The sequence below is a fragment of the Hydrogenispora ethanolica genome, from assembly GCF_004340685.1.
In the GTDB taxonomy this organism is placed as follows: domain Bacteria; phylum Bacillota; class UBA4882; order UBA8346; family UBA8346; genus Hydrogenispora; species Hydrogenispora ethanolica.
The window spans coordinates 1-41,852 of the sequence record NZ_SLUN01000046.1 but is presented as its reverse complement, the minus strand read 5'-3'; the positions used below and the strand labels follow the sequence as shown (position 1 = coordinate 41,852).

Here is a 41,852-nt window from a genome sequence, read left to right as displayed (position 1 = left end):
TCTTTTTGTGAATGAAAGAGCTCTTTTTCGGAAGAATGAGCTCTTTCAGTCGCTGAGCGAGCTCTTTTTGTGAATAAAAGAGTTCTTTTTGTGAAGTGTTCTATTCCTATCCTGAAAATAGAAACGAGCCCCCAAAAAATTCACCTTATTTTCTTATTTTTGATGGTGCCTTTTTAAGGCATGAGCGTCTGTGGATAAACGGGATCGTTGAATGGGGTTAATGAATTTTGGCTGTGGATAAGTTTGGAAAGTGCGGCTAAAACCGCGTAAAATCAGGGGGTAAAGATTGGATGGCTTTCACTCCGATGTCCGCGGGGCGATTCCTGCCCCGAATTTCGAGACCAAGGGGTGGGGTCGCGATGCCCCTGTGAATCTTTTCAAGAATTTAACTACTTCTTAAAAAAATTTTATTTTTGGGAAGGAATAATCTCCCTCGCCTCGAACTTACTTAACAACTTATCATAAGACTTATTATATTAATGATAATAAGTTTGCGAAAGGGGGTAACAAACCGAACCAAAGTTGGAGTATTTTTCTAAAATATGTAGGGAGGGAAAGTAATGAAGCAAAAACTGTTATTCATCATTGCCTTGGGTGTGTTCGTCCTCTTATCGGGTATTTCTTTGGCGGATTCCAACGTGACGACCTTGAACTTTTGGATGCCCGGGCAAGAACCCACGATTAAAGCGACCATGGAAAGCGTTCTTGCTAAATTTGAAAAAGAAAATCCGAATATTAAAGTCAATTACGCCCAGATCCCCTGGAATGAGTATCCTGTAAAATTAAATACCGCTTATAGCGGCGGAGTGGCCCCTGATGTGATGGGCGTGGGCTGGGGCCAATTTGGCCAGTTGGTCAGCCAGAATAGATTCTTGCCTTTCGATAAAAACTCCGCGAAATTGAATACCAAGGATTTTTATGATGTAGTACTTAAAGAAGGAAGCTATCGGGGCAGATTATATGGCTTGTTGCTTCCGGAGGTTCGGGTTTTTCTTTATCGCAAAGACTATTTTAAAGAGGCGGGCCTTGACCCCAACAAACCGCCTCGAAATTGGCAAGAACTACAAAAGTATGCCATAAAATTGACGAAGCGCAATGGAAGCCGGGTTGAGCGGGCTGGGTTGGATATTGCTACCCAGAACGGACACCAGATGTTTGCGACCATGTTATGGCAGTTAAATGGAGACTTGTGGGATGAAGACGGTCAACCGTTATTTAATAGCAAAGAAGGCGTTCAAGCACTCACCTATTTAGTCAACTTAAAAAACAAGTACAACACGATTATCCCCAGCGATATCCAGTCTTTGACCGGTCCGGTGTTCATGAACGGCTATGCGGCCATGGCTTATATGCAGACGCAAGCTTTGCCCGAACTTGAGAAAAAAGCCGGCGATAAGCTTGGCTATGCCCTGCCGATCAAGCAAAAATCCGACACCGCACTGGTCATGGGGACTTTCTTTACAGTATCCGCGTCGACCAAAAATAAGGAAGCAGCCACCAAATTGGCCGAGTTCCTTTATTCCGGAGACTCGCTGTGGGATATCTATCAGGGAATTAATTTTTTGCCGACCCGAAAATCGTTGGAAGACCGATTTGTCAAAGACAGTCCGGAAAAAAACAGAATCTTTATAACCGCGCTTCAAAATTCACGGGGATTCAACAAGAGTCCGGTTTTCTCCGAAGCCCAGAAAATTCTCAGTTTGTCGCTGGAACAAGCTTATTACGGCAAGAAAACGCCGAAGCAAGCTTTGGATGAGGCTGCCGCCAAAATTCGCGCTGCGCTGAAGAAATAACAAAGGAATCGGTAAAAGAATGGGTTGAGGCGGTTGAAGCCCTTCCCATTCTTTTATCGCAAGGAGATTAATTCATGAAAAATCGGCCCAAAAGATTCTTCAGAAAAAAGTTAAACAGTGAACGCATCGGCTTATTATTTATACTTCCCAATTATCTGATTTACACCGTATTTGTCTTAATTCCGGTTATCTGGACACTTTATCTGGGATTTACCGATTATAATCTCATGAGCGCCCCGAAATGGGTCGGGATACAGAACTATGTGCAAGCTTTCCAGGATGAAAATTTCACCACGGCGCTTATGAATACTTTTTTGTTTTCCATTTTTACCATTTTTCCGAGCATGGTGTTAGGATTGATTGCGGCAGTGTTGTTAAATAACAAGCTGCTGAAAGGGAAAGCGATTTTTCGGGCCTGTTATTATATGCCGAATATCATTTCCATGGTAGCTGCCTCCATGGTCTGGCTTTGGATCTATGATCCGGGTCATGGTTTGCTCAATAGTATCCTCATGGCAATGAAAATGGAGACGAAGGACTGGTTATTTGATCCCTTTTTAGCCATGCCTTCGGTCATTTTGGTGAATATCTGGAATGGTTTGGGCTATAACATGATTATTTACTTAGCCGGTTTACAGGGAATTCCGGAATATCTTTATGAAGCGGCGACGGTGGACGGCGCTTCAAAACTGCGGCAGTTTTTCACGATCACCATTCCGATGATCAAGCCGATTACCTTTTTCTTGTTTGTCATGGCGTGTATCAAATCCTTTCAAGTCTTCGATCAAGTGTTCATCATGACCAATGGCGGGCCGATCAATTCGACCACCACGATCGTGCATCAGATTTATCAAAATGCGTTTCAATATAACAAAATGGGTTACGCTTCTGCGATGGCGTTGGTTCTGCTGTTGATTACCACCACTATCACTTTGTTTAATTTTAAATATGGCAACCAGGAATCAGATATAATATGATTGACTTGGAGGGAAAAAATTGGGACATTCAAAAAAAAGACTGCTGTTCGGATACTTACTTTTAAGCGGCTTTGCTTTGATCATGATGCTGCCCTTTATTGGAATGGTCTTCACCGCTTTAAAAGCTTCAGATGAAATTTATTTGGCCAATTCGTTTTCTTTTTTCCCAAAGGCATGGAGAATAGCCAATTTCATCGAAGCGATGAACTTAGCGCCTTGGCACCGGTATTTTACGAATTCATTTTTTATAACCTTCGTCGTGGTGATCGGTAGTTTGTTTTTTAATTCCTTTGCCGGCTACAGCTTTGCACGGTTAAAATTCCCCGGACGAGATTTCTTATTTTTCTTTATTTTGATCGGCTTAATGGTGCCGCCCCAAGTCACGATCATCCCCCAGTTTCTCATTATGCGGGCGATGCCGTTTTTTGGCGGCAATAATTGGTTGGGTCAGGGCGGGACCGGCTGGCTGGACACTTATTATGCCTTAATTATCCCGGCGCTGTCCGGTTCCATTGGAATCTTTTTATGCCGTCAGTTTTATCTGGGATTTCCGAAGGCGCTGGATGAAGCGGCCAGAATTGACGGATGTTCGCCGTTTCGCGCTTATTTTATGATTTACATGCCAGCCAGCAAGCCCATTTATGCCAGCTTGGGAATCTTGAAAACCGTTGCAGTCTGGAATGACTTTTTTTATCCTTTGGTAATGACCAATAGTGAAAAGATGCGTACCGTCCAACTGGGACTCCAAGTTTATAGAAGTTCCGGTACGGTACAATGGGAGTACTTAATGGCGGCGACGACGATTGTAACCATCCCGGTGCTTATCGTTTTTCTCTGTTTCCAACGGTATTTTGTCCAAGGAATTATGACGAGCGGGATAAAATGATCCCATTACTGCGGCAATAAGTTGAATTAAATTCCTTAATTAACCATCATGGCCGGCTTTAGCGACATGATGCATATTCGAAATTTAATTCAACTTATATATTTTAAAAATAAACTTGAGGTAAAAAATGCAAGTTCCTATTTTTAGCGCCACTACCAATAAGAAAATATCCGAGAAATATATGTTTCAATTAATCCGCCGTTACGGGCCCATTTCCAAAGTGGATTTGAGTCAAATGACACAGGTCACTTTTGCGACGATATCGAGGATGGTAGAGGATTTTTTGAAATCAGGATTGATCGTTGCCAAAGAGATCGGAGGTTCTACGGGCGGGAGAAAGCCACAGTTGTATGCAATCAAGGATACGGCGTTTTATGCGGTCGGCGTTAAAATATCCCGTAAACGATTTGAAATGATCTTAATGAATCTGGACGGAATCATCGTCGATACGGTCTCATTTCCGCTCACAGCGGAATTTACTCCTGACGCCGTTGCCTTAAAAATCCGTGATGTAATTGAGGATTTTAAAGCCCGTAGGGAGATCGCCGGCAAATTGCTTGGTATCGGAATTGCTGCGATTGGGCCCCTCGATCGGAAGAGCGGAATCATTTTAAAACCGCATGATTTCCCGGTGAGCGGTTGGGTCAATGTGCCTCTGGCTGAATTGGTTAAAAAAGCGACCGGATTGCCGGTGTTTTTAGATAATAAGGCTCGTGCCGGGGTTTTGGGGGAAAGTTGGTACGGAAATGCCAAAAATCTCGATAATGTCGTTTACATTTATGCTGAACACGGAATTGGCTGTGGGCATATTATCAATGGCAATCTAGTCGGCGGAGTAAATGACATTACCGGATCGCTGGGGCACATGATTATCGATATTCATGGCAACCGGTGTGTTTGCGGGCACCGGGGATGTTTGGAAACGTATTCGTCCTCATACTCCATGGTCAATCAGGCAATCAGACTGGTTGAAGAAGGTCAAAAATCGCTAATTACCGATTATATTGACGGAGACTTGTCGAAACTTCAATTTAGTCATATCTGCCAAGCGGTCGCCGCAGGAGACACATTATGTGTAGAGCTTGTAACCAAAGCGGCTTGGGCATTGGGAGTCGCTTTGGCGAACTTTATCAATTTGATATTGCCGAACATGATTGTACTTGGTGGTGAAACCATTCTTCATTGTCCTACTTTTTATGAAGTTGCTGTAAACACTGCAATTGAAACAACTTATCCCAATCCTGCCCGGGATTTGCAGTTTGAAAGGGCTTCGTTAGGGGACCGGGCCGAGGTCATCGGCGCGGCGACCCAAGTTTTTAGCCATTATTTAGACAATTAAATTTGAGAACTTAAAAAAAGAAGATGAGGATGTTCTACTAATTTCAGTTTGATCTTTAAACGTCAAATGCCGCCTTATGAGGGTAAAAGGAGGGAAAACGATGAAATACGGTATTAGAAAAAGTTTAAGTATTCTTTTGTTTTTTATAATGGCAGCCTGTTTAACATTAGTGGCTGTAAATAATACTTATGCAGAACAAACAGCTACGGGTCACTCCGGAAAAATAATTACTGTAAAGCAGCATGGTTCCGCTGATTATCGGACGATCAGTGCAGCTGTTAATGCCGCGCGGCCGGGTGACACCATCATAGTCCATGAAGGCACCTATAGGGAAACCGTAACCTTTCCGAGGGGAGGCAACGATGAAACATCGCGGATAACCCTAAAGGCAGCGGATGGTGAGAATGTTATCGTGAAAGGCTCTGATGTTGCGACCGGATGGGAACCATACAGCGGCGATACATATAAATTGGTAAAGGCAAATTCATACTTTGGGGACTTCAATCCTTTTAATACCGTGTGGCCAACCAGACCTATCTCCTGCGGCAATGTGTATATCAATGATAGAGAATTGGCGCAGCAGACGAGCATTTCGAATGTACAAAATAATGCAAAAACTTGGTATGCCATCGTCGATGGCTCCAATACAACCGTATACGCAAACTTTAGCGGGCTGGATCCAAACAGGAATAGGGCGGAGATCCATGTCAGGAAACAGGTAATAAACGCAGCCTGGAACCAAGGTTATATTACGATTGATGGTTTGACTGTCATGCATGGCTGCGCTCCAAAGGGGCAAGGTTATTGGAAACCGGAAAGTGTCGCCACGATGTCTATTCCAATGGACGGTGCCATCGCCACCACCGGCGGCCATCATTGGATTATTCAGAATTGTACAGTGAAGAATAATCGTGGCGTAGCCATTGATTTCGGACTGGGCGCGCAACGAAAGGAAGCTGCTAATGGAGGGACGCCTGCCGTATATGGGTATCATAAAATTCTCAATAATGTTGTCAGGGATAATGGCACCAACGGCATAATGGCATATAAAGGCGCGTATACGGAGATAGCCGGGAATAAGCTGATCAATAATAATGCTTTGAATACAACTCTTCTTTCCGAAGCTTTTGTAAAGGATGTCGACGGAGGAGAAGGCATTTATATTCATCATAACTATTTCTACAGTAACCAGACATGGAAAACAATGCCTATATGGCTGGATTCCGAATGTAATAACTGTAGGGTGTCGGAGAATGTATTTGCTGGCCCCGGACTTAGTTATGTAATGTATGAAGCGAATCACGGCTATAATCTGATGGATAATAATGTATTTATCGGAGTGGGAATAAACATGTACGAAAGTAGTCATACCTACATGGTACATAACTTGTTCCTGGGCATAGGTAATAATAATAATTTTGTGAATCCGAAACGAATCACGGGGACTCCCGAAACAGCTGAAGGCTGGGACGGTGTTTGTCGTACGATGTCGCTTCATGTACCGGATACATTAACAAGTTTGGGCCGTTATGAAACACGATATCGGTTTAATAAGATGTTTAATAATATATTCTATACGAATGGCCCAATTGCTGAAGCCACCGAGCCGGCCGCTTATGAGCCAACTTGGTCCGTATATCAACCCAATGTTACGACTTTCGTTGGTACCTACATATGGGGCAATGAATGTGACTACAATGTTTACTATAACGGTGCGCAAAAAATAAATAATTATGCTTCCGCTCACAATTATACTCCCGATGCCCACAGCGCAGTGGTTTCCGGTAATACTTATACCTACTCAGCAGATGAGAACTCCTGTGAAATCACCATAAATATTGATCCGAATAACATACCCGCCAACCTAGGGGCACCCAAAATGACCGGCTTCTATCTTGGCCCTCATGAGCTTTACAAAACACTCGGATATGATGTCATAGCGCCAGATGTCATTACGGACTTTTTTGGGAACGAAAGAAAAGGCGGCGTCGTAGTAGGTCCATTCTCACAGCTGCATCCCGGAAGCAACCAATTCAAGTTATGGCCCATTGGCCGCTAGTTAGTGTAAGGGATAATTCACACGTGCATCATGTAGTCAAAAGTCGAAGTTGAAAATCAAGAGAGAACGGAGGACATTCTCTGATTTGACCCCGGATGAAATAGACTAAAGTTTATATTAAAAAAGGAGTATTTTTATGAAAGCCATTATGATTATGTTCGATTCGTTAAATCGGCATATGTTGCCGCCCTACGGGTGCGAATGGATTCATGCCCCGAATTTTAAAAGATTGGCGGAACATACCGTAACGTTCGACAATTGTTATATTGGAAGCATGCCCTGCATGCCGGCGCGCCGGGAATTGCATACGGGCCGCTATAATTTTCTCCACCGGAGTTGGGGGCCGCTCGAACCATTTGACGATTCCATGCCGGAAATTTTAAAACAAAATGGCGTCTATACCCATTTGGTCAGCGATCATGGACACTATTGGGAGGACGGGGGCGGTACATACCACACGCGTTATAGTTCCTGGGAAATCTCCCGGGGACAAGAAGGGGATCCTTGGAAAGGCGAAGTCAAAGACCCCAATATTGAAAACGCTATCGGGGGACAGAAACGCCTGTGGCGGCAGGACTGGATTAATCGGCAATATATGCAGCGGGAGGAGGATCAACCCCAAGCGAAAACCTTTAACCTGGCGATGGAGTTTATCCAGAAGAACCATACCGAAGACAACTGGTTTTTGCAAATTGAGACCTTCGATCCTCACGAACCATTCTTTACGCAGCAAAAATACAAAGACCTCTATCCTCACGATTATCGGGGACCGCACTTTGATTGGCCGGATTACAAGCGGGTTACCGAGACTCCGGATCAAGTGGAACATGTTCGCTTTGAATACGCTGCTCTGGTCAGCATGTGTGATCATTATTTGGGCAAGGTTCTGGATTTAATGGATCAGTACGATATGTGGAAGGACACGATGCTGATTGTCAATACCGACCACGGATATTTACTGGCGGAACACGAGTGGTGGGCCAAGTGCATTCAGCCATTTTACAACGAGGTTGCTCACCAGCCCTTATTTATCTGGGATCCGCGGAGCGCCAAGCGGGGAGTCAGAAACTCCTGCATCGTTCAGACCATTGACCTAGCTCCGACATTGGTACAATTCTTTGGGCTTGATATACCAACCGATATGCAAGGAAAGCCACTGAAAGATGTGATTGCGTTCAACCGGCCCATTCGGGAAGCGGCGCTTTTCGGGTTGCACGGAGCCCATGTCAATGTTACGGATGGCAGATATGTCTATATGCGCGGCCCAGCCCGGCCCGAAAATGGACCCGTATACGATTATACGCTCATGCCGACCCATATGCGCAAGCGGTTCAGCGTCGAAGAGATGCTTACCGCGGAATTCGCCGGCCCATTCTCATTTACCAAAGGATGCCGGGTGCTGAAGATAAAGTCCTTCCCCTGGGAAGACCGTAATTACCACCAGTTTGGGACATTGCTGTTTGATCTGGAGCAGGATCCACAGCAGGAGCAACCATTGCATGACCCGGTTGTAGAGGAACGGATGATCCGGCTGATGGTCCGGCTAATGAAAGAAAATGACGCCCCTGCGGAACAGTATGAACGGCTGGGACTCAGTTTAGAAACACCGTCGCTTCATTAGCGATAGACGCGACAGAAAAATTGGGATGCGTTACCTACGCTATTGCGAGACTTGAGGAGAGTACAACACTGCCTCAGGCGTGTTTTTGCACGCATGAATCGAAAAAAACTCGCGTTGTGGGAGAAAAGGGAGGGATGTTCCCCCCTTTTTTGGTTCTGCCAAGATGGTTTGGGGGTGCGACGTGAGGCCCCGCGCCTCCGGCGATTTTTGCCCGCGGGATCTGGGACCTTTGCCTATCCGGCGCATACAATGGTTCTGACAATACAGCATTTTGCGAAAGCGTTAAGGGGTTTGGAGCGAAAAACGCGAACGCTTCACCGCACTTTTCGCGAACAAAGCCGTTTACGCTTTATCAAAATGCTATATCGGGACGGAGGGTGAAGGTGGGATACTATATTTGCGTCGAGACCGGGGTCAATATTTATGTGGAGGACATCAACCGCGAGGGCCGGCGGACGATTCTGTTCGTGCACGGCTGGCCGGCCAATCACCGGATGTTTGAGTACCAGTTCGCGGCGCTCGGCCGGCAGGGGTACCGTTGCATCGGGTTGGACACGAGGGGCTTCGGCAATTCGGATAAGCCGGCGCACGGCTACTCCTACGACCGGATGGCCGATGATATCCGCGCCGTGGTGGAGGCGTTGCAATTACAGGATATCACCTTGGGCGGCCATTCCACCGGAGGCGGGGTGGCCATTCGGTACATGGCGCGCCATAACGGTTACGGCGTGGCGAAACTGGCGCTGTTTGCCGCCGCCGCCCCGAGCTTGATCCAGCGCCCCTATTTTCCCTACGGACTGCAGCGGCAGGCAGTCGAGCAGATCATCGCGGCCACCCACAACGATCGCCCGCAAATGCTGCGGGACTTCGGGAACATGTTCTTTTTCCAGCATGTCACGGAAGCTTTAGCGGACTGGTTCTTTCAGATGGGGCTGCAGGCCGCCAACTGGGCGACCGCGGCGGTGGCGGAGAGTTGGCTCGACGAGGAGGAACTGTTTACGGACCTCGGCAAGATCAACGTTCCGACCCTGATTTTGCACGGCATCCATGACCGGGTCTGCCGTTTCCCGTTGGCCGAGGCGCAACACCAGGGGATCGCCGGTTCCCGGCTGGTGCCGTTCGAAGAGAGCGGGCATGGGCTCTTTTACGATCAGCGCGATAAGTTCAACGAGGAATTGGCGCGCTTCGTCGCGGAATAAGCGGACTTCTCGCCGGCTTACGGAAGATACCCCGCGAGACTGCGCGGGGTCATGGCGGCAATGAAGATCGCTCTTCAGTCATTCCAGATCGATCTTCGGTCGCGCCGGATTGATTTTGGGTGATTCAAGATCGATCTTTAGGAACCGAAGATCGATCTTTTGTGATTCCAGATCGATCTTCGGTAACTCAAGATCGATCTTTTATGATTCCAGATCGATCTTTTGTGATTCCAGATCGATCTTCGGTAACTCAAGATCGATCTTTTATGATTCCAGATCGATCTTTTGTTATTGCAGATCGATCTTCAGTCGCTCAAGATCGATCTTTTGTGATTCCAGATCGATCTTCAGTCGCTCAAGATCGATCTTGAGTCATTCGGGAACAATCATCGGGAGGAAAATTTTGCCCATGGGTTGAGGCGGCATGCCGCGCGTTGGATCCGGCTCTCCCGGCGAGGGGTTTGAGCGATCCGGCGGCTAGAGGATGAAGGCGCCCAGCACGCCCGCAAAGACGGTCAGGAGGATCGGATCCATCTTCCACTTCTGGGTGGCCAGGATCGTCAGGCCGCAGATGGCCAGGGCGGGCAGGTTGAGGAAATGGAGCGGATTGCGGAAAAAAGCCAAGCTGAGCTTATTCGTAAAGATCGAGGTGTTGGCGAAGAACAATACGGCCGAGGCGATCAGCCCGACGGTCGCCGGCCGGATCCCGGCCAGAACAGCCTGGACGGCCTGGCTGGTTTTGAAACGGTTCAGGAAGGCGGAGACGATCACGATCAGAATCAGCGAGGGCAGGGCCACGCCGACGGTGGCGAAGACCGCCCCCCAGAAACCGGCGGTCTTCTCTCCGACATAGGTGGCGGCGTTGACCGCCACCGGCCCCGGCGTCATCTGCGAAAGGGCCACGATGTCCGAGAACTCCCGCGGCGGCATGAAGCCGAACTGCTCAATCTCCTGGTAGATCATGGGCAACATGGCGTAGCCGCCGCCGAAACTGAACAGCCCCACCTTAAAGAAGACATAGAAGAGTAAGAGACATTTGCCCAGCATCATTTGGCCCTCCGCTGATAGACATGGATGAAGTAGCCCGCCGCCCCGCCAAAGACGACGGCCCACATGGCGTAGACATTGAAAATGGCAATGCCGGCAAAGGAGATGAGGGCGATCCAGAGGCCGGCGCGGTTTTTGATGGCCGATTTGCCGAGCTTGAAGGCTGCCAGGAGGATCAACCCCGCCGAAGCGGCCCGGATTCCGGTGAAGATCTTGGCGACCACCGGCTCCTCCTTCACCCGGTAGAGGACGGCGATCACCAGCAGGATGGAGAGAAAGGCCGGCAGGATGACGCCGCAGGCCGCCGCGATGGCGCCCGGGATCCCGGCGCGTTTTTTGCCGATGAATATGCCGGAGTTGATGGCGATGACGCCCGGGATCGACTGGGAGATGGCGAAGACGTCCAAGATCTCGGACTCGCTGATCCAGCCGCGTTTATCCACCACTTCTTTTTGGATCAGGGGCAACATCGCCAGCCCGCCCCCGAAGGTGAAACAGCCCACTTTAAAGAAGACCCACAACAAATTCCATAACTCTAGCCAGCTTTTTCGATTGAACATGAGCCACTGTTTCCTCACGGATTTATTGTGTCCATTATAGACTCCCAATGGCAAAAGTGTCAAAAGAAAATCGCCGATTTGGAGGCGGGCATGAAGAAGACTTTGGCGGGCTAGAAAGACGAGCGTTGTTTCAAAAAAAATGTCATTGGCTCGCTTTTGAAAGGGGGGCGAAAAATTTTCATTTTGAACATAAAAAAGCTTTAAATATCACAGATTAAACCGGCAAGCGTGTTATTTTTTTGTTAAAGGGCTTTCGATCGTATATAAAATGCGCTATGATAGGAAGGGTAATATTTTGGGGATGTTATGTAAACACGACATACCATTTCCATATTTTTCAAATATTTATCCTATCGGTTCATTTATATTTAAGGAGGAAGACATATGGCTAGAAAAGTTACCATTGATGGCAACACCGCCGCATCCCATGTAGCGTACGCCTTTAGCGATGTTGCCGCCATCTATCCGATCACTCCGTCCTCTCCCATGGCGGAAGTGGCGGATGACTGGCAAGCCCACGGTCGCAAGAACTTATTCGGACAGACGGTGCGGATTGCCGAAATGCAGTCCGAGGCCGGCGCTGCCGGAGCGGTTCACGGTTCGTTGGCCGCCGGAGCGTTCACCTCCACCTTTACCGCTTCCCAAGGCTTATTATTAATGATTCCCAACATGTACAAGATCGCCGGCGAATTGTTGCCGAGCGTCTTTCATGTATCGGCCCGGGCGCTCGCCACGCATGCGCTGTCGATCTTCGGCGACCATTCCGATATCAACGCGACCCGTCAGACCGGTTTTGCGCTGTTGGCTTCGGCTTCGGTCCAGGAGGTCATGGATCTGGCGCTCGTCGCCCATCTGGCCACGCTGGAATCGCGCGTGCCCTTCCTGCATTTCTTCGACGGTTTCCGGACCTCCCACGAAGTGCAGAAGATCGAAGAGATCGCTTATGAAGATATGGCCAAACTGGTCGACTGGAAGGCAGTCGCCGACTTCCGCAAACGGGCCCTCAATCCGGAGCATCCGCACCAACGCGGCACCGCGCAGAACCCGGACATCTACTTCCAGGGCAGAGAGGCTTCGAATAAGTTCTATGAGGCAGTTCCCGGAATCGTCGCCCGGATCATGGAGCAAGTCAGCAGCCTGACCGGACGTTCCTATAAACCCTTCGATTATGTCGGCGCCTCCGATGCCGAACGCGTCATCATCGCGATGGGCTCCGGTTGCGACACCATCGAGGAGACCGTGAATTACTTGAACGGCAAAGGCGAAAAGGTCGGCTTGATCAAAGTCCGTCTCTACCGTCCGTTCTCCGCCGAGCATTTCCTGGCCGTGTTGCCGAAGACCGTCAAGCAGATCGCCGTGCTCGACCGGACCAAAGAACCCGGCTCCATCGGCGAACCGCTGTACCAGGATGTTTGCACCGTCTTCATGCAGAAAAAAGCGACTCCGGTCATCGTCGGCGGCCGTTACGGGTTGGGTTCCAAAGAGTTCACCCCGTCGATGGTCAAGGCGATTTACGATAACCTGTCCCTGGCGGAACCGAAGAACCACTTCACCGTGGGCATCGTCGACGATGTCACCTTCAGCTCGCTGGATGTGAAAGAATTCATCGATGCCGCGCCGCACGGCGTGCACCGCTGTAAGTTCTTCGGACTCGGTTCCGACGGCACCGTCGGCGCCAACAAGAACTCGATCAAGATCATCGGCGACAACACCGATATGTACGCCCAGGGCTACTTCGTATACGACTCCAAGAAATCGGGCGGCGTCACCATTTCCCACTTGCGGTTCGGCAAGACCCCGATCCAATCGCCGTACCTGATCGACCAGGCGGACTTCATCGCTTGCCACAATCCGTCCTATGTCACCCGTTATGATATTTTGGACGGCATCAAAGAGGGCGGCTACTTCCTGCTGAACTCCCCGTGGAGCGCGGCGGAGATGGACGAGAAGCTGCCGGCGGCTTTGAAACAACAGATCGCCAAAAAGAAAGTGAAATTCTACAACCTCGACGCCGTCAAAATCGCGGCCGAGGTCGGCATGGGCGGCCGGATCAACACCATCATGCAGGTCGGCTTCTTCAAGCTCGCCAACGTGATTCCGGTGGACCAAGCCATCGAATATATCAAATACGCCATTAAGAAGAGCTACGGCAAGAAAGGCGACAAGATCGTCAACATGAACATCGCCGCCGTGGATCGCGCGCTGGAAGCGCTGGAAGAGATCAAGTATCCGGCCGATTGGGCCACCGCCACCACCGGCGCAGTGCTCGAAGAGGTCGAGGTTCCGGAGCATTTCAAAAACGTCATCCATCCCATTCTGCACCTCGACGGCGACAAGCTGCCGGTCAGCGCCTTCACGCCCGACGGCACCGTTCCGGTGGGCACCACTCAATATGAGAAGCGCGGCATCGCCATCAAAGTGCCGGTGTGGACTCCGGATACCTGTATCCAATGTAACCAATGCTCGTTCGTCTGCCCGCACGCCGCGATCCGGCCGTATCTGATCAAGTCCGAGGCTTTGAAGGACGCTCCGGAAGGCTTCAAGACCAAGGTGGCCACCGGCAAGGAATTCGCCGGCTATGAGTTCCGGATGCAAGTATCGCCTCTGGACTGCACCGGCTGCGGCAACTGCGTCGATATCTGCCCGGCCAAGGAGAAACCGCTGGTCATGACCACGTTGGAAGATGTGGCTCAGGCCGAAGGCGAGTTTTACGGATTTTCGTCGGCGCAACCCGTCCCGGATATCAGCATCAATGCCGATACCGTCAAGGGCAGCCAGTTCAAACAGCCGCTGTTCGAATTCTCCGGCGCTTGCGCAGGTTGCGGCGAGACCCCGTATGTGAAGCTGATCACCCAATTGTACGGCGACCGGATGGTGATTGCCAACGCGACCGGTTGTTCCTCGATCTATGGCGGCAGCGCCCCGACCAACCCGTACACCACCAATGAGAAGGGCTACGGGCCGGCCTGGGCCAACTCCCTGTTCGAAGACAACGCGGAGTTTGGTTACGGCATGACCTTGGCCTACAACCAACGCCGCAACAAACTGGCGGACCTGGTCAAACAAGCCATCGAGCTCGGCGTCTCCGGCGACCTGAAAGCGACCTTCGACGAATGGTTGGCCGGCAAGGACGATGCCACGGTCTCCCGGGCTACCGGCGACAAACTGAAAGGCATCATCGACGGCGAGGCTGCCAAAGCCGCCGGCGAATTGAAAGAAGTTTTGAACCAGATCGCCGCCATGAAAGACCTGTATATTAAGAAATCCGTCTGGGTCATCGGCGGCGACGGCTGGGCCTATGATATCGGTTACGGCGGGTTGGACCATGTATTGGCTACCGGCGAGGACATCAACGTCCTGGTCCTGGATACCGAGGTCTACTCCAATACCGGCGGTCAGTCTTCCAAGTCGACCCCGACCGGCGCGATCGCCAAGTTCGCCGCCGCCGGCAAGACCGTCAAGAAGAAAGACCTCGGCCTGATGGCCATGTCCTACGGCTATGTTTACGTGGCCTCCGTTTCGATGGGCGCCAACAAGAACCAGCTGATGAAGGCGGTTCTCGAAGCCGAGAAATACAAAGGGCCGTCGCTGATCATCGCCTACGCGCCCTGCATCAACCATGGCATCAACATGGGCAAGAGCCAGAACGAAGGGAAACTGGCGGTCGAATCCGGTTACTGGCCGTTATACCGGTACAATCCGGAGCAAGCGCTCGAAGGCAAGAATCCGTTCGTGCTCGAGTCCAAAGACCCGACCTACAGCTTCCAAGACTTCATCCGGAGCGAGGTCCGTTACGCCACCTTGAAGAAGCAATTCCCCGATGTGGCCGAGGGTCTGTATGAACGGGCCGAGAAGGACGCCAAAGCCCGTTACGAGATGTATAAACGGTTGGCCCAATAAGACGGCCAATCAACTTGGCAATAAAGTGAACAAGGCTGAGATTCTCAGCCTTGTTTTTTTAAAGTACGGAAGCGCGGATGGGGATCCGGGATTACGTCCGATCCTTCAGCGGGAGCGCCCTGGGGATGCCGGGGCTCAATTCGTGATAGAGAACGGCCATACCGGCCGCACCGACCGGCATGGTCAGGATGATCGGGATGAAGCAGAGGGCCGCGCCGAGCCAGGAAAGGATCGAGATGGCCAGGCCAAACAGCCATAGCGGCAGGAGCTGCCGGCCCAAGCAGTCCAGGCTCAATCGCAACGCGGACAGCGGATCGGTCTTGCGGTCGACCACCAGTCCGATGGCAAGCGCGTAGATCCCGTACCCCGCCGGTCCCAGCACCAGGACCAACAGCCAGCCGATGGCCGGGATATGGCTGAGCGCCAGTCCGACGACCCAAAGCAGCAGGCTGATGATGAGAGTCGGCACGAATTGGTCGAAATGAGCGAAGATCTCTTTGAATTCCGGTTTTTCGTTGCGCAGCAATTTTAAGCCCAAAACCAATAGACCGCCACAGAGCGGTCCGGCCAAGATCCCGAAAGTAAGGCAGGACAGGAGGCCGACCACCAGGGTCGCCGCCAGCAGAATGCCGAAGTTTTGCAAGTAAAGGTCGATGCTTTGCCGGATGCCTTTTCCGAAATCCATCGCTCTCACTCCTCCGATTCATTTTTTGGTGTAAAATATGCAATCCGGGGGTTGGGCAGACTAAAGGGCAAGCTGTCGCCAAAAAAAATCAGCCGCCTTTGATTGTCGAAGGCGGCTGAGCGCAATTTGTCTCGTAAAACGGTTATTGCTGTTCGGCCCATGAACGGAAGCGGCCGATGATCGATTCGGCGACCGCTTCCGGAGTCTGGTGCGTGGTATCGATGATGAGGTGGTAATTGGCGGGATTGGTGCAATCGATGCCGTATTTCTGGAGGTAGCGCTGTTTTTCACTCTGATGGCGCTCCAGGATCTTTTGCATCGCTTCGTCGACCGAGGCATACTCTTCGGCATCGCCGCGACGGCGGTCATTGAAGATGCGGCTGGCGGCGGCTCTGGGGTCGACCGTCAGATGGACCTTGAAGGAATGGGGCACAAAATGCCAGCCGAGCCGGGAATCGAAGATGATCTGCTCCTCGGCCTTGCCCATCTTGGCCATGGCTTCGTCCATCTCTTCATCCAGCGGATGGGTCTCGGAGTACTGATTCAACTCTAAAATGGTCATCCCGCGGTCCTCGGCCAATTTGCGCCAGGCTTCGCCCATCGAAAAGATGCGAAATCCGGGCAGTTTCTCGAGGAGTAGCTTACAAACCGTGCTTTTGCCGCTTCCGAGATCTCCGGAGACGGCAATCTTGAAATTTGCGTCCGTCATCTTTGCTCCTGAAATGTTGTTGAATTTTAGCGCCCGAGAGGCTCGTGGCCATCCGGGATGCTCCCCGGTCCGGGTTTATTACAATTTTACTAAGAGATGATCCAAATGGCAAGAATTTATATTGGGATCGGCTCCGGCCTTCGAAAGCCGGATGGCGCGCCGGGCCGGCAGAGAATAGAATTCGCACTGCCCCCGCAATTTAATCATTCTCCGCCAAACGCATCGAATATTGACAGCCACCGGGAATTGAGCTATTTTTAAGGGGTACAAAATAGCGGCCAAGCGATTTCGCCGGAGGATTTGCCAATTTTGGGCCGATAATTTATAATATAGAAATTGAAATAAAGTTCAGTTATCCTTTTCCATCCTTGGCGGTGGAGCGCGGATCAGTGAAAACGGGATAGATCCCTGGAATATAAAGGAGTGGCTACGATGCTCGATATCAAACTGGTAAGGACCGATCCGGAAAGAGTCCGGGCCGGCATGGCGAAACGCGGCGCCAATGTGCCGCTGGATGAGTTCCTGCGCCTGGATGAGGAACGCCGCAAAGGCCTGGCCGAGGTGGAACAGTTAAAGAACCGCCGCAATGTCGTCTCCAAGGAGGTCGGGAAGTTAAAGGCACAGGGCCAGGACGCCTCGGCCATCATCAAGGAGATGCAAGAGGTGGGCGAGCGGATCGGGCGGTTGGATCAGGAGATCCGGGAGATCGAGGAGCGGCTGCAGCAGATCCTCCTGGTCATCCCCAATATCCCCCACGAATCGGTGCCGGTGGGCAGGGACGAGACCCAAAACCCGGTGATCCGGACCTGGGGCGAACCGCGCCAGTTTGATTTCGAACCCAAGACCCATGACGAGGTCGGGGTGAGTTTGGGCATGATGGACTTTGAGCGGGCGGCCAAGATCAGCGGCGCCCGGTTTGTGGTGATGCGCCGCTGGGGCGCCCGCCTGGAACGGGCCCTGGTCAACCTGATGCTGGATCTGCATACCCGCGAGCACGGCTACACCGAGATCTTCCCGCCGTTTCTGGTCAACCGGGCCTCGATGATCGGCACCGGCCAGCTGCCCAAGTTTGAAGAGGATATGTTCAAATGCACGCCGGGCGATTTCTATCTGATCCCCACCGCCGAGGTGCCTGTGACCAACCTGCACCGCGACGAGATCCTCGAGGCCGAGGCCCTGCCGATCAAGTACGCGGCCTATACCGCTTGTTTCCGGGCCGAAGCCGGCTCCGCCGGCCGGGACACCAAGGGGATCATCCGGCAGCACCAATTCAACAAAGTGGAACTGGTCAAATTCACCAAGCCGGAAGAGTCTTACGCCGAACATGAGAAGTTGGTCCGGGACGCGGAAGCGGTCCTGCAGACCTTGGGCCTGCCCTACCGGGTGGTGCTGCTCTGCAGCGGCGACCAGGGCTTCTCGGCCGCCAAATGTTACGATCTGGAGGTCTGGCTGCCCAGCTTCAACATGTACCGGGAGATCTCCAGCTGCAGTAATTTCGAGGACTTCCAGGCCCGCCGGGCCAACATCCGTTACCGGCCGGCCGCCGGGGCCAAGCCCGAATTCGTGCACACCCTGAACGGCTCGGGCGTGGCGGTGGGACGGACCGTCGCCGCGATCCTGGAGAATTATCAGAATGCCGACGGCAGCGTCACGGTTCCCGAGGCGCTCCGGCCCTACCTGGGAACGGAGCGGATCACCGCCGGGTAAGTTTTTTACAATTCGCAAATTGAAAAAGCCCTTTCGTCGCGACGAAAGGGCTTTTTGGCGTCAGCGTCGGGGCTGGCGGGGGATGCGGATGATTCCCAGGCCGTCGCGGGAGGCGATGGGGGTTTGAAACTCCGCCGAATACCCCCGGAGGTCCCGCAAGACCCGTTCGGCGTCGGCCCCGCGCCGCAGCCGGGTTTGGAAAGCCACCTCGTAGTTGTTGACATTGACCGGATAGAGCCTGGCCGCGACCGGGCCGGACCGGTCAAAATCGACCGCCAGAATGACGCTGTCGACCGTCCGCCGCGAATAGGTTGAAAAGAGGAAATTACCCAGGCTGTAGGCGATCAGCCCGCCGCGATAGACTTCGAATCCTTGCAATACATGGGGATGATGCCCGAGCACCAGCGACGCCCCGGCATCGATGCACAGCCGGGCGAATTCTTTTTGATACGGCGCGGGCATGGTCTCCAATTCCTTGCCCCAGTGGAACGAAACGATGACCAAATCCGCCTGGGCTTTGGCCTTCCGGATGTCGGCCGCCAGGATCGCCCGGTTGGCGTGGGCGGTCCCGGGACGGTCCCCCTGGGCCCAAAACTCCTCGGGGAAAGTTTGGGAATAGGCGAGAAAGGCGAAACGGGTCCCGTCGGGAGCGGTACAGAACGCCGGCTTGCGGGCGGCGGCCTCGTTCATGCCCGCTCCGGTGTGGGCGATGCCCGCCCGGTTCAGGGTGAAGAGGGTATCTTCCAGCGCCGGGAGGCCGAAATCCATGATATGATTATTGGCCAGCGTGACCAGGTCAAAACCGGCCGCGGTCAAGCTGGCGACGGTCCGGGGATCGGCGCGCAGCAGCCATTTTTTGGGGACGTACACCGCGCCGCGGTCCGAGAAGGGCACTTCTAGGTTGCCCACCAGGATGGTTGCCGACCGCAGCAGTTCCCGGGTATCGACCCAGGGGTAGGAAGGGTTGGAGATCAGTTTATCGGCGATGGTGGCGAAGTTGAGATCGCCCACGGCCATCAGCGTATGGACCGTTGCGGCCGGCCGAAGGGTCGCGCTTTGCCGCCCCGGCTCCGGACCCGCCGGGGCATCGGCAGCGCCGTAGCTGCCGCTCAGGCAGAGCAGCGCCAGGCAGAGCAGTCCGAACCGCAGCAGCTTCTTTCCTTTCATTTCATCACCTGTCTTCAGCATGATACCGCTCTGAACCTCATTCCTTGAACGGTTTCTTCCGCCTTTACTATGTCATATCCGGACCTGGCTGTCAAGTTCTGGAAAACTTTACCGCCGGTCCGGCTTGAGCCCCGCTGATTCTCGCCGGTTGCAATCCCCAATGTTCCGCCGGGCCGGAGCGAAGTGCCTGAGCCGTTCAAGGAGTTACTGGAGTGACCGAAGGAAGTGCGTGGTTCACTCAGGAGTTACCGGAGTGACCAAAGGAAGTGGGGGGAGTCACGTAAGGAGTTATTGGAGCGACTGAAGGAAGTGTATGAGTCATCCAACGAGTCGCCGGAGCGGTCGAAGGAAGTACTTGCTCCCTGTAAACAGTTGCCTGGCAGACCAAAAGACTCGCCAGACTGCCAGGGAACGGAGTCGTGGTGGGCGGTGTTGAATGTTGTAAGACATTAGGATAAAATTAACAATTTATAACAATTATTGTAAGATTAATAATTTTTAAACAAAGATCAAAAATATAGCAAGCAATTTACATAAAGCTAGGGAATATGTTAAAATAACCCTAAGAAAATAATGGAATCGTCAGAATTCATAGCTGGCGGAAGCCGGTTGGGTGAATGCTATAGCCGCTAAACGGCAATTTGGAATCGTTTCCCGCCGCAACCGCGATGGACGCCGTTGCGCGTTGACGGCGGAAGGATTCCGGTTATTTGAATTGGCTTGCGCTGAAACTGTGGCTGGGATCGTGGCAGTCTAGGAGGAGAGCTCATGAGGGACCGTTTTCAACGGGAATTTCGTTTGGATTATCAAGAGATTGTCGCCCATATGACCGAAGGGTTTGCGTATCAGCAACTGATTTTCCAGGGCGACCGGCCGGTGGATGCGCTCTTTCTGGAAGTGAACCGGGCGTTTGCGGAGATCATCGGCCAGACCCGGGAACGGATCGTCGGCAGGCGGGGCGCGGAGCTGCTCCCAGCCCTCGGGATCGACGCCGCCGGCTGGAGCGAGCTGTATGTGCGGGTGGCGGTCGAGGGAGAGCCGCTCCGGCTGGAGGCGTATTCGACGGCGTTCGGGCGCTGGTTTCAGATCTCCGCTTTCAGCTACGAGCGGGATTGCGTCGCCCTGATTTTCCAGGATATCAGCGCTCTCAAGGAGAACCAGCTCAAGCTGGAAGAGATCTCCCACGAGTACGAGACGATCTTTAACGGTACCCAGGACGCCATCACTCTCTACGATGTCGGTCCCGACGGGGAGCTGCGCTACCGCCGGCTCAACCGCAGCCATGAATCGGCCACCGGGCTGACCACCGCGCAAGTCTCCGGCAAAACACCCCAGGAACTCCTCGGCGAACAGATGCGGCAGCTGGAGGCCCAGGGCCGGCTCTGCATCGAACGGAAGGCGCCCGTCGTTTATCAGGAAGAACTCTCGCTGCCGACCGGCGTCCGTTCCTGGTCGACCGCATTGTCGCCGGTGATCCGGGGCGGCAGGGTGGTTCAGGTGATCGCCGCGCGGCGCGACATCACCGAATTGCAGCGGACCATCCGGGCCTTGCAGGAGAGCGAACAGCGCTACAGCAGCCTCTTTGAGAACAGCCATTCGGTGATGCTGCTCATCCGGCCCGGCGACGGCCGGATCGTCGACGCCAATCCGGCGGCCTGCCGGTACTACGGCTACTCCCGGGAGGCCTTGCAGAACATGAATATCAGCGCCATCAACGCCCTTCCCGCGGGGCAAGTCCAGGAGGAGATGGCGGCAGCGGGCCGGCTGGAACGGAGGCAGTTCCATTTCCGGCACCGGCTGGCCGGCGGAACGGTCAGGGAGGTCGAAGTATTCAGCGGCCCGGTCCGGATCGGGGGCGAGCCGTACCTCTTCTCCATCGTTCACGACGTCACCGAGCGCAAGCAGGCGGAGGCTGCCCTATACGAGGAGAAGGAACGGTTGAAGGTCACGCTGCATTCGATCGGCGACGCCGTGATCACCACCGACATACTGGGGAAGGTGACGCTCCTCAACGAGGTGGCCGAGCGGTTGACCGGGTGGCGCCTGGAGGAGGCACTTGGCCGTCCGTTGAACCAGGTCTTCCGGATCATCAATGAGAACACGCGGCTTCCCTGCGAAAACCCGGTGAAGAAGGTGCTGGAGACGGGCCTCACCGCGGAGCTGGCCAATCATACCGCCCTAATCGGGCGGGACGGCGCCGAACGGAGCATCGCCGACAGCGGCGCGCCGATCAAGAATGCCGACGGACAGGTATTCGGGGTGGTCCTGGTCTTCCGGGACATCACCGAGCAGAAGCAACGCGAGGAAGAGATCAAGTTCCTGAGCTTCCACGACAAGCTGACCGGGCTGTACAACCGGGCTTTCTTCGAGGAAGCCATCGTCAATTTCGACCACCGGGAGCTGCTGCCGCTGTCCCTAATCATCGGCGACGTCAACGGCCTGAAGCTTTCCAACGACATCTTCGGGCACAGCGCCGGGGACCGGCTGCTCGTCAGGATTGCCGCGGTGATCCGGGAAACCTGCCGTCCGGAGGATTTCATCGCCCGCTGGGGCGGGGATGAGTTTGCGGTGATCCTGCCCCGCACCTCCCGGCAGCAGGCGATGGAGATCTGCGGCCGGATCAAGGAGCGCTGTGACCGCGAGCCGAGCGAACCGATCCAGCCCAGCATCGCGCTGGGCACCTCGACCAAGGTCGATATGGCGCAGAATATCCATCTCCTTTTAAAGCAGGCGGAAGACCGGATGTACCGGAATAAACTGCTGGAAGGCAAGAGCGTGCGGAACTCGCTGATCGCTTCACTGGAAAAGACGTTGTTCGAACGGAGTTTTGAGACCGAGGAGCACGCGCAGCGGATGCTGAATATCGCCCAGAAACTCGGCCGGGCGGCGGGCCTCTCCTCCAGCGAGCAGGATGAATTGAACCTCCTGGCTATTCTGCACGACATCGGCAAGATCGGCATTCACGACAGCATCCTGAGCAAGCCGGACCGGTTGACCGCCGAGGAATGGCGGGAGATGGAGAAGCACCCCGAGATCGGCTACCGGATCGCCCAGTCCTCGCCGGAGCTGGCGCACATCGCCGAACTGATTCTGGCGCACCATGAACGCTGGGACGGCCGGGGTTATCCCCGGGGCATCAGCGGCGATCAGATCCCGCGGCTGGCGCGGATCATCTCGATCATCGACGCCTACGACGTGATGACCCACGCCCGGCCGTACAAGGCGGCCATCGGCCACGACGAAGCCATCGCCGAGATCCGGCGTTGCGCCGGCAATCAGTTCGATCCGGAAATGGTGAAGATCTTCATCGCAACCGTGGACCATCGAGAGGCGACGGTCGAGAACGGTTAATCCGGCTTCGTACACATTGAAGAGAAGGCCTGGTTTAACGGCGGCGCGGCTCCGCCGGGCCGGGCCTTTTCGGGGCTTTTGTCCGGTCCAACAGGGTAAATTCGGCGCTGGCGACCGCCCGGTCGACGCTATCCCCGGGTTGATCCGGATCCCAGACGGCTCTGCCGATGCGGATCCCGAAATCGGCGGGCAAATGATAGGCCTGGCTCCAAAGCGCCACTGTCTCCCGGATCCGGGTTTCGATGGAGACGGCTCCTTGCTCATCATAACCGGTGACCAGAATGAACTGGTGGGGATCCATCCGGAAGAGCAGATCATGATGGCGGACGGTCGCTTCCAGCAGTTGCGAGAGCTCCCGGAACATTTGCTCGCCGGCGTCCGCTCCGAACCGTTCGTTGATGGCCCCGGGACGAACGATATGGATGACCCAGACATGGTATTTTTGGAGGTTGGGATGGCCGGGGGACTGGTCGCGCCGGACAAAATCGTGACAGACTTCCCGCTTCGACAACCCGGTCAAAGGATCCCGGGCGGAGAGCGCCGGCAGGCGGGAGATCATAAGCTCATAGGGATAATCCAGGCCTTCCGCCACGGCGAACCGGACGATCGACAGATAGGCCAACGCCCGGCAGAAATGGCCGCCGAAATTGGCCAGGGGATGGAGGAGACCTCCGTCCGCGAAGCTGAAGCAGAAGAACGACAGGATATTCAGGCCCAGCACGGCACAGGCGGCGCGGAAATAGGCGGGACTGCTCCGCTCCCGCATCCGCCAGACGGCGGCGAAGACTCCGGCGCTGAGCAGAATGATTCCATAGGCGCTGACGGCCGCCCAAAGGGTGAGCCCCCGCCGCGCGCCATCACCCGCGGGAAAGATTCGCCACCAGAGAACCGCAGCCGCCAGCGCCGCCGTGATCAGGCCGTAGCCGAGCGGCTGCAAGCGGCGAAGCCGGCGCTTTTGGAGCAGCAGCGGCGCGGCGCACAGGGTCAGTGCTTCGAGGAGACGCCCGGCGATGGCCAATTGGAGTGCGATAGCGGCGGACTTTTCCCCGGAACCGGAAGACAATGCGCCCACCGCGGCCAGCAGGTGCAACAGGTCAAGGACCGCCACCCAGGGCAGGGCGTTGCCGACCACCAGCAACAGATCGTGATTGGTATAAGGGTACGAACGGGTAGCCAGAAAATAGGTGAGCAGCATCGCGACGATCATGGCGATCTCGATGGCAGCGTGAAAGAGCGGATAATGGATCAGGGAAACCCCAAATAGTAGGGCGCCAACCGATCCGAGGCGGAGCATGGAGTGATAATGAAGCGAACTTTCGGGCATAACCACCCAATCCTTTTTGTGGCGCGGCAGGAACCTCCAATTGACTCCCCCGGCGCGGCCGGGCAGGTCGATAAAAGATTCCCCGCATCAAACATCCATGTTGACCCGGGCGAAAAGGAATTTGACAGAAGTTGGAATCAATCCGGCTTAAAAACGCCTCTTTCGCGGCAGCCGGCGCCGGATCTTCAAACCATAAATGAATAATTCAACGCCGTTTCAAAATATCCTTTATGGTTAACTGATGGTCCTGAAAAGTTTTTTCGGAATCCCGGATACAGGAATCTCCGGCAGAAAGATTTGACAAAATTAATTAACAGTATTAAAATTAAATATAAGAAAATGAAAGACCGGATCAAATTTTAAGGGATATGGGTGTCCGTTCCGGCATGGGAAAGGCCTTCCCCGAATATCTTTGCAGGGATGGCGGAGGAAGACGGATGTACGGCGGACATCGTTCCGGCCCGAATAAGAAAACGACGAAAGTGGATCCTAATGAGGATAAGGCTTATTCATTGGAAAAGGAGTGGACCGTAATGACGGATTTAAAAGAGATCTTCGAAGCCAGACGATCGGTTAATTTTTTTCAAGCCCGGAAAGAGCTGGCTCCCGGAGTATTGGAGCAGATCATCGATCTGGCATCACTGGCGCCGTCGGCTTTTAATCTCCAGCCGTGGGAGCTGATCGCGGTCAAATCGGAAGAGGCCAAGAAACGTCTGTACCCGCTGGCCTTCAACCAGCCCAAGATTTTGGAGGCCCCGGTCATCTTGATTGTCATCGGCGACCGCAAGGGATACGAGCCGGGCAACCCCGAATGGAACGAGCTCGAAACGATGTTGGGCGGCGATAAGGAAGCACTCGCCGGAACCCAGCAATTTGCCCGCGCCTTGTACGGGGCCACTCCGGAACGGGAGATCAAGTTCGCGGAGAGCAATGCGGCACTGCTGGCAGCCTCCATCCTGTATGCGGCCCAGTATTACGGGGTCGATTCCCATGCCATGAGCGGGATGGATTTTGAAGGGGTCAAAAAAGAATTTGCCATCGACGGCGGCAAGGAAGTGGTGATGCTGATCGCGCTCGGCTATTTCGACGATGCCAAGACGTTATATCCGCGCCGCCACCGCAAGGGTTACCGGGAGATGGTCCGCGAGGTCTGACCGTCACTGCTTAGTCTGAGTATGGGTAGGCGGAAGGAAATTATTTCAACTGAGGATCAACCTCGCTCCGCTCACCCGCCGACCGTGGCCGCTCTACGCCGCGCTTTCCGGAGTTATCCACAGCCAAAACTATTAACCACGTTAAACGGAACCGTTTATCCACAAAAATAGATGGCTCATCCACAAAAAGAGCTTGCTGAGCGACTGAGCAAGCTCTCTTATTCACAAAACCAGCTTGCTCATCCACAAAACGAGCTTGCCGAGCGACTGAGCAAGCTCTCTTATTCACAAAACCAGCTCGCTCATCCACAAAACGAGCTTGCCGAGCGACTGAGCGAGCTCTCTTATTCACAAAACCAGCTTGCTCATCCACAAAACGAGCTTGCCGGGCGACTGAGCGAGCTCTCTTATTCACAAAACCAGCTCGCTCATTCACAAAACGAGCTTGCTGAGCGACTGAGCGAGCTCTCTCCGCCTCCAAAGCGATCCGTGATTTCAAGACGCTCTCTTTCCGCTCCTCAACTCAAGTCACGTATCCGCCTAACGACGCTATTAGACGCCTTGACTTGTCTTTCAAACTCTTCGGAGTGAGCGGAGCTAGATAGGCCATCTAACGAACGAAATTGGGTTCGTTTTGCGTAGAATATTTTAAAGTGATCTTTCAAACCCATGAGCAACAAGGTTATACAGAAATGTTTTTGGAATCAGACCTAAATTCCATCCAGCGTTTGATCATTGTCACGTTGTCTAAAAACCGACCTCTCCCCAGACCCCTCCCCGGCGGTATTTCATCCGTGAACCGCCGGACTCTATCCTTCCTGGACATGGCCCGGCGAAGTTATTTCTGATGGTAAACTCGACGGGGAGGGGTGAATTGCCACAAATTATTGCCTATTTTGGGGTTTTATCTTTGGCCTAATTTCCATAGATTTAATTCACATAAAGACTTACTTTTTTGCATAAACATTGGCCCTCGTTTCAAACGATCGGCCCCTCCCCGTCGAATTAGCCGTCAGAATTTACTGCGTCGGGGAGGGGACCGGGGAGAGGTCGGTTTTGGGCTACTTCATCGCTACATTGAGCTCCCCGTTCTTTTTGGTTCCGGCTTCGCCGGGATAGGTTGAAATAAATTTCTTTAATTAGTTACTCAACTTTCGCAGATCAAATATACCAGTAAACCCTCGCAGTCTAGGGTATAGCATCATGACAAGAAATTATCTTGACCTATATAAAAATAAGTGATTGGGCTTCCATGTAAAAAAATAAACAAATGAATGTAAGCGATTGAGGGTCGATGGGGACTATTCCTGCCCCCACACCATCGGCTTTTATCGCCTTCCTGGCAAAGCCGATTTTTTGGACTTCCATGTCCTGACCCCAGGACCAAAGGGTGTAGTGGGACACCCTTTGGATTCCGCCCACTTGGATTCGGCCTTTTCCATCCATGGGGCCTCATTTTTAGGGCGTCCTGCCCCTGAGAACCGAGGTTCCAAGACCTCCTCATTCATCCGGGGTTCTAGCATGCCGCCGCCATCCCTGGCATTCCGACTGGCAACCAAGAGTAGGCTTCCGCTGACGACCGCAGGTTTTTCATCCACGAAAATATGCGTCGTCCGCCTTCATCCTTGAAGGCGGGTGCTATTGCGAAAGAAAAAGGTTCGATCGATATTTGAGTTTGATAAGAAAAACCAAAAAACGAATAGCACCCGTCTCCATGGAGGGAGACGGCGCCGCTTCTTTTCCAATGCAACGACATTACTCCTCTAGTATAGATGATTTGCGAAAATAACGAACGCTTTACCGTTTTTTCGCAAATCATGTGATTTACGATAATGTCGTTGCATAGAGGATGAAAAACAGCGGTCGGAAACGGAAGCCATAACCTGGTTGCCAGACAGATGGCCAGGGATGGCGAAGACGTTCAAGAACCGGGATGAATGAGGGAGGTTTGGAAGCCGTAGGTTCTCAGCGACAGGAAGTCGCAAAGATGAGGCCCCACGGATGGATAAGGCCGAATCCAACGGTTTTTTGGTTGCTTTTTTGCCTCAGACCCAGGAAGGGTTAAAGGCGCGGAGGCCAAGGATGGTCGGGAGCGCCGCCAAAAAAGTAACCCGCCGCCGGAACCGTGGGCCAAAATAACAAGCATCCCAAAATTCTTCCCTCTGTATTCCATATCCGATCTGCTTTTAGGCTGTTTGTCAAGGTATCTTTCTGTTTTTCTTTTCATGCTTTTGTATCCACGACTTCGACTACTTTTTTCTCTGCGAAAGTTGATTTATATAAGTTGAATTAAATATCTGTTATGCATCATGTCCCGTAAACCTTCCATGATGGATAAATTAAGGAATTTAATTCAACTTATTACCGCTGAAATAGGATGAAATAAATTCCGTTTTAATTCCATTGCATTCGGCCTTAGGAATGCAAATCTTAGTACAGAAATTATTTCATCCTATATAGTTAGAAATGGAGAGAAACCCGCATTCAAGCCGTGAGGCAAGGAAGCGGGTTTTACATTTTTGTTTTTGGGGAGCGGTGCCGCGCCTGGGCTCGCCCTCCGGCAATCCGGCCGGGAGGTGCCAAATTAAATTTTGATGAACTAACCATAATTTTTTTGGCTAAACGGCCGAAATAAATAGGGGAGAAATTACCATGCAAGGCATGACAGGAGCAGGGAATTTTTGCGCGATCGGGCCGAGATGCGGAGATAAAGAGCAGCTAAAGAATTTGACAGTTCCCCGAGGTGATACCGATGGAGCGTATGGGCAAAGTGTTGGTCGTCGATGACGATAAAGTCAATCAACGGCTGATTGAAACGATCTTAACCCCCATGGGGGTGTCGATACTCTCAGCCGACAACGGCAGCGAGTGTATCCGCATCGCCGAGCGGGACGAACCGGATGTGGTGTTGCTGGACATCATGATGCCCGGCGTGGATGGCTTTCAGGTCGTCCAACGTTTAAAAGGGCAATCGCAAACGCAGATGATCCCGATTCTGATGGTCACTTCGCTCACCGACACCCAGGCCCGGATCAAGGCGCTGGAGGCCGGGGCCGACGATTTCTTGAGCAAGCCCGTGGACGGGCTGGAATTGCAAGTACGGGTCCGTTCCTTGTTGAAGGCCAAATCCTACCACGATGCCATGGTCAACCACCAAAAATCGCTGGAGACCGAGATCGCCCGCAAGACCGCGGAACTGCGCAATTCGTATCAGGAGATCAAGACCGCCCACCTGGATACGATTTACCGTTTGGCGCGCGCCGCGGAATACCGCGATGAAAGCACCGGGGGGCACATTCACCGCATCGGCAGCTACGCCGCGTTGATCGCCCGGGCGCTTGGCATGTCCGAGGAGGAAGTGGACTGCATCACCTATGCGGCCCCGCTCCATGACATCGGCAAGATCGGGATCCCCGACAGCATTCTGCTCAAGCCGGGCAAGCTGAACGCCGGGGAGTGGGAGATCATGAAGAAACATACGCTGAACGGCGCCATGATCCTGGAAGGCTCCAGCTCGAAATATATTCAAATGGCGCAGGTGATCGCCTTGTCGCACCACGAAAAATGGGGCGGCGACGGCTATCCGCTGGGGTTGAAGGGCGAGAATATTCCCTTGCCCGGACGGATTACCATGATTGCCGACGTCTTCGACGCGCTGCGTTCACCCCGGCCTTACAAGGCGGCCTTTTCATTCGAGAAATCGTTGGCGCTTATCAAAGAATCGGAGCATTTTTTCGATCCCGCCGTTTTCAAAGCATTTTTCCGGAATATCGACGCGATTCGCGCTTACGACCTGTCTTGACCCGGCGCCAACGGCCCGGGTGCAATGAAAGCAGCCGCCACTCCTCCGGCGGCTGCCTTTTTTACTCAACTCTCACAGATCAATATACCAGTATAGCAGTAAACCCTCGCAATCATAGGGTATAGCATCATGACAAGAAATTATTTTGACATATATAAAAATAAGTGATTGGGCTTCCATGTAAAAAATAAGCAAATGAACTAAGCGACTGAAAGCCGATGGGGACTATTCCTGCCCCCACCCCCCCAGGACCAAAGGGTGTAGTGGGACACCCTTTGGAATCCGCCCACTTGGATTCGGCCTTTTCCATCCATGGGGCCTCATCTTTAGGGCGTCCTGCCCCTGAGAACCGAGGTTCCAAGCCCTCCTCATTCATCCCGGTTCTAGCATGCCGCCGCCATCCCTGGCATTTCGACTGGCAACCAAGAGTAGGCTTCCGCTGACGACCGCAGGTTTTTCATCCGCGAAAATATGCGTCGTCCGCCTTCATCCTTGAAGGCGGTTACTGTTTCGTAAGATAAAGGCTCCTATCGACTTTTGAGTTTTGGACGGGTTAAAGGCGCGGAGGCCAAGGATGGCCGGGAGCGTCGGTCCAAAAGTAATCCCGCCGCCGGAACCGTGGGCCCAAATAACAAGCATCCTGCCGTGGATCGGGGCGGGCTTTCACATTATTTCAAGGGATGATGGAATTGTCCGACAATTTGCCCGGGCCGGCAGGAAAGGCCCATTCGTTGGCGAATACTCAGAAAAAAGCTTGGAGGTGCCTCGAATGAAAAGTCAGGCTGTTCTGGAAGGATACGAACGCGCTCCGCACCGGGCGCTTTTTAAAGCCATGGGTTATACCGACGAGGAGCTGGCGCGGCCGCTCATCGCCATCGCCAATTCGGCCAATGAGATCATACCCGGCCATATTCACCTGGACAAGATCGTGGCGGCGGTCAAAGCCGGGGTGCGGATGGCCGGCGGGACGCCGATCGAGTTCGGCGTGATCGGCGTCTGCGACGGCATCGCCATGGGCCATCAGGGAATGAAATATTCGCTGGCCAGCCGGGAATTGATCGCGGATTCCATCGAGAGCATGATCCTGGGCCATGCTTTCGACGGCCTGGTGCTGGTCCCCAATTGCGACAAGATCGTGCCGGGGATGTTGATGGCCGCCGGCCGGCTCGATCTGCCGGCGATCGTGGTGAGCGGCGGGCCGATGCTGGCCGGGCAGTTCCGGGGCGAGCGGGCCGATCTGAATTCAGTTTTTGAAGGAGTGGGCGCGGTATCGGCGGGCCGGATCAGCGAGGCCGACCTGCGCGAGCTGGAGGAGACCGCCTGCCCCGGCTGCGGTTCCTGTTCCGGAATGTTCACCGCCAACACCATGAACTGTATGACCGAAGTCCTGGGAATGGGGTTGCCGGGCAACGGCACCATTCCGGCGGTGGACGCGCGCCGGATTCGCCTGGCCAAACAGGCGGGCATGCGAGTCATGGATCTGGTCCGGGAAGATTTGCGGCCGAGCCGGATCATGACCGAAGCGGCCTTCGCCAATGCCTTCGCCGTGGACATGGCCATCGGCGGTTCCACCAATACGGTGCTGCATTTGCCGGCCATCGCCCATGAGCTTGGGATCACCCTCGACTTGAACTGGGTGAACGAAATCGGCCGCAAAACGCCGCACCTCTCCTATCTCCGTCCCGGCGGCATCCACCATATTCAGGACCTGGACGAGGCGGGCGGGATCCCGGCGGTGATGGCGGTATTGCGCGAGAAGAAGCTGATCCATACCGACTTGATGACGGTAACCGGCCGGACGGTGGGCGAGAATATCGCCGCGGCGACGGTCAAGCGGCCCGAGGTCATCCACGGCCTGGAGAATCCTTACCACGCCGAGGGCGGTTTGGCGGTGCTCCGGGGCAATCTGGCCCCGGACGGGGCAGTCGTCAAACAGGCGGCGGTGGCTCCGGAGATGCTCTGCCATGAGGGGCCGGCCCGCGTCTTCGACGGCGAGGAGGAAGCCTTCGCGGCGATCCTGGGCCGGAAGATCCAGGCCGGGGATATTGTGGTAATCCGCTACGAGGGGCCGAAGGGTGGTCCCGGGATGCGGGAGATGCTCAGCCCGACGTCGGCCATTGCCGGAATGGGACTGGACAAAGAGGTGGCCTTGCTCACCGACGGCCGTTTCTCCGGGGCTTCGCGGGGCGCCTCCATCGGCCATATTTCGCCGGAGGCCATGGAAGGCGGCCCCATCGCCCTGGTCCGGGAGGGAGACCGGATCCGTATCGATATCCCGGGGAAACGGATTGATCTGCTGATCAGCGAGGCGGAATTCGCCGCGCGGCGCGCCGCGTGGACCGCGCCCGAACCGAAGATTAAAACCGGGTATCTGGGACGTTATAGCCGGCTGGTCACCTCGGCCAATACCGGCGCGGTGCTGAAGTAACAGCACCTCAGGATTCCTGAGATTACGAATATGGGCCGCCGGAATCGTCCGGCGGCCATTATCATTTATTTCATAATTTTGAAAGCCACGTCAATCCTGGATTTGCACGATCTAAATTTGGTTAATCCAGTATTGACGGCATTTTCTAGAATCAAGACCATACTTGACAATTGATATGTCATGCATTATATTAAGAACAATTCTAGCATTTTGATGAAGCCTAAACGGCCTTGTTCGCGCTTTTCGCTTCGAACCCGGCAACGCTTTCGCAAAATGCCATATCGATCTTTGAGGAAATTGAGGGATGCGCGTGAAGAATACGGGAGCGGAGATCTTACTCCAATGTTTGCAACGGGAAGGGGTCGAGGTCATCTTCGGTTATCCGGGCGGGGCGGTCATTCCGATCTATGATGCGCTGTATGATTATCCGGGTATCCGGAATATCTTGGTCCGGCATGAGCAGGGGGCGGTCCACGCGGCCGACGGCTATGCCCGCAGTACCGGCAAGATCGGCGTCTGCCTGGCCACTTCCGGGCCTGGCGCCACCAATCTGGTCACCGGAATCGCCAACGCCTACATGGATTCGGTGCCCCTGGTGGCCATCACCGGGCAGGTGGCTACTTTCCTGCTGGGGCGGGATTCGTTCCAGGAATCGGATATTACCGGGATTACCTTGCCGATTACCAAACATAACTATCTGGTGCGCGATGTCAAGGAGTTGCCCCGGGTGATCAAGGAGGCTTTTCATATCGCGTCCACCGGCCGGCCGGGGCCGGTGCTGATTGACTTGGCCAAGGATGTGACCACGACCAAGGCCAAACCGGAGTTTCCGGAGACGATCGACTTGCCCGGCTACAAGCCCAACTATGTCGGCAACGCCCGCCAGGTCAAAGAGGCCGCCGAGGCCCTGGCTGCGGCCGAGCGGCCGTTATTGTACGTGGGCGGCGGCGCGGTGATCTCCGGCGCCCAGGCTGAACTGCTGAAGCTGGCCGAGTTGACCGAGACGCCGGTGACCACGACCCTGATGGGGATGACCGCTTTCCCCAGTGCCCATCCGCTGGCCCTGGGAATGATCGGCATGCACGGGACGGCGGCCGCCAATTTCGCCGCGACCGAAGCCGATCTGTTAATCGCGGTGGGCGCGCGCTTCGACGACCGGGTGACCGGGAGGCTCGACGCCTTTGCGCCCCGCGCCAAGGTGGTCCATATCGATATCGACCCGGCGGAGATCGGCAAGAATATCCCGGTTGACATCCCCATTGTCGGCGATTGCCGGATGGTCCTGGAGATGCTGACGGCCCGCCTGACGGCGCGGCGGCACGGCCCTTGGCTGGAACGGATCCGCGGTTGGCAGGAGCAGTACCCGCTGCGCTATGAGCCGACCGGGCTCAAGCCGCAGCAGGTCATCGAGACCATCAGCCAGCTGACCGGCGGCGAGGCGATCATCTGTACCGAGGTGGGGCAGCACCAGATGTGGACCGCCCAGTTTTACCGGTTCACGCGGCCGCGCTCCTTCGTCACCTCGGGCGGCCTGGGCACCATGGGCTTCGGCTTTCCCGCCGCTTTGGGAGCGCAGATCGGAAACCCCGACCGGCTGGTGATCGACATCGCCGGGGACGGCAGTTTTCAAATGAATATTCAGGAATTGGGCACGGCGGTAGCCAGCCAGATCCCGGTCAAAGTGGTGATCCTGAACAACTTCTACCTGGGGATGGTCCGCCAGTGGCAGGAGTTCTTCCAAAACCGGCGCTACTCGGCGACGGTGCTGGAGTCCAACCCCGACTTTGTCAAGATCGCCGAAGCCTATGGAGCCAAAGGCTTCCTCATCGATGCGCCCGGCCAGCTCCGGGCCACACTGGAAGAGGCGTTCCGGACCGCCGGGCCGGTCGTCGTCGATTGCCGGGTGGACCGGGAAGAGAACGTCCTGCCGATGGTGCCCAGCAACGGGGCGTTAAACCATATGATTGGGGTGACTGAATAATGCGCCATATCATCTCCACGCTGGTAGTCCACCGTTCGGGGGTCCTGGTCCGGGTGGCCGGGCTCTTCAGCCGGCGCGGCTATAATATCGAGAGTATCGCGGTGGGCCGTTCCGAGGAGCCGGACCTGGCCCGGATCACGATCGTGGTCGAGGCCGACGATGAACAGGTCCTGGAGCAGATCGAGAAACAGCTCTACAAACTGATCGATGTGGTCAAGGTGAACGACTTGCCGGCCCGGGAATCGGTCGAGCGCGAGCTGGCCCTGATCAAGGTCAACGCCGGCTCCCAGACCCGTTCGGAGATCATGCAAATCGTCGATATCTTCCGGGCGAAGATCGTCGATGTCTCCAGCCGGGCGGTGATCGTGGAGATCACTGGCGGCGCCGAAAAGATCGAGGCGATCATCGCCTTGCTGAAACCTTACGGCATCCGGGAGATCGTCCGCACCGGCCAGATCGCCATCCAGCGGACGCCCAAAAAAACCGATAAGTAAAAAACCTCGCAAGTCGTTAATCTATGATTGATCCGAAATAGCGCTATGACAACCGGCCTTCCCAGAGGCGGCCGGAGGTCATGGCTTTTTTGTTTGATGATTATCAAGTTAGCTCCGCCATAAAGCGGATAAATGCGGGAAAAGCTTGAGATGCCTAAAAACGACCTCACCCCCCGGCCCTCTCCGACGATGGGATTCAAAGAAGCGGACTCAGCGGAGAGGGGTGACGGAGCTTGAAACTTGGGCCTCTTGAAAGCTTCAGCAAAATGGCCTAAAAGATCGGCCCGAGTTTTGGGCGATTCACCTCTCCCCGTCGAATACTTTCGTTTGTCCCAACTTTGTTGGGGTAGGGGGCTTATCCACAAAACCAGCTCGCTGATGATTATAAAGTTAAATCCGCAAGAAAGTACGTAAGCATGATAGGGATTCGATCTAGCCTTCTTCCTCTCTCTTGGCTCTCCCCGAATCGGGGAGAGTAACCACCATTCTCCGCAGCCTAAAGGCTTTTAGACCCCGGAGCCTGGTGGTTTCCCTGCCCGATTCGGGAAGGGCCGAGGGTTAGGACCATAGACGTCACGACTTATCCTTCAATCCTTTCCGTGAGTGAGCGGAGCTAACTTGATAATCATCAGCTCCGTTATTCATAAAACGATCTCTTTCAGCTCTGAATTTTACCCGATTCGACGGGAAGGGTAATCATAGCCTTTGATCTCTAAAAGCTTTTAACTTAGAAAGCATCGGTTGCTGCTTGAAAAAAGTCATAAGGCGTTGAAGGCTTCGGCTCTTCGAGTTCGAAGCCCAAGGTTACCCTTCCCCTGAATAACTTTCTTAATGATTATAAAGGTAAATCCGCAAGAAAGTACGTAAGCATGATAGGGATTCGGTCTAGCCCTCCTCCTCTCTCTTGGCTCTCCCCGGCGGTAATCCATCCATGGACCGCCGTGTTTGAACCATCCTGGTTCTGGCCCGAATCGGGGAGAGTAACCACCATTCTCCGCAGCCCAAAGGCTTTTGGGCCCCGGAGCCCGGTGGTTCCCCTTCCAGATTCGGGAAGGGCCGAGGGTTAGGACTATAGACGGCATGACTTATCCTTCAATCCCTTCCGTGAGTGAGCGGAGCTAACTTGATAATCATCACTTTCTTTAATCGGCTGCTCCGGGGAAGGGCGAGGGTCAATGTCGTCAAGCGATGATTACATATCTTGGAATTTGATTTCAACGGTGCCTACGATGTAGACGATACGCGGGCCAACCGGGGCATGAATGCCCCGGCTACAAGATGGAAGTCCGAGCCAGGACGGCTAAAGGCAAGCGGCCAGGGATGGCAGTACGCGCAGCCCCTTCCGTGGCTAATTTTCAGCAAAATATTTTATCCCGTTTTTTAGGGCCTTTCAAGGTCCTTTCGTCTTGTAGCCGGGTGATTTATCGCCCGGTTGGCGTTCAATTTCGTCAGCTAAATTTTTCCACGATAGCTTGACGACATTGGGGCGAGGGTTAGGTCCCCTTCAATCCTTTATTCAAAGTGACAGATAGCTCTCCTGAATTCGGACGGGACCTGCGGGACAAAAAATTTGTCGCTGCCCGGTTAAAAACTGTCCGTTTACGCTCCGTTCATCCAGAGTTTACAATTTTAACTGTAATGAATTGGATTTGGTGTAAGAAGAAAACAAAGGGAGGAATGAGCGGGGAACAGATGGACGATTAGAAAGACATTTCGGGGGAAAACAATTCGACACGAGGAGGACAAGAGAGTGAAAAAATTATTGGTTTTGTTTGCGTGTTTGGCTTTATTGCTGTCCATGGCCGCGGCGGCGATGGCGGCGATCGACGTCAAGGGAGATTTTCGGTATGAATTGATTAAGAATAGCGATAAAGATGGCGAAAGCAGTGTATACGATAATGCTGACCTTCGGCTGCAATTTTCAGGTAAAGCCAGTGAAACACTTGAGGCATATGTACAAGTTAGAGCTCAGTCAGGTGATAAACCCGATAAGTCGAATACGAGCCAAAACTTTTATGCCGATGAATACTATTTCACTTTTAAGCAACCGTTTGGTACTATTAAATGGGGCGCTTTCGACTATAAAGTTCATCCCAGCCGAGTGCTACTGAAAGTTTGTGATAATAATATTTTTGTTGAACGCAACCCGACTATGTTCACAGCGGACATCCCATTAGGAGATAGTGGGGTATATTCGGGATTTGGTTATGTCATCGATGGAACCAGTAGCCTCGTGTTATTGGATGATGCTTATGATTTTAAGTTGGGATATAAGACAAAATTGTACGGGGTAGAAGCTAACTATTATGAAACCAATGCAAGTAAAGCGAGTGCCGTAGATAGTCTCTTAGCTTTAGACGCTTGGTATCAAGTGACTCCAACTATTAAAGTTTTTGCGTTCTACTCAGATCCCGACTATAGCGAAACGGTAAAACCATTTAAGGCCGAAACCGCTCTTGGGGTGACTTGGGATAAGATTGGTGGATCTACTTTAAAGGCTACATACGAATATTGCGTCAGCGGCCGGGAAAAAAGCGGTGTCAAATGGGATAAGGATCCCTGGGCACTCCAGTTAATCTATACCTTCAATAACAAATTCAGCTTCGAGTACGAATTGCAGAATAAGGTCGCCGACGGCGAAAAGACCGAAGCGATTCTTCGGTCGAGAGTCAAATTCTAATAACCCGTAACCCGAATTTAGAAAAATAGACTTACAAAAAAAGCGGGAGCTTATATAGCCTCCGCTTTTTTGTGATGCAATGTTTTAATTTGTCCGGTTTGGCAAAACGAATATAAAACATTTTAGCATTAATATAATGTTAGGTAATGCTTAATAATTCCCACAAGGTTTTTTAATCTGGAAGCAGTAATATATTTTATATCACATTTCTGCCAATGCAGGCAATGACCGGCGGAAAAGATCTGCTTTTCAAACCATCACTTTTGGATCCAATACTGGTAAAAGCTAACTTGATAAGAATTCCTTTTTCATATAAAATTAACACAAAATCAAGTGCTATCTTTCCCTGATTAGAAACAACATCTTGCAACCTCTCCCGAACGGCTGGGACAAAAGTGAAGACGGTTGCGACAAAATCTTTCACCGCAAATCGGGTTACATCCTATATAACGTATTGTACTGAAGAATTGTTGCTGGAACATTCCGGAAGGTTCGATGAGGATAACTTGGATCCCTCGTATGAACTCCGGTTTGAAATAGGTAAAGGGGGGATGCGGAGAATTCTACGAGGTTTCGTTCGGTTTCAAGTTTTAGAAAACTTAAGGAGGAAAGTTTGAGAATGAAAAAGGTATTGGTTTTAGCTTTAAGCGCAATGCTCGTTTTCGGTTTCGCGTTCAGCGCGATGGCCGCTTCCGTTACCGTCGGCGGCGAAGCGAACTTTATGTATGATTTTGAAGGTACGAGCGCGGCTGGTAACGATGGGGCAAACAAGAGTGATTTCCGGATTCACATCACTGCCAATGTTAGTGATCAAGTTCAAGTTTTCGCCAAATTGCGGGTTGATGATGCAACCAACAGAGCTTCTTATAATTTCGATGGTACCAATTATACCCCAAATGGTAAAGGCTTTTACTATGACCAAGCTTGGGCCACTGTGAAATTTGACCCGGCTACCGTCAAAGTCGGCTATTACGGAATCGGTTGGGGCGGCGACAAAGATATTATCGACGCTGTCTCTGGTGATTTCAAATCCCGTACCGGTATCCAAGTTTCTGCTCCTTTTGCGGAAGGCTTTAGCGGTAAATTCTTCTACTCCACCAACTCCGGGAAAGTAAACAATTTCGATCAGACCCTCGGTGACGGTGCTTTTTTGGTCGGTGTTAATTATGACCAAGACGTTTGGGGTCTTGGCTTCCAGTATGGTGACATGAAATGGGATGAATTAACTACCTTCTCTGCTACGGTTGACAAGAGCACGGTTTATGTTGTAACCGGTTACTACAAACCGATTGACGGTATGAAACTTTTTGCAACTTATGGCGAGCACAAAGTTGAGAACAAGGCAACTGCCGATGAGAAGAACACCAACTCTATCGTTGGCGTGATTTATAATCCGGTCGAAACGCCTTGGGAATTCCGCGCCGAGTATGACCTGGATGACAGCAATGATGTGGGTAACTGGACAAAAGAGATGAATCCTTGGGGCTACCGGGTTGCTTACAAACTGAACGACAACACCCGGATCCGCTTAGACCGTGATCACAAATCCCCGACCAGCATTGAGACTTTGCTCAGACTCCAAGTTCTGTTCTAGGATTTTCACAGTACGAGACGCGGAGCTGCTCCTTTTGGAGCGGCTCCGTTTTTTATTTCCCGCTTGCCTCTCCGGGCGCGGGAACCGGGAGAGAAGAGCGGAATCACGGATTCGACGGATGGATGGATTCCATGGATAGAAACCCCAAAGAGACGAATGGTTTCTCCCTGAAATCCTTGAATCGGTGGAATCCGCGATTCGGAGTGGTCCCGGGATGGATTCCGATCTCTTTTTCGCCCTCCGATTGACAGCTTTATCGCAATCGGGTATGATTTTTTATATGCTTTTGGCATCGGAGAAGCGCGGGGGTTTCCGGAAGCCATTGCAATTCTCTTTTAGTTTGGAATATGTATTGGAGGAGTATGGGGTTATGCATGAAGACATCAAGGAGATCCTTTTTTCGGCGCCGGAGATCGCGAACCGCATTCAGGAGCTGGGAAAAGAGATCACCCGGGATTATCAGGGGAGACAGCCGTTACTGATTGGGATTCTCAAGGGAGCGGTGCCGTTCATCGCCGACCTGATGCGCGTGATCGACCTGCCGGTATCGTACGATCTGATGGCGGTTTCGAGCTACGGCGCTTCCACCAAGTCCAGCGGCACGGTGCGGATCCTGAAGGATCTCGATGCGGCGCTGGAGGGGCGGGACGCGATCATCGTCGAGGACATCGTGGACACCGGCCTGACCCTCAAATATTTGCTGGAAAATCTGCGGTCGCGCCAGGTGAATTCCTTAAAGGTCTGCACGCTGCTGGATAAGCCGAGCCGGCGCAAGGTGGCGATTCAACCGGATTACAACGGGTTTGAGATTCCCGATAAATTCGTGGTGGGCTACGGCCTGGACTACGCCGAGAATTACCGGAACCTGCCCTATATCGGAGTGCTGAAGGAAGCGGTATATCAGAAATAAATTTGACTCATGAATGTTTTTTCGTTGAAAGAAAATAAGTTTTAAGCCGTCTTTCGAATGAAATTGCTTTCAATCTGTGCGCAATATTTTAAAGTAATCTTATCCCGGCGGAGCCGGAACCAAAGCGATCGTCAAGTCCAATGGAACGGATGAAGTAAGCCCAAAAGCGACCTCTCCCCGGCCCCCTCCCCGACGCGGATAATTCTGACGGGGTATTCGGCGGGGAGGGGTCAATCGCTGGAAATGAGGCCAATGTCTAGCCAAAAAGGTAAGTTTTTGCGGTGACTTCAATCTACGAAATTCGATCTAAGGAAAAACCCCAAAATAGGCGACAGTTTATGTCAATTTACCCTGACCTCCGGTCAGAGTATATCACAACGTTTCAAGAAGTATTGCACTTGTATAATTCCAGGGCAATTGATATAATACTAATAAAAGAGGAAGAGGCGTTAGGCCTCTTCCCGGAAAAGCCCTTATTTAAGGACTTTTCCTTTGGGTGACGGAAGAGCGGCGTCGCGGGATACGGGCCGCTCTTCGTTTTGCCGGCTCCAGAGCTTTCATGACTCCGAGATACGCGGTGCAGACACCGGCCACGGCAATCAGAAACTCCGTAAGAGCCTTCAAAACTTTGAGGATTAAATCCCCTAGAACCATCCCATCCACCTCCTTTCGGCGGACTGTCAACTTACAACACCATGGGTTGTAAGCTGACACATCCGACCGAAAGGCTACTGCTTCCAAATCTCCCCAATTTTTATTTCTACTTTAACATATCACAAAACATGAAAAGGGACAACTTTCATAATATCATATCAGATTGTAAGCGACGGGTCTGAAGTTGCTCCAAGGCTCACTTGACTTCAATCGCGGATTTTGATACGATCATTGCGGGATTTCCCATCTCTTGCCTTTATTTTCATTTCGGAGGAAAGGTCCATAACATTCTTCCGGCAAGAAGAGATGTGGTTTTTCTTTTAACCCAGCGAGAATTGGTGTTGCTGGGTTGATTTATGGGAAGGCCGAGATCCGAGTATCGATAGAATAAGGGGGAGTTATCTTGTTGGAGCGCGTTTTTCAATTGAAACAGAATAAGACCACGGTTTCCCGGGAGATCGTCGCCGGTATCGTCACCTTCATGACCATGGCCTACATTATCTTTGTCAACCCGGACATCCTCGCCAATGCCCTGGGGAAAGAGTACCTGCATCCCTTGATCGTGGCGACCTGCGTGGCCGCTGGGATCATGTCGATCAGCATGGGCCTTTTCACCAATTACCCACTGGCCCTGGCCTCGGGGATGGGTTTGAACGCGGTGGTCGCCTACGGCTTGGTCCTGGGGATGAAGCTTCCCTGGCAGACCGCCATGGGCGTCGTCTTTGTGGAGGGCGTGGTCATCACGTTACTCGTGCTGACCAAGGTCCGCGAATGGGTGATGGACGCCATTCCGGTCGACCTGAAACGGGCCATCGGCGTGGGGATCGGCCTCTTCATCGCCTTCATCGGCCTGAAAAACGCCGGGCTGGTGGTGGCCGACCCCGTGACTTTCTTGACCTTCGGCAAGATTAATCCGGCCAACGGGATCGCCCTTTTCGGGCTGCTGGTGACGGCGGTGCTGATGGCCCGCAGGGTCAAAGGGGCGATTCTCATCGGCATCATTGTTTCGACGGTGACGGCGATGATCTGCGGCCTCGTCAAATGGCCGACCGAGTATGTCGCGGGCCTCAAGCCGGAATATTTCAGCACCTTCTTTCAGCTGGACATCGGTTCCGCGTTGAACGTGGGCCTCATCACCACCATCTTCGCCCTGATGATCAGCGACTTTTTCGATACCATGGGCACGGTGGTCGCGGTCGGCGAGGAGGCCGGCCTGGTCGGCAAGGACGGCAAGATGCCCCGGCTCCGCAATGTGCTGCTGGTGGATTCGCTGGCCGCGGTCTGCGGCGGGTTATTCGGCTGCAGCTCGGTGACGACCTATGTCGAGAGCGCCGCCGGCGTCGGCGAGGGCGGCCGGACCGGCTTGACCGCCGTGGTGACCGGCATCCTGTTTTTACTGGCGATCTTCTTTGCGCCGATCGTGGGGATCGTTCCCGGATACGCCACGGCGCCGGCCCTGATCGTGGTGGGTTTCCTGATGCTGGCGGTGGTGAAGAATATCCAATGGGACGATCTGACCGTCTCCATCCCGGCCTCCCTGACCATTATCATGATCCCCTTGACCTACAGCATTTCCAAGGGAATCGGCTACGGATTCATCGCTTATGTCCTGATCAAGGTTTTTTCCGGCAAGTCCAAGGGGGTTCATCCCTTGATGTACATCGCCTCGATCTTTTTTGTCATTGACTTCATCCTCTCCAGCCGGGGATGAGGATGGCCGCAACGACCCCGCCACAGGCGAGGCCGCTGAAAAAGGTTTAAATTTTCAGTGCACGCCCACAAAATGCTAAACACAAAAACCCGATTTAGAAACTTCTAAGTCGGGTTTTAC

Annotated in this window: 27 protein-coding genes; 20 read left to right on the top strand and 7 right to left on the bottom strand. The window is 53.2% G+C overall.

Annotated elements, in window-relative coordinates:
• The first annotated feature begins 560 nt into the window (after positions 1 to 560).
• The 7 genes from EDC14_RS23785 (at position 561) to EDC14_RS23755 (ending at position 9,874) form a co-directional block, all read left to right on the top strand.
• A complete protein-coding gene (locus EDC14_RS23785) occupies positions 561 to 1,793 on the top strand; it encodes an ABC transporter substrate-binding protein (RefSeq protein WP_132017141.1) in 1,233 nt (410 codons plus the stop codon).
• Positions 1,794 to 1,867: 74 nt separating this feature from the next.
• Positions 1,868 to 2,770 (top strand): carbohydrate ABC transporter permease, encoded by a 903-nt coding sequence (locus tag EDC14_RS23780; RefSeq protein WP_132017139.1) that lies wholly within the window; start codon positions 1,868 to 1,870, stop codon positions 2,768 to 2,770.
• A gap of 82 nt (positions 2,771 to 2,852) precedes the next feature.
• The gene (locus EDC14_RS23775) at positions 2,853 to 3,656 is read left to right on the top strand and encodes a carbohydrate ABC transporter permease (RefSeq protein WP_132017145.1); all 804 of its coding nucleotides are present in this window, start codon (positions 2,853 to 2,855) and stop codon (positions 3,654 to 3,656) included.
• Positions 3,657 to 3,783: 127 nt separating this feature from the next.
• On the top strand, positions 3,784 to 4,995 hold the full coding sequence (locus EDC14_RS23770; RefSeq protein ID WP_132017137.1) for an ROK family protein: 1,212 nt from the start codon (positions 3,784 to 3,786) through the stop codon (positions 4,993 to 4,995).
• A gap of 100 nt (positions 4,996 to 5,095) precedes the next feature.
• Positions 5,096 to 7,054: a right-handed parallel beta-helix repeat-containing protein gene (locus tag EDC14_RS23765; protein ID WP_165908274.1), complete on the top strand. Its 1,959-nt coding sequence runs from the start codon at positions 5,096 to 5,098 to the stop codon at positions 7,052 to 7,054.
• Positions 7,055 to 7,190: 136 nt separating this feature from the next.
• The gene (locus EDC14_RS23760) at positions 7,191 to 8,675 is read left to right on the top strand and encodes a sulfatase (RefSeq protein ID WP_132017133.1); all 1,485 of its coding nucleotides are present in this window, start codon (positions 7,191 to 7,193) and stop codon (positions 8,673 to 8,675) included.
• Positions 8,676 to 9,058: 383 nt separating this feature from the next.
• A complete protein-coding gene (locus EDC14_RS23755) occupies positions 9,059 to 9,874 on the top strand; it encodes an alpha/beta fold hydrolase (RefSeq protein ID WP_132017131.1) in 816 nt (271 codons plus the stop codon).
• Positions 9,875 to 10,351: 477 nt separating this feature from the next.
• Here EDC14_RS23755 and EDC14_RS23750 read toward each other — a convergent pair whose 3' ends face one another.
• A complete protein-coding gene (locus EDC14_RS23750; RefSeq protein WP_132017129.1) occupies positions 10,352 to 10,921 on the bottom strand; it encodes a chromate transporter in 570 nt (189 codons plus the stop codon).
• Complete coding sequence (locus tag EDC14_RS23745; RefSeq protein WP_132017127.1) at positions 10,921 to 11,481, bottom strand: chromate transporter; 561 nt, start codon at positions 11,479 to 11,481, stop codon at positions 10,921 to 10,923. Before EDC14_RS23745 ends, EDC14_RS23750 begins: the two co-directional genes overlap by 1 nt.
• Positions 11,482 to 11,865: 384 nt before the next feature.
• On the opposite strand from EDC14_RS23745, the gene nifJ reads away from it, so the two are divergent.
• Positions 11,866 to 15,381 carry a pyruvate:ferredoxin (flavodoxin) oxidoreductase gene (nifJ, locus tag EDC14_RS23740; RefSeq protein ID WP_132017125.1) on the top strand — a complete coding sequence of 1,172 codons (3,516 nt, stop codon included), beginning with the start codon at positions 11,866 to 11,868 and terminating at the stop codon, positions 15,379 to 15,381.
• 91 nt (positions 15,382 to 15,472) lie between these two features.
• Here the strand turns inward: nifJ and EDC14_RS23735 are convergent, their stop codons facing one another.
• A complete protein-coding gene (locus EDC14_RS23735) occupies positions 15,473 to 16,066 on the bottom strand; it encodes a hypothetical protein (protein ID WP_132017123.1) in 594 nt (197 codons plus the stop codon).
• Between the two features lie 142 nt (positions 16,067 to 16,208).
• Entirely contained in the window at positions 16,209 to 16,775 is a 567-nt protein-coding gene (locus EDC14_RS23730) for an AAA family ATPase (RefSeq protein ID WP_132017121.1), read from the bottom strand.
• A 432-nt stretch (positions 16,776 to 17,207) separates the two neighbouring features.
• Between EDC14_RS23730 and serS the strand changes: the two genes are divergently transcribed.
• A complete protein-coding gene (serS, locus tag EDC14_RS23725) occupies positions 17,208 to 18,482 on the top strand; it encodes a serine--tRNA ligase (protein ID WP_132017119.1) in 1,275 nt (424 codons plus the stop codon).
• Between the two features lie 60 nt (positions 18,483 to 18,542).
• Here the strand turns inward: serS and EDC14_RS23720 are convergent, their stop codons facing one another.
• On the bottom strand, positions 18,543 to 19,649 hold the full coding sequence (locus EDC14_RS23720) for a CapA family protein (protein WP_165908273.1): 1,107 nt from the start codon (positions 19,647 to 19,649) through the stop codon (positions 18,543 to 18,545).
• 768 nt (positions 19,650 to 20,417) lie between these two features.
• Between EDC14_RS23720 and EDC14_RS23715 the strand changes: the two genes are divergently transcribed.
• Positions 20,418 to 23,000, top strand: a complete 2,583-nt coding sequence (locus EDC14_RS23715) for a PAS domain S-box protein (RefSeq protein ID WP_132017115.1) — start codon at positions 20,418 to 20,420, stop codon at positions 22,998 to 23,000.
• A 34-nt stretch (positions 23,001 to 23,034) separates the two neighbouring features.
• On the opposite strand, the gene EDC14_RS23710 is transcribed toward EDC14_RS23715, so the two are convergent.
• Positions 23,035 to 24,324 (bottom strand): sensor domain-containing diguanylate cyclase, encoded by a 1,290-nt coding sequence (locus EDC14_RS23710; RefSeq protein ID WP_132017113.1) that lies wholly within the window; start codon positions 24,322 to 24,324, stop codon positions 23,035 to 23,037.
• Positions 24,325 to 24,857: 533 nt separating this feature from the next.
• On the opposite strand from EDC14_RS23710, the gene EDC14_RS23705 reads away from it, so the two are divergent.
• From EDC14_RS23705 to EDC14_RS23675, 7 genes are all read left to right on the top strand, one after another.
• A complete protein-coding gene (locus tag EDC14_RS23705) occupies positions 24,858 to 25,478 on the top strand; it encodes a nitroreductase family protein (RefSeq protein ID WP_132017111.1) in 621 nt (206 codons plus the stop codon).
• Positions 25,479 to 25,649: 171 nt separating this feature from the next.
• Entirely contained in the window at positions 25,650 to 26,069 is a 420-nt protein-coding gene (locus EDC14_RS23700; protein ID WP_132017109.1) for a hypothetical protein, read from the top strand.
• Positions 26,070 to 28,230: 2,161 nt separating this feature from the next.
• A complete protein-coding gene (locus EDC14_RS23695; RefSeq protein ID WP_132017107.1) occupies positions 28,231 to 29,280 on the top strand; it encodes an HD domain-containing phosphohydrolase in 1,050 nt (349 codons plus the stop codon).
• Positions 29,281 to 30,049: 769 nt separating this feature from the next.
• Positions 30,050 to 31,708 carry a dihydroxy-acid dehydratase gene (gene ilvD / locus EDC14_RS23690; protein ID WP_132017105.1) on the top strand — a complete coding sequence of 553 codons (1,659 nt, stop codon included), beginning with the start codon at positions 30,050 to 30,052 and terminating at the stop codon, positions 31,706 to 31,708.
• Between the two features lie 304 nt (positions 31,709 to 32,012).
• Complete coding sequence (gene ilvB / locus EDC14_RS23685; RefSeq protein ID WP_243663097.1) at positions 32,013 to 33,689, top strand: biosynthetic-type acetolactate synthase large subunit; 1,677 nt, start codon at positions 32,013 to 32,015, stop codon at positions 33,687 to 33,689.
• Positions 33,689 to 34,183, top strand: coding sequence for an acetolactate synthase small subunit (ilvN, locus tag EDC14_RS23680; RefSeq protein WP_132017103.1), 495 nt, complete (start codon positions 33,689 to 33,691; stop codon positions 34,181 to 34,183). The genes ilvB and ilvN overlap by 1 nt, the downstream gene beginning before the upstream one ends.
• A gap of 1,750 nt (positions 34,184 to 35,933) precedes the next feature.
• Positions 35,934 to 36,863 (top strand): porin, encoded by a 930-nt coding sequence (locus EDC14_RS23675; RefSeq protein ID WP_132017101.1) that lies wholly within the window; start codon positions 35,934 to 35,936, stop codon positions 36,861 to 36,863.
• 196 nt (positions 36,864 to 37,059) lie between these two features.
• On the opposite strand, the gene EDC14_RS23670 is transcribed toward EDC14_RS23675, so the two are convergent.
• Positions 37,060 to 37,287 (bottom strand): hypothetical protein, encoded by a 228-nt coding sequence (locus tag EDC14_RS23670; RefSeq protein ID WP_132017098.1) that lies wholly within the window; start codon positions 37,285 to 37,287, stop codon positions 37,060 to 37,062.
• A gap of 195 nt (positions 37,288 to 37,482) precedes the next feature.
• Between EDC14_RS23670 and EDC14_RS23665 the strand changes: the two genes are divergently transcribed.
• The 3 genes from EDC14_RS23665 (at position 37,483) to EDC14_RS23655 (ending at position 41,732) form a co-directional block, all read left to right on the top strand.
• Positions 37,483 to 38,457 carry a porin family protein gene (locus EDC14_RS23665; protein WP_132017096.1) on the top strand — a complete coding sequence of 325 codons (975 nt, stop codon included), beginning with the start codon at positions 37,483 to 37,485 and terminating at the stop codon, positions 38,455 to 38,457.
• A 370-nt stretch (positions 38,458 to 38,827) separates the two neighbouring features.
• Positions 38,828 to 39,367: a hypoxanthine phosphoribosyltransferase gene (hpt, locus tag EDC14_RS23660; RefSeq protein WP_132017094.1), complete on the top strand. Its 540-nt coding sequence runs from the start codon at positions 38,828 to 38,830 to the stop codon at positions 39,365 to 39,367.
• Positions 39,368 to 40,424: 1,057 nt separating this feature from the next.
• Entirely contained in the window at positions 40,425 to 41,732 is a 1,308-nt protein-coding gene (locus tag EDC14_RS23655) for an NCS2 family permease (protein ID WP_132017092.1), read from the top strand.
• Positions 41,733 to 41,852 lie beyond the last annotated feature (120 nt).

Coding starts and splice junctions, on each gene's coding strand:
- EDC14_RS23710 (WP_132017113.1), bottom strand. CDS start 24,324: ATGCCCGAAAGTTCGCTTCATTATCACTCCATGCTCCGCCTCGGATCG.
- EDC14_RS23705 (WP_132017111.1), top strand. CDS start 24,858: ATGACGGATTTAAAAGAGATCTTCGAAGCCAGACGATCGGTTAATTTT.
- EDC14_RS23785 (WP_132017141.1), top strand. CDS start 561: ATGAAGCAAAAACTGTTATTCATCATTGCCTTGGGTGTGTTCGTCCTC.
- EDC14_RS23735 (WP_132017123.1), bottom strand. CDS start 16,066: ATGGATTTCGGAAAAGGCATCCGGCAAAGCATCGACCTTTACTTGCAA.
- EDC14_RS23665 (WP_132017096.1), top strand. CDS start 37,483: ATGAAAAAGGTATTGGTTTTAGCTTTAAGCGCAATGCTCGTTTTCGGT.
- EDC14_RS23780 (WP_132017139.1), top strand. CDS start 1,868: ATGAAAAATCGGCCCAAAAGATTCTTCAGAAAAAAGTTAAACAGTGAA.
- hpt (WP_132017094.1), top strand. CDS start 38,828: ATGCATGAAGACATCAAGGAGATCCTTTTTTCGGCGCCGGAGATCGCG.
- EDC14_RS23730 (WP_132017121.1), bottom strand. CDS start 16,775: ATGACGGACGCAAATTTCAAGATTGCCGTCTCCGGAGATCTCGGAAGC.
- EDC14_RS23720 (WP_165908273.1), bottom strand. CDS start 19,649: ATGAAAGGAAAGAAGCTGCTGCGGTTCGGACTGCTCTGCCTGGCGCTG.
- EDC14_RS23760 (WP_132017133.1), top strand. CDS start 7,191: ATGAAAGCCATTATGATTATGTTCGATTCGTTAAATCGGCATATGTTG.
- EDC14_RS23700 (WP_132017109.1), top strand. CDS start 25,650: ATGGCTCATCCACAAAAAGAGCTTGCTGAGCGACTGAGCAAGCTCTCT.
- ilvD (WP_132017105.1), top strand. CDS start 30,050: ATGAAAAGTCAGGCTGTTCTGGAAGGATACGAACGCGCTCCGCACCGG.
- EDC14_RS23745 (WP_132017127.1), bottom strand. CDS start 11,481: ATGTTCAATCGAAAAAGCTGGCTAGAGTTATGGAATTTGTTGTGGGTC.
- EDC14_RS23695 (WP_132017107.1), top strand. CDS start 28,231: ATGGAGCGTATGGGCAAAGTGTTGGTCGTCGATGACGATAAAGTCAAT.
- EDC14_RS23770 (WP_132017137.1), top strand. CDS start 3,784: ATGCAAGTTCCTATTTTTAGCGCCACTACCAATAAGAAAATATCCGAG.
- nifJ (WP_132017125.1), top strand. CDS start 11,866: ATGGCTAGAAAAGTTACCATTGATGGCAACACCGCCGCATCCCATGTA.
- serS (WP_132017119.1), top strand. CDS start 17,208: ATGCTCGATATCAAACTGGTAAGGACCGATCCGGAAAGAGTCCGGGCC.
- EDC14_RS23750 (WP_132017129.1), bottom strand. CDS start 10,921: ATGCTGGGCAAATGTCTCTTACTCTTCTATGTCTTCTTTAAGGTGGGG.
- EDC14_RS23765 (WP_165908274.1), top strand. CDS start 5,096: ATGAAATACGGTATTAGAAAAAGTTTAAGTATTCTTTTGTTTTTTATA.
- ilvN (WP_132017103.1), top strand. CDS start 33,689: ATGCGCCATATCATCTCCACGCTGGTAGTCCACCGTTCGGGGGTCCTG.
- EDC14_RS23715 (WP_132017115.1), top strand. CDS start 20,418: ATGAGGGACCGTTTTCAACGGGAATTTCGTTTGGATTATCAAGAGATT.
- EDC14_RS23775 (WP_132017145.1), top strand. CDS start 2,853: ATGATGCTGCCCTTTATTGGAATGGTCTTCACCGCTTTAAAAGCTTCA.
- ilvB (WP_243663097.1), top strand. CDS start 32,013: ATGCGCGTGAAGAATACGGGAGCGGAGATCTTACTCCAATGTTTGCAA.